This window comes from Acidobacteriota bacterium (assembly GCA_026707545.1).
Lineage (GTDB): Bacteria > Acidobacteriota > Thermoanaerobaculia > Multivoradales > Multivoraceae > Multivorans.
On sequence record JAPOWR010000005.1, the window covers coordinates 1 to 56,785 of the forward strand.

At 67.7% G+C, this 56,785-nt stretch carries 56 protein-coding genes, 3 tRNA genes and 2 other RNA genes (1 of these 61 cut by a window edge); 32 read left to right on the top strand and 29 right to left on the bottom strand.

Going from position 1 to position 56,785, the window contains the following annotated elements; genetic code table 11:
• The 4 genes from OXG83_16020 to OXG83_16035 all read left to right on the top strand — a co-directional run.
• On the top strand, positions 1-635 hold a 635-nt coding region (locus OXG83_16020; GenBank protein MCY3966537.1), incomplete at its 5' end, for an IS1595 family transposase.
• Positions 636-682: 47 nt separating this feature from the next.
• A complete protein-coding gene (locus tag OXG83_16025) occupies positions 683-2,278 on the top strand; it encodes a site-specific DNA-methyltransferase (protein ID MCY3966538.1) in 1,596 nt (531 codons plus the stop codon).
• A 62-nt stretch (positions 2,279-2,340) separates the two neighbouring features.
• Positions 2,341-3,627 (top strand): DNA methyltransferase, encoded by a 1,287-nt coding sequence (locus OXG83_16030; protein ID MCY3966539.1) that lies wholly within the window; start codon positions 2,341-2,343, stop codon positions 3,625-3,627.
• Entirely contained in the window at positions 3,624-3,773 is a 150-nt protein-coding gene (locus tag OXG83_16035; GenBank protein ID MCY3966540.1) for a hypothetical protein, read from the top strand. The genes OXG83_16030 and OXG83_16035 overlap by 4 nt, the downstream gene beginning before the upstream one ends.
• A 61-nt stretch (positions 3,774-3,834) precedes the next feature.
• On the opposite strand, the gene OXG83_16040 is transcribed toward OXG83_16035, so the two are convergent.
• Positions 3,835-4,710 (bottom strand): NYN domain-containing protein, encoded by an 876-nt coding sequence (locus OXG83_16040; protein MCY3966541.1) that lies wholly within the window; start codon positions 4,708-4,710, stop codon positions 3,835-3,837.
• 104 nt (positions 4,711-4,814) lie between these two features.
• Between OXG83_16040 and OXG83_16045 the strand changes: the two genes are divergently transcribed.
• Both OXG83_16045 and OXG83_16050 read left to right on the top strand, forming a co-directional pair.
• On the top strand, positions 4,815-5,468 hold the full coding sequence (locus OXG83_16045; GenBank protein MCY3966542.1) for a deoxynucleoside kinase: 654 nt from the start codon (positions 4,815-4,817) through the stop codon (positions 5,466-5,468).
• Positions 5,469-5,479: 11 nt separating this feature from the next.
• Positions 5,480-6,259, top strand: a complete 780-nt coding sequence (locus OXG83_16050; GenBank protein ID MCY3966543.1) for a thiazole synthase — start codon at positions 5,480-5,482, stop codon at positions 6,257-6,259.
• Positions 6,260-6,326: 67 nt separating this feature from the next.
• Here the strand turns inward: OXG83_16050 and tsaD are convergent, their stop codons facing one another.
• Positions 6,327-7,436, bottom strand: a complete 1,110-nt coding sequence (gene tsaD / locus OXG83_16055; protein ID MCY3966544.1) for a tRNA (adenosine(37)-N6)-threonylcarbamoyltransferase complex transferase subunit TsaD — start codon at positions 7,434-7,436, stop codon at positions 6,327-6,329.
• Between the two features lie 63 nt (positions 7,437-7,499).
• Between tsaD and OXG83_16060 the strand changes: the two genes are divergently transcribed.
• From OXG83_16060 to OXG83_16075, 4 genes are all read left to right on the top strand, one after another.
• Positions 7,500-8,735 (top strand): phosphoglycerate kinase, encoded by a 1,236-nt coding sequence (locus OXG83_16060; protein ID MCY3966545.1) that lies wholly within the window; start codon positions 7,500-7,502, stop codon positions 8,733-8,735.
• Positions 8,732-9,523: a triose-phosphate isomerase gene (tpiA, locus tag OXG83_16065; GenBank protein MCY3966546.1), complete on the top strand. Its 792-nt coding sequence runs from the start codon at positions 8,732-8,734 to the stop codon at positions 9,521-9,523. Before OXG83_16060 ends, tpiA begins: the two co-directional genes overlap by 4 nt.
• 16 nt (positions 9,524-9,539) lie before the next feature.
• On the top strand, positions 9,540-9,887 hold the full coding sequence (gene secG / locus OXG83_16070) for a preprotein translocase subunit SecG (GenBank protein ID MCY3966547.1): 348 nt from the start codon (positions 9,540-9,542) through the stop codon (positions 9,885-9,887).
• Positions 9,888-9,907: 20 nt separating this feature from the next.
• Positions 9,908-9,992, top strand: a tRNA-Leu gene (locus OXG83_16075).
• 71 nt (positions 9,993-10,063) lie between these two features.
• Here the strand turns inward: OXG83_16075 and OXG83_16080 are convergent.
• A complete protein-coding gene (locus OXG83_16080; GenBank protein ID MCY3966548.1) occupies positions 10,064-10,648 on the bottom strand; it encodes a peptidylprolyl isomerase in 585 nt (194 codons plus the stop codon).
• Between the two features lie 86 nt (positions 10,649-10,734).
• On the opposite strand from OXG83_16080, the gene OXG83_16085 reads away from it, so the two are divergent.
• On the top strand, positions 10,735-11,379 hold the full coding sequence (locus OXG83_16085; protein MCY3966549.1) for a molybdenum cofactor guanylyltransferase: 645 nt from the start codon (positions 10,735-10,737) through the stop codon (positions 11,377-11,379).
• On the opposite strand, the gene OXG83_16090 is transcribed toward OXG83_16085, so the two are convergent.
• From OXG83_16090 to bshC, 5 genes are all read right to left on the bottom strand, one after another.
• Positions 11,362-11,691 carry a DUF971 domain-containing protein gene (locus OXG83_16090; GenBank protein MCY3966550.1) on the bottom strand — a complete coding sequence of 110 codons (330 nt, stop codon included), beginning with the start codon at positions 11,689-11,691 and terminating at the stop codon, positions 11,362-11,364. The two genes, OXG83_16085 and OXG83_16090, sit on opposite strands and share 18 nt — an antisense overlap.
• On the bottom strand, positions 11,688-12,008 hold the full coding sequence (gene yidD, locus OXG83_16095) for a membrane protein insertion efficiency factor YidD (GenBank protein ID MCY3966551.1): 321 nt from the start codon (positions 12,006-12,008) through the stop codon (positions 11,688-11,690). Before yidD (OXG83_16095) ends, OXG83_16090 begins: the two co-directional genes overlap by 4 nt.
• A 119-nt stretch (positions 12,009-12,127) precedes the next feature.
• On the bottom strand, positions 12,128-12,496 hold the full coding sequence (locus OXG83_16100) for a hypothetical protein (GenBank protein MCY3966552.1): 369 nt from the start codon (positions 12,494-12,496) through the stop codon (positions 12,128-12,130).
• Positions 12,493-13,695 (bottom strand): N-acetyl-alpha-D-glucosaminyl L-malate synthase BshA, encoded by a 1,203-nt coding sequence (gene bshA, locus OXG83_16105; protein MCY3966553.1) that lies wholly within the window; start codon positions 13,693-13,695, stop codon positions 12,493-12,495. The genes OXG83_16100 and bshA overlap by 4 nt, the downstream gene beginning before the upstream one ends.
• 11 nt (positions 13,696-13,706) lie before the next feature.
• Entirely contained in the window at positions 13,707-15,380 is a 1,674-nt protein-coding gene (gene bshC, locus OXG83_16110) for a bacillithiol biosynthesis cysteine-adding enzyme BshC (GenBank protein MCY3966554.1), read from the bottom strand.
• A gap of 43 nt (positions 15,381-15,423) precedes the next feature.
• Here bshC and dusB point away from each other — a divergent pair, with 43 nt between their 5' ends.
• The 7 genes from dusB to OXG83_16145 all read left to right on the top strand — a co-directional run bounded on the left by dusB (position 15,424) and on the right by OXG83_16145 (position 22,997).
• Positions 15,424-16,455: a tRNA dihydrouridine synthase DusB gene (gene dusB / locus OXG83_16115; GenBank protein MCY3966555.1), complete on the top strand. Its 1,032-nt coding sequence runs from the start codon at positions 15,424-15,426 to the stop codon at positions 16,453-16,455.
• A 23-nt stretch (positions 16,456-16,478) separates the two neighbouring features.
• Positions 16,479-16,955, top strand: coding sequence for a hypothetical protein (locus OXG83_16120; GenBank protein ID MCY3966556.1), 477 nt, complete (start codon positions 16,479-16,481; stop codon positions 16,953-16,955).
• A 47-nt stretch (positions 16,956-17,002) separates the two neighbouring features.
• The gene (locus tag OXG83_16125) at positions 17,003-17,266 is read left to right on the top strand and encodes a type II toxin-antitoxin system Phd/YefM family antitoxin (GenBank protein MCY3966557.1); all 264 of its coding nucleotides are present in this window, start codon (positions 17,003-17,005) and stop codon (positions 17,264-17,266) included.
• A 15-nt stretch (positions 17,267-17,281) separates the two neighbouring features.
• Positions 17,282-17,680, top strand: coding sequence for a type II toxin-antitoxin system VapC family toxin (locus OXG83_16130; protein MCY3966558.1), 399 nt, complete (start codon positions 17,282-17,284; stop codon positions 17,678-17,680).
• Positions 17,681-17,721: 41 nt separating this feature from the next.
• Entirely contained in the window at positions 17,722-19,947 is a 2,226-nt protein-coding gene (locus tag OXG83_16135; GenBank protein MCY3966559.1) for a penicillin acylase family protein, read from the top strand.
• 34 nt (positions 19,948-19,981) lie between these two features.
• Positions 19,982-20,328: a transfer-messenger RNA gene (gene ssrA, locus OXG83_16140) on the top strand.
• A 62-nt stretch (positions 20,329-20,390) separates the two neighbouring features.
• The gene (locus tag OXG83_16145; GenBank protein MCY3966560.1) at positions 20,391-22,997 is read left to right on the top strand and encodes a TonB-dependent receptor; all 2,607 of its coding nucleotides are present in this window, start codon (positions 20,391-20,393) and stop codon (positions 22,995-22,997) included.
• 16 nt (positions 22,998-23,013) lie between these two features.
• Here the strand turns inward: OXG83_16145 and OXG83_16150 are convergent, their stop codons facing one another.
• Positions 23,014-24,060, bottom strand: coding sequence for a DUF2332 domain-containing protein (locus OXG83_16150; protein ID MCY3966561.1), 1,047 nt, complete (start codon positions 24,058-24,060; stop codon positions 23,014-23,016).
• Positions 24,061-24,189: 129 nt separating this feature from the next.
• Here OXG83_16150 and OXG83_16155 point away from each other — a divergent pair, with 129 nt between their 5' ends.
• On the top strand, positions 24,190-25,869 hold the full coding sequence (locus OXG83_16155; GenBank protein MCY3966562.1) for a DUF885 family protein: 1,680 nt from the start codon (positions 24,190-24,192) through the stop codon (positions 25,867-25,869).
• Between the two features lie 14 nt (positions 25,870-25,883).
• Here OXG83_16155 and mtnA read toward each other — a convergent pair whose 3' ends face one another.
• From mtnA to OXG83_16170, 3 genes are all read right to left on the bottom strand, one after another.
• Positions 25,884-26,939 carry an S-methyl-5-thioribose-1-phosphate isomerase gene (gene mtnA / locus OXG83_16160; GenBank protein MCY3966563.1) on the bottom strand — a complete coding sequence of 352 codons (1,056 nt, stop codon included), beginning with the start codon at positions 26,937-26,939 and terminating at the stop codon, positions 25,884-25,886.
• Positions 26,940-26,979: 40 nt separating this feature from the next.
• The gene (locus OXG83_16165) at positions 26,980-27,576 is read right to left on the bottom strand and encodes a prepilin-type N-terminal cleavage/methylation domain-containing protein (protein ID MCY3966564.1); all 597 of its coding nucleotides are present in this window, start codon (positions 27,574-27,576) and stop codon (positions 26,980-26,982) included.
• An 84-nt stretch (positions 27,577-27,660) separates the two neighbouring features.
• The gene (locus OXG83_16170; protein ID MCY3966565.1) at positions 27,661-28,023 is read right to left on the bottom strand and encodes a helix-hairpin-helix domain-containing protein; all 363 of its coding nucleotides are present in this window, start codon (positions 28,021-28,023) and stop codon (positions 27,661-27,663) included.
• Between the two features lie 449 nt (positions 28,024-28,472).
• On the opposite strand from OXG83_16170, the gene lepB (OXG83_16175) reads away from it, so the two are divergent.
• A complete protein-coding gene (lepB, locus tag OXG83_16175; protein ID MCY3966566.1) occupies positions 28,473-29,210 on the top strand; it encodes a signal peptidase I in 738 nt (245 codons plus the stop codon).
• A gap of 8 nt (positions 29,211-29,218) precedes the next feature.
• Positions 29,219-29,869, top strand: coding sequence for a signal peptidase I (gene lepB, locus OXG83_16180; protein MCY3966567.1), 651 nt, complete (start codon positions 29,219-29,221; stop codon positions 29,867-29,869).
• 45 nt (positions 29,870-29,914) lie between these two features.
• Here lepB (OXG83_16180) and pyrF read toward each other — a convergent pair whose 3' ends face one another.
• Genes pyrF through OXG83_16195 form a run of 3 tightly spaced genes read right to left on the bottom strand, consistent with a single transcriptional unit; the run spans position 29,915 to position 32,366 of the window.
• Entirely contained in the window at positions 29,915-30,604 is a 690-nt protein-coding gene (gene pyrF / locus OXG83_16185) for an orotidine-5'-phosphate decarboxylase (protein ID MCY3966568.1), read from the bottom strand.
• Positions 30,601-31,542, bottom strand: a complete 942-nt coding sequence (locus tag OXG83_16190; GenBank protein MCY3966569.1) for a dihydroorotate dehydrogenase — start codon at positions 31,540-31,542, stop codon at positions 30,601-30,603. The genes pyrF and OXG83_16190 overlap by 4 nt, the downstream gene beginning before the upstream one ends.
• A complete protein-coding gene (locus OXG83_16195; GenBank protein ID MCY3966570.1) occupies positions 31,539-32,366 on the bottom strand; it encodes a dihydroorotate dehydrogenase electron transfer subunit in 828 nt (275 codons plus the stop codon). Before OXG83_16195 ends, OXG83_16190 begins: the two co-directional genes overlap by 4 nt.
• 90 nt (positions 32,367-32,456) lie before the next feature.
• On the opposite strand from OXG83_16195, the gene OXG83_16200 reads away from it, so the two are divergent.
• A complete protein-coding gene (locus OXG83_16200) occupies positions 32,457-34,100 on the top strand; it encodes an alkaline phosphatase family protein (protein ID MCY3966571.1) in 1,644 nt (547 codons plus the stop codon).
• 9 nt (positions 34,101-34,109) lie between these two features.
• On the opposite strand, the gene OXG83_16205 is transcribed toward OXG83_16200, so the two are convergent.
• From OXG83_16205 to tadA, 12 genes are all read right to left on the bottom strand, one after another.
• The gene (locus tag OXG83_16205; GenBank protein ID MCY3966572.1) at positions 34,110-34,610 is read right to left on the bottom strand and encodes a polymer-forming cytoskeletal protein; all 501 of its coding nucleotides are present in this window, start codon (positions 34,608-34,610) and stop codon (positions 34,110-34,112) included.
• Between the two features lie 25 nt (positions 34,611-34,635).
• Positions 34,636-35,514, bottom strand: a complete 879-nt coding sequence (locus tag OXG83_16210; protein MCY3966573.1) for a ParB/RepB/Spo0J family partition protein — start codon at positions 35,512-35,514, stop codon at positions 34,636-34,638.
• A gap of 18 nt (positions 35,515-35,532) precedes the next feature.
• Positions 35,533-36,291, bottom strand: a complete 759-nt coding sequence (locus OXG83_16215; protein ID MCY3966574.1) for a ParA family protein — start codon at positions 36,289-36,291, stop codon at positions 35,533-35,535.
• Positions 36,284-36,928, bottom strand: a complete 645-nt coding sequence (locus OXG83_16220; protein MCY3966575.1) for a class I SAM-dependent methyltransferase — start codon at positions 36,926-36,928, stop codon at positions 36,284-36,286. Before OXG83_16220 ends, OXG83_16215 begins: the two co-directional genes overlap by 8 nt.
• A gap of 584 nt (positions 36,929-37,512) precedes the next feature.
• Entirely contained in the window at positions 37,513-38,328 is an 816-nt protein-coding gene (locus OXG83_16225) for a hypothetical protein (GenBank protein ID MCY3966576.1), read from the bottom strand.
• A gap of 19 nt (positions 38,329-38,347) precedes the next feature.
• Entirely contained in the window at positions 38,348-40,102 is a 1,755-nt protein-coding gene (yidC, locus tag OXG83_16230) for a membrane protein insertase YidC (GenBank protein ID MCY3966577.1), read from the bottom strand.
• A complete protein-coding gene (gene yidD / locus OXG83_16235) occupies positions 40,095-40,364 on the bottom strand; it encodes a membrane protein insertion efficiency factor YidD (protein MCY3966578.1) in 270 nt (89 codons plus the stop codon). Before yidD (OXG83_16235) ends, yidC begins: the two co-directional genes overlap by 8 nt.
• Entirely contained in the window at positions 40,361-40,774 is a 414-nt protein-coding gene (gene rnpA, locus OXG83_16240; GenBank protein MCY3966579.1) for a ribonuclease P protein component, read from the bottom strand. Before rnpA ends, yidD (OXG83_16235) begins: the two co-directional genes overlap by 4 nt.
• A 2-nt stretch (positions 40,775-40,776) precedes the next feature.
• Positions 40,777-40,911, bottom strand: coding sequence for a 50S ribosomal protein L34 (gene rpmH, locus OXG83_16245; protein MCY3966580.1), 135 nt, complete (start codon positions 40,909-40,911; stop codon positions 40,777-40,779).
• Positions 40,912-41,023: 112 nt separating this feature from the next.
• Positions 41,024-41,113 (bottom strand) — tRNA-Ser (locus tag OXG83_16250).
• 47 nt (positions 41,114-41,160) lie between these two features.
• A tRNA-Ser gene (locus tag OXG83_16255) sits at positions 41,161-41,250 on the bottom strand.
• A gap of 1 nt (position 41,251) precedes the next feature.
• Positions 41,252-41,731: a tRNA adenosine(34) deaminase TadA gene (gene tadA / locus OXG83_16260; protein MCY3966581.1), complete on the bottom strand. Its 480-nt coding sequence runs from the start codon at positions 41,729-41,731 to the stop codon at positions 41,252-41,254.
• 135 nt (positions 41,732-41,866) lie between these two features.
• Here tadA and ffs point away from each other — a divergent pair.
• The 4 genes from ffs (at position 41,867) to recR (ending at position 44,608) form a co-directional block, all read left to right on the top strand.
• An RNA gene (gene ffs / locus OXG83_16265) (signal recognition particle sRNA small type) lies at positions 41,867-41,965 on the top strand.
• Between the two features lie 29 nt (positions 41,966-41,994).
• Positions 41,995-43,692: a DNA polymerase III subunit gamma/tau gene (gene dnaX / locus OXG83_16270; GenBank protein ID MCY3966582.1), complete on the top strand. Its 1,698-nt coding sequence runs from the start codon at positions 41,995-41,997 to the stop codon at positions 43,690-43,692.
• Between the two features lie 35 nt (positions 43,693-43,727).
• Positions 43,728-44,021 carry a YbaB/EbfC family nucleoid-associated protein gene (locus OXG83_16275; protein ID MCY3966583.1) on the top strand — a complete coding sequence of 98 codons (294 nt, stop codon included), beginning with the start codon at positions 43,728-43,730 and terminating at the stop codon, positions 44,019-44,021.
• The gene (gene recR / locus OXG83_16280) at positions 44,021-44,608 is read left to right on the top strand and encodes a recombination mediator RecR (GenBank protein ID MCY3966584.1); all 588 of its coding nucleotides are present in this window, start codon (positions 44,021-44,023) and stop codon (positions 44,606-44,608) included. The genes OXG83_16275 and recR overlap by 1 nt, the downstream gene beginning before the upstream one ends.
• 244 nt (positions 44,609-44,852) lie before the next feature.
• Here the strand turns inward: recR and OXG83_16285 are convergent, their stop codons facing one another.
• Positions 44,853-46,025 carry a DegT/DnrJ/EryC1/StrS family aminotransferase gene (locus OXG83_16285; protein ID MCY3966585.1) on the bottom strand — a complete coding sequence of 391 codons (1,173 nt, stop codon included), beginning with the start codon at positions 46,023-46,025 and terminating at the stop codon, positions 44,853-44,855.
• A 26-nt stretch (positions 46,026-46,051) separates the two neighbouring features.
• On the bottom strand, positions 46,052-47,152 hold the full coding sequence (locus OXG83_16290; protein MCY3966586.1) for an A/G-specific adenine glycosylase: 1,101 nt from the start codon (positions 47,150-47,152) through the stop codon (positions 46,052-46,054).
• 385 nt (positions 47,153-47,537) lie between these two features.
• On the opposite strand from OXG83_16290, the gene dnaA reads away from it, so the two are divergent.
• The 6 genes from dnaA to OXG83_16320 form a co-directional block, all read left to right on the top strand.
• Positions 47,538-48,869: a chromosomal replication initiator protein DnaA gene (dnaA, locus tag OXG83_16295; GenBank protein ID MCY3966587.1), complete on the top strand. Its 1,332-nt coding sequence runs from the start codon at positions 47,538-47,540 to the stop codon at positions 48,867-48,869.
• 340 nt (positions 48,870-49,209) lie between these two features.
• Positions 49,210-50,322, top strand: coding sequence for a DNA polymerase III subunit beta (dnaN, locus tag OXG83_16300; protein MCY3966588.1), 1,113 nt, complete (start codon positions 49,210-49,212; stop codon positions 50,320-50,322).
• Between the two features lie 152 nt (positions 50,323-50,474).
• Positions 50,475-52,916, top strand: coding sequence for a DNA topoisomerase (ATP-hydrolyzing) subunit B (gyrB, locus tag OXG83_16305; GenBank protein MCY3966589.1), 2,442 nt, complete (start codon positions 50,475-50,477; stop codon positions 52,914-52,916).
• A 73-nt stretch (positions 52,917-52,989) separates the two neighbouring features.
• The gene (gene gyrA, locus OXG83_16310; GenBank protein MCY3966590.1) at positions 52,990-55,494 is read left to right on the top strand and encodes a DNA gyrase subunit A; all 2,505 of its coding nucleotides are present in this window, start codon (positions 52,990-52,992) and stop codon (positions 55,492-55,494) included.
• A 22-nt stretch (positions 55,495-55,516) separates the two neighbouring features.
• A complete protein-coding gene (fsa, locus tag OXG83_16315; GenBank protein MCY3966591.1) occupies positions 55,517-56,176 on the top strand; it encodes a fructose-6-phosphate aldolase in 660 nt (219 codons plus the stop codon).
• Between the two features lie 21 nt (positions 56,177-56,197).
• A protein-coding gene (locus OXG83_16320) for a dipeptidase (GenBank protein MCY3966592.1) crosses the window boundary here: on the top strand, positions 56,198-56,785 show its start. Its footprint extends 813 nt past the window's final position; only the first 588 of its 1,401 coding nucleotides appear in the window; it begins with the start codon at positions 56,198-56,200; its stop codon lies off the right edge, out of view.

Below are 56,785 nucleotides of genomic sequence, written 5' to 3' on the forward strand. Positions count from 1 at the left end.
GCTACAAGACCGCGTGGTACCTCATGCAGCGCATCCGCGAGGGCTTCTTCGGCGATGATGCCGAGAAACTGTTCGGCACCGTCGAAGTGGACGAGATGTTCGTAGGGGGCAAGCAGGAGAGCCGCCACGCGAAGGACCGGAAGCGCTACAGCGCCGAGGACGCATACGGCAAGCGGGTCGTGGTCGGCGCGGTGCAGCGCGGCGGGAAGGTGGTCGCGCAGCCGATCCAAAGCACCGATGCCAACACGTTGACCCGGTTCGTCGAAGGCAACGTCCGGCACGCCTCTCGCGTCTACACCGACGATCACGGCGGCTACACGGACCTGATGCAGTCGTACCTGCATCGGACCGTGAAGCACTCCGTAGGCGAGTACGTGAATGGCGTGAACGTCCACACGAACACCGTGGAGTCCTTGTGGTCCATGTTCAAGCGTGGCTTCGTCGGCACGTACCACAAGATGTCGCCGAAGCACCTCCGGCGCTACGTGGACGAGTTCGCGGGCCGGAAGAATCAGCGCGACCTGGACACGGTGGAGCAACTCGCCGAACTGTTCGACGGCTTCATTGGGAAGCGGCTCAAGTACCGAGACCTGATCGCCCCGAACGGGCTTCCGTCCGGTGCCCGCTCCGCGTGAGCGGACCGGACGCGGGGACGCTCTACTACGGCGACTGCCTCGACTGGATGGGGCAGTGGGATGACCAGTCCGTAGACCTGATCTACCTCGATCCGCCGTTCAACTCGAAGGCGGACTACAACATCCTGTACAGCGCTCGCGGCGGCGCTGACGCCCAGTTCAGGGCGTTCAGCGACATCTGGGCATGGGACGAAGCTGCGGCGGACCGCTACGCGGCCTACGAGGGCGCACCGGCACGGCTAGCCCATGACGCGATAGTCGGCCTGCGGCGCGTGATCGGACCGTCCGGGATGCTCGCGTACCTCACGTACATGGCGGAGCGCCTGGAGCACATGCAGCGGCTCCTGAAGCCCACGGGGAGCATCTACCTGCACTGTGACCCGACCGCGAGCCACTACCTGAAGATCCTCTTGGACGGTGTCTTCGGACTTCGGGCGTTCAAGAACGAGTTGCTTTGGACGTACAATCGATTCAGCCGTCGCAGCGAACGGGCATTCCCCTCGATGCACGACAGTCTGCTCTTCTACGCCAAGAGCGCTGGTCGTAACACGTTCAATGTCCTGACCACGCCACCGCGTGATGCTCGGCGGTATGCGATCGGCTACCACACAGTCGTAGACGGCGGCAAGAAGCGACTCTTGGTGTACGACCGCGTCAAAGCTCAGAAGGCGATAGAGCGGGCGTCTAGCCAGGGCGTCGAAGTGCGTTTCACTCGGGCAAGGATGCCGGTTCTCGGGGATTGCTGGACTGACATTTCGATCATCAATCCGATGTCGAAAGAACGTCTCGGCTACCCGACCCAGAAGCCACGCACGTTGCTAGAACGCATTCTCAATGCATCGTCGAACCCAGGCGACCTCATCCTCGACCCTTTCTGCGGCTGCGGAACGACCATCGAGGCCGCGCAACGGCTCGGCCGCCGGTGGGCCGGAATCGACATCTCGTCGTTCGCTATCGACCTGATCCGTGAGAAGCGCCTACGCGACCGGACGATCCCGACAAAGGGGATCCCCGTGGACCTCGCGTCGGCCCGCAAGCTCGCGGCGGAGCAGCCGTTCAACTTCGAGTCGTGGGCGGTGACTCGGCTTCCCGGCTTCGCCCCGAACATGAAGCAGGTCGCGGATGGCGGCGTGGACGGCCGGGCGGTGCTAGCGGCGCAGCCGGACGACTACGATTCGCGGCTCGCCCTGGCCCAGATCAAGGGGGGGGGGGTTCAATCTCGGCGCGTTGCGGGACTTCCGGCACGTCACCGACCGCGACCATGCGGCGCTCGGCTGCTTCGTCACACTGGAGCCTGTCGGCTCCCGTGCGGCGCGAGCCGAGGCAGCCGACGCAGGCACGATCACCGTTTCAGGACAGCCCTACAGGAGGATGCAGCTATGGCCGATCAGCGACTACTTCGACGGGAAGCTCCCGCTTCTACCGATGATGAACGATCCGTACAGCGGCAAGCCGATGGCGCAACAGGAACTGACGTTCTGACCGCGCATCCGATCTACGGCTCGGCGACGCTCTCGGACGTGACGCGGGCGGTGTTGAAGCAGATGGCTGCGCTGACGGCTGGTCTCGCCGCCAAGCGGCTGACCTACCGCGATCTGATCGCCGACAACGGCTTGCCGTCCGGCGCACGGTCCGGTTCGTGAGCGAGCCGAACTGGGCGAATCGGACGCTGTTCCACGGCGACAATCTCCCATTTCTCCGATCCATGAACTCGGAGTCCGTGGACCTGATCGCGACCGATCCGCCGTTCAACAAGGGGCGGGACTTCCACGCCACGCCGGACAGCCTCGCGGCTGGGGCGAAGTTCCAGGATCGATGGACCTGGGAGCGGGATGTCCACGAGGACTGGGTGGACGAGATCACGGACGATCACCCCGGCTTGATGCGGGCAATCAACGGAGCGCGAGAGACGCACTCGGACGGGATGGCGGCCTACCTCTGCTTCATGGCGGTTCGCCTGCTCGCCATGCGAAGACTGTTGAAACCGTCCGGTTCCATCTACCTGCACTGCGACCACACCGCGAGTCCGTACTTGCGGATGCTCATGGACGCGATCTTCGGCGCAAAGCAGTTCCGCAACGAGATTGTGTGGGGCTACTCGGGCTGGAACAAGCGCCTTCGCTCGCACATTGAGCGGCGCCATGACGTGATCCTGTTCTACGCGAGAGCGCCTCGCCAGACGTTCAACTACCCGACGCGACCGTGGACGGACAAAGAGGAGTACGTTCGCACACGGAAGCAGAAAGTCAGGACAGACGAGAACGGAAGGGAATACGTCCTCTCGGATGCCGGTGGCGGGAAACGGGTTCGGCGCTACTTGGACGAGGCGATGTCCTACGGAGTTCCCCTGGATGATGTCTGGCCCATCCCCAAGCTGAACAACTCCGACAAGGTGGAACGTACTGGCTTCCCTACTCAGAAGCCGTTGGAGCTGTACGAGCGCATCATCAAGGCAAGCAGCGATGAAGGCGGCGTAGTGCTCGACCCATTTGCGGGTTGCGCCACCACGCTAGTTGCGGCTGAACGCTTGAACCGGCAGTGGGTTGGAATCGACATTTGGAAGGAAGCGCACCAGCTTGTCATCAGTCGCCTGGAACAAGATGCGCTGCTTGGCCGCTTCAAGCTAGGCGACATTCCCCTGATTGCCGACCCGCCAGAACGCACAGACGAAGGCGACACTGCGGCACCGTTCCTCCGCGTGAAGGTCCGCGTCGCCGAACCGGACGGCCCGCGTTGGACTCGCCGCGAGATGTACGAACACCTGCTCGAACAGCACGGCCCGCGCTGCCAGGGTTGCGACCGACTGTTCGACGATCCCCGCTACCTGGAACTGGACCACAACACGCCCCGCTCGGACGGCGGGATCAACCACGTCTCGAACCGAATCCTGCTTTGCGGGCCGTGCAACCGGCTGAAGAGCAACACCTACACACTCTCGGGGCTGCGCCGCGAGAATCAGAAGCGCGGCTACATGCGCGGGGAGGAATCATGAAGAAGAAGCCGAAGAAGAAGCCTGGCCGTCCGGCTCAGAACGTCATCCGGCTGCCGGCGCACTCCGTGGAGGAAGTCGCGGACAGGATCTTCGCGAACGCCAAGCCGCCCGATCCGTCGATCCGCGTTCACAACCGCCCCGACTGAGAGGGGCGGCGGCTAAACAGCGTTATAATCCCCGGTCCAAGCGGGACCCAGCCAGGCCGGATTAGCCGCCGAGGTCGATGAAGCGGTCGCACTGGCCTCGCACCTGCGCGTTGCCGTCCGCGCCGCCGAGGCCGATCACCGTCACGCCGTTCTGCTGCAGCTTGGCCACCAGGGGCAGCATCTGCACCGATGACGCCACGAGCACCATCGTGCCGATGCCGCGCTTCGTGTAGCAGAGTTCCAGGGCGTCCACGACGATCCGCACCGCGGCGGAACAGCCGCGTTCCTCCGGGTTCGCGGGCACGTCGACGACTTCGGCGCCGCTCCGGTGAAGCGCCGCGCGATCCAGGTCGCGGTCCCGAGCGTCGGCGTAGACCCGGCGCAGCACGAGCTTCCCCAGATCCCCGTCCAGGCGAGCGAACAGACCCTCCGGATCGATCCCGGCCGCTGCTCCCAGACTCCGCTTCAGCGCCTCCACATCGAGCAGCACGGCGGCCCTCCCTGCCGCCGTGGGCGAAGCCGCGCGTGGGCCGGCGTCCGCCGCCCGCTCTACCTCCCCAGCTCCCGAACCACCGCCAGCCTGTGTCGCCCGGCCGCGACCGCGACCCCGACCGCCACGACGGCGGCGACGGCGGCGGCGCCTGGCCGGAGGCGGTTTGTCCTCGTCCTCGGGCGTCGCTCGAGCCGGCTTCGCCGGTTCGGTGGCCGCCTGGAGAGCGGGCGAAACGCTGGCTTCACCAGCGTCGCCTTCGTCGGCCGCTTCCTGTTCATCGCCGCCTGCGTCCGCATCGGAGACCGTCGCCTCGGCATCGACCAGCAGGGCCGACACCTCGTCCTGGGCGGGGGACTCCTGAACCTCCTCGGCAACCGCCTGGGCTTCCGGCTCCGCCCGGGCAGAGCCCTCTTCAGCTACCGGTCTCCGCCACCAGGGATTCACTTCACTCGTCCCCCTCCCGCAAAGTCTCTTGCCGTCGCTTCGAGCCCGACGAGTCCACCGCCCCAGCGGTCTCCGGCACCGCCGGGGATTGTATAGTCCGCGCAGTGCCCGTTGACGCGCTTCCGTATCGGTATCTGGCCGTCGACGGACCGATCGGCGTAGGCAAGACCACCCTCGTCGAGATGCTGGCGCAGCGCTTCGAGGGAGTGAAGATCCTCGAAGACGTGGACAATCCGTTCCTCGAGGCCTTTTACCACGACCGGCCCGGGACGGCCTTCCAGACCGAGCTCTACTTCCTGCTGACCCGCTACAAGCAGCAACTGGAGCTGGCTCAGGGCGATCTCTTCGATCCCATCCGGCTCGCCGACTACACTTTCGCCAAGAGCAGGCTGTTCGCCTATCTCAACCTCGTCGACGACGAGTTGATGCTCTTCGAGAAGCTCTACGACCTGCTCGAGCCACAGCTACGCGGACCGGACCTGCTGATCTTCCTGACCGCCGACGTGGAAACCTGCATGGCGCGGATCCGCAAGCGCTCGCGCGACATCGAGCAGAACATCTCCGCCGACTACCTGGGGCAATTGATCGAGGCCTACAACTACCACTACTACCACTACGATCGGTCGCCTCTTCTGGTCGTGGACAGCCGCAACCTCGACTTCGAACACAAGCCCACGGACTTCGAGGAGCTGCTGCACCACATCACCCGACCCATCCGGGGCACCCGGTACTTCGTCCCCGCTCAGAGCACCCTATGACCTCAACCACCATGACCCAACAGGAGCCTCTCGTTGTCGCCGGCCGCGAGTTCCACTCGCGCCTCATCCTTGGAACGGGCAAGTACCGCGACGAACAGGTCATGGTCGACGCCTTCGCGGCCTCGGGCACCCAGATGGTCACGGTGGCCCTTCGCCGGGTGAACCTCGACGACCTGGGGAAGGGGTCCCTGATCGACCACATCGATCAGGACCGCTATCTGCTGCTGCCCAACACGGCCGCCTGCTACACCGCGGACGCAGCGATCCGCACCGCCCGCCTGGCGCGCGAACTGGGCGGCTGGAACTGGGTCAAGCTGGAGGTGATCGGCGACGAGAAGACCCTCTTCCCGGACAACGAGGAACTCCTCGTCGCCACCCGGGAACTCGTTGCCGACGGCTTCGTCGTCCTGCCCTACACGACCGACGATCCGATCACCTGCCGCAAGCTGGAGGACCTCGGAGCCGCGGCCGTGATGCCACTGGCGGCACCGATCGGCTCCGGGATGGGCATCCGGAATCCGGCGAACCTCCGCATCATCGTCGAGCAGGCCAATGTGCCGGTGATCGTGGACGCCGGCGTCGGGACGGCCAGCGACGCCGCCCTCGCGATGGAGCTGGGGGCGGACGGCGTGCTGATGAACACCGGCGTTGCCGGCGCCGAGGACCCGGTGCGGATGGCGCGGGCGATGAAGCTGGCGGTCGAAGCCGGGTGGCTGGCAAGAGGCGCGGGCAGGATTCCGAAGAAGCTGTACGCGACTGCGTCCTCGCCGGTGGAAGGGGTTGTCGGCTAGGCCGTTGACCTGGCCCGGGCCAGAAGGCCCGGGACACTCTGAGACGGTCTTGCGCGGCCGGGAGACGCTACGGGGCGGCGCTAGCAAACGGAATGCGGCTCTCTGCGTCGGCGGAGCGGGGATCGTCGCTGTCACCCCGGCGAAGGCGAAGCAGGCCGGCGTGCGCGATCATCGCGGCGTTGTCGCCGCTGAAGCGGAGCGGCACGAGCAGGATCTCGACGCCGCGGCGTTCGCCCCAGGCCGTCACCTCGCGCCGCAGCAACCGGCAAGCGGCCACGCCTCCCGACACGGAGAGGTGCGCAATGGGCCGCTCCGAGAAGAGCCGGTCCAGACGCCCGATCAACTGGTCCACGGCGGCGCGCCGGAAGCCCGCCAGGAGGTCGAGCACCTCCTGGGGCCACGCCTCGTCGTCGCCGCCGAGAGCCGCAGGCGGTATCTCCCTCTCTCCAAGGGTCTCCGCGAGCGCGCGTAGCGCCTGACTCTTCAGCCCCGAATAGGAGAAGGCCAGCTCGTTCGAGCTGATCCTGGCGATCCGAAACGGCCGCGCCGCCGGATCGCCCAGCTCGGCCAGCCGGTCCACCTCGGGACCGCCTGGAAACGGCAGTCCGAGCCGTCGCCCAACCTTGTCGAACGCTTCCCCGACCGCGTCGTCGCGGGTCTCCGCGAGGCTGGTCACGGCGCCCGTTTCGCCGTCCACCTCGAGCAGGCTGGTATGGCCGCCGGACACGACCAGGCCCAGCATCGACTCGGGCAGCGGCCGGCTCGCACCCCCGGTTCCGAGCAGGGGCGAGAACAGATGTCCTTCCAGGTGGTGGACGGCAAGGAAGGGCACGCCTAGGGAGTAGCTGATCGCCTTGCCGAGCGACAGCCCGACGAGGAGCGATCCGACCAGCCCCGGCCCCCGCGTCGCCGCGACCGCACCGACGTCCGACCATCCGATCCCGGCCTCCGCCAACGCCGCCTCCGATACCGCAGGCCAGTTCCGGAGGTGTTCCCGCGACGCCGCCTCGGGGACCACGCCGCCAAAGGGGCGGTGGACCTCCAGTTGACTCGAGACCTGGGACGAGAGCACCCGGCCCTCCGCGTCGAGCACGGCGCACGCGGTGTCGTCGCAGGAGGTTTCGATACCGAGGACGAAGCCCCGGAACGGAGTCGCCTCCCCAGCCCCAGCCGCCATGGCGGCGACGTTATCCTCCGCAGTCCCGAAGGCGGTAGCACGCCACCCACCCCGATACGACCCGTGATTCCTCCCCCAAACCTCCAGACCGCGCTCGCCGGCGGGCGCCTCGACGTCCGCCGCCGGCGCGTCGTCGTACGGGTCGACTTCAACGTACCCATGGCGGGCAGTAACGTCCTGGACGCGACCCGGTTGCGCGAGGCGGCGCCGACGATTCGCGCCCTATCGGGCGCCGGCGCACGGGTCGTTCTGCTGTCGCACCGCGGCCGGCCCGGCGGCACGGTCGATCCCGGGCTCACCCTGCGCCCGGTGGCCCAGGCGCTCGCGGGAATTCTCGACCGCCCCGTCGCCTTCGCGGAGGACTGCGTCGGACCGGCCGCCCAGGAGGCCGCGGCCGCTCTCGGCGACGGCGAAGCCTGCCTCTGCGAAAACCTCCGGTTCCACGCCGGCGAGGAGCGGAACGACCCGGCGCTCGGTGCCGAACTCGCGGCCCTGGGCGAGGTCTACGTGAACGACGCCTTCGGCACCGCCCACCGTGCCCACGCATCGACCGCCGCCGTCTGCGCCCACGTGAAGCAGGCCTTCAGCGGACTGCTGCTCGACCGCGAACTGCGGCAGCTCGGCCGGCTGCTCGACGAGCCCCCGCGGCCGTTCGTGCTGATCGTCGGCGGCGCGAAGATCCGCGGCAAGATCGATGCGGTGCTCCACCTGCTGCCCCTGGTCGACCGGGTGCTCGTGGGCGGAGGCATGGCCAACACGTTTCTCGCCGCCCGCGGATACGAGCTGGGATCCTCCCTGGTCGAGAGGGAGGGGCTCGACCTGGCTCAAGAGATCGAAGGCCAGACCGCGGCTCGCGGCAGCGAACTGCTGCTGCCAGCCGATCTGGTCGTCACCGACTCCCTCGACGCGCCGGGGAATCGGCGGCAACACCGCACCGTGCCGGCCGATGGCGGCGTGCCGGCCGGTTGGCTGGCGGTCGACATCGGCCCCGCGACCCGGGACGCCTTCGCCCGCGCCGCCGCCGACGCCGCGACCCTGTTCTGGAACGGGCCGATGGGAGTGTTCGAGACGCCGCCCTTCGACGCCGGCAGCCGGGCGGTGGCCAGAGCGGTCGCCGCCTGCCCGGGATTCACCGCCGTCGGCGGCGGTGAAACGGTGGCCGCCGTGAAGCAGGAAGGCCTGTCGGACAGGATCGATCACGTTTCGACCGGCGGCGGCGCCTCCCTGGCGCTGCTCGCGGGAGAAGAACTGCCGGCCGTCGCGGCCCTCCGCAGGGCCGGTAGCGGGAGACAGCAATGAAACGCACACCCATCGTCGCCGGCAACTGGAAGATGAATCTGCTCGGCTCCGATGTCGCCGCATACGCCGAGGCGCTCGCCGCCGCCGGGCCGCCGGAGACGGACATCGACATCGTTCTGTTTCCGACCCCCGTCTACCTGGCCGCGGCCGCCCGCGCGATGCCGGAGTGGGCTTCGGTCGGGGCGCAGGACGTCCACGCCGAGGAAAAGGGCGCCTACACCGGCGACGTCGCCGCCGCGCAGGCCCGGGACGCCGGCGCCGCCTGGGCTCTGGCCGGACACTCCGAGCGCCGCCAGTACCACGGGGAATCGAACGTCGAGGTCGCGCGAAAGGCGGAGCGGACCCTCGCCGCCGGCCTGACGCCCGTGGTCTGCGTCGGCGAGACGCTCGAACAGCGGCAGCAGGGCGAGACGGAAGCGATCCTGGACGCCCAGTTGGCGCCCGTTCTCGCGGTGCTCGACGCCGCCGACGCGGACGCCGGGGCCGGGGCCGGCGCGGTTCTCGCCTACGAACCGGTCTGGGCGATCGGCACCGGCCTGAGCGCTTCACCGGAGATCGCGGCCGCGGTCCACAGCCACCTGCGGCACGCGCTCAACGATCACCGCTCCGGTCTCGGCGACGCCGCCCGTATCCTCTACGGGGGGTCCGTCAATGCGGACAACTGCGAGGATCTGCTGGGCCGCCCCGACATCGACGGCTTCCTCATCGGCGGCGCAAGTCTTGATCCTGCCTCGTTCCTGCGTATCATTCGCCTCTGTGCGGGTTCCGGCGGCGGTCCCGCGCCTTGACTAGCAGGAGAACCACTTGATCCTCGCCTTCTACACCTTCCATGTGGCGCTTTCGCTGTTTCTGATCCTGGTCGTGCTGCTGCAGCAGGGCAAGGGAGCCGACCTGTCCGTGTTCGGCGGCGGCGCATCCCAGGCCGCCTTTGGCGCGCGGGGCGCGGCAACCCTCCTGCACAAGCTGACGGTCGTCTGCTTCGTTCTCTTCATCCTGACGACGCTCTCGATCAACATCGTGCAGAAGCGGGACACATCGTCCGTCATGAGCGGCGTCGGTTCCGTCATGGACGAAGTCGAGACCTCGGAGCCGACGGACGAGCCCGCGACGGCCCCGGCGGAGAGCGACGACGCAAGCGGCAACCAGGGCTGACCTGGCGGGACGTGGCCAGAGCCGAAGTGGCGGAATTGGTAGACGCGCACGGTTGAGGGCCGTGTGGGGCAACCCGTGCCGGTTCGAGTCCGGCCTTCGGCACCACCACGATTTCAGCGAACCGCCCCTTGGCAAACGCTCAGGGCCGGAAACGACGCCGGTCTCGACGCGCCGCGCTACTGGACCTTCTTTGCGCTGACCAGACTGACGGTCTCTTGCGGTTCCGCCTCGCTCACACGGCCGGGCTTGACCTCCACCTTCGCGATGGAGTCGATCACTTCAATCCCCTCCACGACCTCGCCGAACACCGCGTAACCCCAGCTCGATCCCGATGCATCCAGCCCGTCGTTGTCCACCAGATTGATGAAGAACTGCGCCGTGGCGCTGTGCGGATCACCGGTCCTCGCCATCGCAATCGTGCCGCGCTTGTTGGACAGACCGTTCTTCGACTCGTTCTCGATCTCGGGCCGGGTGATCTTCCTCTGAAGGTCCGGCGTGAAACCGCCGCCCTGAATCATGAAGCCGTCGATCACGCGGTGGAAGACGGTGCCGTCGTACCAGCCGCGCTCGACGTAGTCGAGAAAGTTCTCGACCGTGATCGGCGCCTTCTCCGGGTTGAGCTCCAGCACGATCGTGCCGTGGTTCGTTTCGAGGGCTACCCTCGGAAGCGTGTCCTGGCCAAAGCTCGGAGCGGCCAGCAGAACGGTGGAAGCAGCGTAGATCAAGAAACGACTCCAAGGTCCGGTGAGTGAACTCTGCATCTGAAGGGTCTCCAGAGAGGAATCCGCCCGAGCCGCATGCCGCGGGCGCGAAGCGCGCGGAGCGTACCACTCAGCACAGGGCAGTTGTGGGTGTCATCCTTGCCGGCGGAGCCGGAAGCCGGCTGGGCCGCAGCAAGGCAGGTCTTCGTCTGCCGGGCGGACCGGCCGGCGAGTCGGGGCCCACCCTGGTCGAGTGGGCCGCGGACCGCCTTGCCGCCGCACCTCAGATCGACGAGGTCCTTGTGGCCGGTGGCGGTGCCGCAATCGAGCCCCCAGCGAACATCCAGACTGTTTCGGTGACGGCAGTCGAGGATGGTCCCGGCTCCGGGCCGGCGGCTGGCGTACTCGGCGCCTCCCGCGCCCGGTCAGGCACCAGCCTGCTCGTCCTCGCCTGCGACCTTCCGCTGACGCCGGTCGGACTCCTCTCCGCCCTCGCCTCCAGTGGAGCCGACCTGGCCGCGGCCACCTCGGATGTCTCGGATCGATGGACCATGAACCTCACCTGTGCGCTGTGGACGCCGCCCGCCCTGAGCGTGCTCGCGACCCGTGTGGCTGGCGGTGACTTCAGCCTCTACCCGCTCACCCGATGTTCGCGCCTCTCGATCGAGCCGGTCGACGCTGCCCGGTTCGGCAATCCCGACGACGTCCTGCTGAACGTGAACACGCCCGAAGACTGGGACCGTGCCCGCCGGCTGTTCGACCCGACCGGGCTACTACCCGCCGCCACCTGACCGATCGGCCCGGCACTCGTCGCACGGGCACAGGCGGCGCAGGAGGTCGAAACGGTAGATCCCCGTCGAGTGGCCGTCGGACCAGGCGATGCTGAGCGCGTAGTTGCCGACCTGGGACACCGTCCGGGCGGTCACCGGCCGCGGCGGCGGTTGGTACCGCAGCGGGCCGGCGTTGTGCCCCTGGCACATCGCGCACGGGCAGAAGCCACGGAGGACGTCGTACTCGTAGTCGCTCTCGTGGCCATCCTGCCAGCGGACACGGAGCAGACGCGCCTCATGGTCGCGCCGCACCTCGCTGGGCCAGACCGTCATGGTTGGAAAGCCGAGATGCCGGCACTCAAAGTGGGAGGATCCACAGTGCCCGGTGGTGTCCACGGTCCGCAGCGGGTCAGCCGGGTCAGGCTGCGCAGAGCGCCAGCCGCCAGACCACGCTGGCGTATCGTCTCTCGTGCGTACTCGCTGCACGTCGGCTCGAAGCGACAGCGGACACCGAGGCTGGTCAGGACAGGCGAAACGGTCGCCTGGTAGGCGCCGATCAGGGCGTCGACGCCACGCGCCGAGAGCTGCCGCCCAGGCGGCCGCGCCATGTCGACCGCCCCGGCGGCAACCAGGAGCAGGCCAACGAGCATGAGCACCCGAAAGGTCGCCGCTTTGCGGCGCCTTCTTCTCCGCGGGTCAGAAGACCCGCGGCTACAAAGCCGGCGGTGACGCCGGCGCACCCAGTATGCGGTCGGTTCCCTCGCTCGACTCAGAAGCGGTCAACCAGGGGCGTCAGCACGGGGACCTTCAGCCGGTGGCCATTGATCCCCCGGACGATGCAGGCGAGCCGCACCAGCACGAAGGCGACGAACAGCATGAAGATGAACGGCGCCAGGAAACAGCCGATCCCGCCGGACACGAACAACGCGACCTGGATCACGATCCAGAAGGCGAACTCGGCGCCCATCAGGACGAGGCCGTGCTTGGCATGCCACCGAACCTCCTCATCCTTCTCCTCGATCAAGAGCGGCACAAGCACCAGGATCCACAGATAGGCAAGAACCACCATCAGGTTCCGGTTCGACGGCGGATCGGAGGGGGGTGGTGGTGCAGGCGGGGGCGCTGCCGGTTCTGTCATGCCTCTACCTTCCCTTGCAGCGGATCTTCCGGCAGACCACCAAGGGCCCGCTCGGCCTGGGCCGCGGCAACTCCGCCGGGTGTCAGTGTAGCGCGGTAGGCCTCCCGGTAACGGGCGACCACGCGGCCCCGGTCGAACCGCGACGAGCGTGCCCACTGCCGACCATGCACCGCGAAGGCGAGCCGCCGCGAAGGGTCGCTGAGCAACGCCACGCAACTTTCGGCCAGCGCCTCCGTGTCGCCTACGGCGCAGAGCAGCCCGTTGCGCTCGTCACAGACCACTTCCGGCACGCCGCCGGTGCGTGTCGCCACCACCGGCACACCCAGAGCCAGTGCCTCGAGCGCCGCAAGGCCGAAGCTCTCGCTCTCCGAGGCCGACAGGAACAGATCGCTCTGCTCCAGGATCGGTTCAACCCGCGCCTGGTTGCCGAGAAACGCGACATGTTCCTCGATGCCGAGATCACGGCACTGTCGCTCGACCGCCGCGCGATCGGGACCGTCGCCCACCAGGCAGAGCCGCGCCGGCAACCGGCGCCGGACCCGTGCGAACGCTCCGACGACGTCGGCCACCCGTTTGACCGGGCGGAAGTTCGAGACGTGGACGATCTGCAGGTCCCCGGCGGGGGCCGGATGCGACGTTTCGCTGGCCGCCGGGGGAAGGAAGTTCGGGATCACCTCCAAGGGGTCCTCTAGCGAGAACCGCTCCGCGACCTCGCTCCGCAGCGCATGAGAGGGCGCGGTGACGAGATCGCTGCCGCGAAGGGCCCAGCCGACGATGTCGCGGTAGTTCGGATCGGCACCCACCAGGGTCACATCCGTACCGTGGACCGTGGTCACGATCGGACACGCCGGCGAGCCGGCAGGATCGTCCGCGAGCATCTGGCGCGCCAGCAGGGCGGCGACCGCATGCGGCGCCGCGTAGTGAACGTGCAGAACATCCAGACCGGCCTCCCGCACGACCTGCGCCAACCGGTTCGCGAGCGCCAGAGTGTAGGGCGGGTACTCGAACAGGCCGTACTCGAGGACTCCCGCCCCGTCGACCGCATGATGGTGGACACCCGAGGCCTGGAGCAGACGCGGAGGACGAGTGGAGCTGACCACGTGGACCGTGTCGCCACCTTCCGCCAGAGCGAGGGCCAGCTCCGAGGCGACGACCCCGGAGCCCCCGAAACTCGGAAAGCAGCAGATTCCTATCCGCATCGGTTTCCCTTCTACGCGCGCGGTCCGTCCGCGGTTGCAGCCTCTCCCTCACGCGGCCGGTCCATCGACAGCGGTTGCAGCCGGCGGGGGTCCAGGTCGATCGTCAGGAGCTGGCGGACCAGGGATTCGCCGTACGAGGCCAGACAGTGGAGCGAGGTGAACTCGCGCTCCTGGAGCTTGCCATTCGGCAAACAGTGCGCGCGCAGCCGCTCGACCCTCCCTCGCACCACTTCGTCACGCCTTGCCGCCGCCGCCACGACCCGGCGCTCGAACAGCTCGAGCGTCCGCCTCAGGCTCGATCCCGTCTTGGTCCAGGGGGCCGCCAGCGAGTCGTCGATGCGGTCCGGCCCCTCCGCCAGCTCCTCCACGGCAGCTTCCAGTTTGGCGCGAGCCGCGGCGATGAAGTCGAGGCCGCAACGCTCCGCGAGTCGCCGATCAAGTTCGTCGGACCCGGAGAGCACGGTCGCCAGATCGAGACCCTCCGCTTCCAGTCGCTCCAGCCAACGGCGCTCGCGGGCGCCGAGCAGGAGGACCTGGGGCCGCAGGGCGACCGCCGGCGCGGGTACGTCCAATTCGCGGTACAGGACGCTCGCCTGCGTCATGTAGGCCAGTTCTCCCGGACCGAGAATCATCAGCGTCGTGCCGAAGACCGCGTCCTGCACAACCGGCCGCGCCAGGACTCCGGGGCTCAACGACTCCGGGTCGCGGTTCAGCGTGTCGATCAGTTCCTCGAGCGTTCCCGAGCCGCCGCCACGAAGCCGGTAGCCGCCGGCCTCGTCCCAGACCACCCGCCGGCGCCGCCCGCCCGCGCCGATGAGGAACAGCGGCGACTCGGCGGTCTTCGAGCGCACTGGAAGCCGGATGTTCCGGCGCCCCAGCTCTGCCGCCGCCGCCGCCAGGGCCTGGTCGACCGGACCGCGCCGCGCGATCAGCCGGCGGACCACCGGCGCGGAGGCCGACTTCAGGGCGGGAAGTTGCGAGTCGACCACGAGCGGACACCGGTCGCCGAGGAAGCGGACCATGAGCCGGGAGAAGGACTCGGCGAAGCAGCGCTCAGGGTCGAGGTGCTGCCGGCAGTCCTCGATCCGCCGCCGGTAGTCGTCGCTCGGAGCGGTCTCCAGCACTCTCGCCACCAGCGATTCGGCGGCCGATCCCAGCGGCCGGCCTCCGACCGGCCGCAGCGGCTCCGGATCATCGCCCAGCGTCAGGGCGTCCGGCCCGGCGGACGGAAAGAAGGCACGAGCCACCTCGGCGAAGTCATGGTCCTCCGACGCCATCCAGAACAGGGGCACCGCACGCCGGCCCCGGCGGGTCAACTCTTCCGCCCACAACGTGCAGGCCGCCGCCTTCGTCAGCGTGAACAGGGGTCCGCATCCGAGGCCGCACTGCTGGCCCGTGATCACGACGAGCGTTTCCGGATCGGCGAGCGACTCGGCAAGCCGGGCGGCGCCGGGGTGGCCGTAGCGCTCGTTCCGCTCGGCCAGCGCGGCCGCGAGCGGGCCGCGATCGGGCGGCGGGCCGGGCAGCGCCGTCAGGTCGCCTGCGTCGCCCGGCACGGCGAATCGCAGTGGCTCGAGCAGATCGAGGTCGCGCCGGTCCAGAAACCGCCGCGGCAACTCGCCCAGCAACCCGCAGGCGCAGAGATCGGGACCTGCGGGAGCGGGCGCTGCACGGTCGTTCGGCACGGCGGCTGATCCTAGCGCCGTCAGGCCGTAGAATCGGACGCGCATGACTACGTCCCCGCCAGCGATGCCGCCGCTCGAGCCGATTCTCCTCGGCCAGGGCGAGCGGTCCGTGACGATCGATCCGCCGCTGTTCCTGGCGCCGATGGCCGGAGTGACCGACCGGGACTTCCGCCTGATCGTGCGCCGCATCGGCAACGTCGGCCTGGTCTCGATGGAGTTCATCTCCTCACGGGCCATCGTCGACGGCAACCGGCACACGCGGGATCTCATGTACTTCGTCGAGGAAGAGCGCCCGATGGCGATCCAGATCTACGGCTCCGACGTGGAGACGATGGCCGAGGCGGCCGAGATCGTCGAGGAGCTGGGTCCCGACGTCTGCGACATCAACATGGGCTGTCCGGCCAACAAGGTGCTCAAGGGCTGCGCCGGCGCCGCGCTGATGGGAGACCTCGACCTCGCAGGGCGGATCATCGGCGAAGTGCGGCGTCGAATCCGGATTCCCCTGACGGTCAAGTTCCGCCTGGGGCTGAACCACACGCAGACGAACTACCTGGACCTGGGCCGTCTGTGCGAGGACCTCGGCGTCGACGCCGTCACGATGCACGCGCGGACGGCGAAGCAGATGTTCAAGGGCGAAGCGGACTGGACCCATCTCGCCCGGCTCAAGGAGGCTCTCTCCATTCCCGTCATTGGCAACGGCGACATCGTGGTTCCCGAGGACGCCGAGCGCCTGCTCCGGCAGACCGGCTGCGACGGGGTGATGATCGGTCGCGGGGCGACGCGGAATCCGTGGATCTTCCACCAGATCACGAGCCACCTGCTCGGGGAGGATGCGCCCGAACCGACTCTGATGGACCGGCGAGACCTGATCCTCGGACATTTCCACATGGTGGCGGACCGCGAAGCGAACCGGTTCGCCCTGCACAAGCTGCGCAAGTTCACCGGCTGGTACACGCACGGACTGCCGAACGGCAAGCGCCTGCGGCAGCAGATCCAGCAGCTCGACACCGTGGAGAAGTTCCTCGTCGCGGTCGAGGACTTCTTCGACCGGCAACTCGACGAGCTGGCCGCGTAGGCGCCATCCTCGGTTCGCCGATCGTGCTTTCACAGTATGAGATCGAACTCGAGCTGACGCCGGAGGAGGCGATCGAGGCGATCGAGGACGGCGCCGAGGCCTGGAACGGGACCTGGCACCGGCGGGGAACCGGAGGCCAACTGACCCTCCCGGTCGCCGCCGGCGTCCGCTCCGGGATCCTTCACGGTTCCGTGTCGGTGAGGAGAACGGGCCAGGGCGCCCACGTTCTCTTCCACGTCGAGCGGTCGGAGTACTCCACGAACGCCGCCGCGGTCGGCATGCTGGCGCTCGGCGCCCTGGGTGTGCTGGCGATGCTCGCCTGGCCGCTGCTCCCGGGAACGACGCCCAACCTGGCCGGCAGCGGCTTCATCCTGATCCTGCTGGCGTGGCTCGTCGTCGGTTCGAGGCTGAGGCACAAGAGCGCAGCGGACTTCCTGGCCAGCCTCGGCCCCCGGCCGGGCGAAGCTCCGAGAGGTCCGCTGGCTCCACGACGCATGTGACCATGGTCATGACCATGGCCTGAATCCGTGATACGGTCGGCGGCACCATGGAACGGACGATCAAGGCTTCCGAGTTCAAGGCCACCTGTCTCAAGCTGATGGACGAAGTCGCCGAAACCGGCGACGAGGTCGTCATCACGAAGAACGGCAATCCGGTGTCGCGGCTCGTGCCGTACCGGGAGAGGCCGAAGAGCCTCTTCGGCTGCCTTCGGGGTGTCATCGAGATCAAGGGCGACATCATGTCCCCCCTGGAGTGGGAGTGGGACGAAGAGCGGAAAGTGGCCCTCATCCTCGGCGAGGATCCCGACTGAGGGACATAGCCGTCATTGCTGCTCCTAGATACAAACGTTCTCATCTGGCTCACTCAGGGCAACCGGAGGCTCGGCGCGAAAGCTCACCGCGCGGTAGATGAAGCCTTCCTTTCGGGCAATGCCGCGGTGTCCGCAATCTCGTTCTGGGAGATCGCGATGCTGCTTGAGAAGGGTCGCGTCGAGATCGGCTGGGCCGTGGAGGCGCTAAGGGGGTACCTGCTGTACCACGGCCTGAACGAGATTCCGGTCGATGGCGACATCGCGATGCGAGCGGTCTTTCTTCGCGATCTTCCCGCCGACCCGGCCGACCGGATCATCGTGTCCACGGCTCTCGCCGGTCACAGCCTCGTGACAGCCGACCGCGAGTTGCTGGCGTGGCCTGGGCAGATGCAACGGCTCCGGGCGACGGAGTAAGAGGCAGGAGCGAGGAGGCGCGTGCGATACTCGCCGGCTCGATGCGCTTGAGTCACCCCTGGACGAGCCGGGTCGCTGCGGGGGCCCTATCGCTCGCTGCCATCGCGTGCGCGGTCGACACGGAACCCCGCCAAAGCACACCGGCAGCCGTTGGCGGCACCCAGGACGTACCCGCCTGGGCCGCCGACGTCGTCATCCACCGCGATGAGTGGGGAGTGCCCCACGTCAAGGCCTCCACCGACGCCGCGGTCGCCTTCGGCTCTGCCTGGGCACAGTGCGAGGACCACTTCTTTCAGCTCGAGGACACCTACATCAAGGCGCTCGGGCGCTACGCGGAGGTCGTCGGCGAGTCGGGCTTCCGAAGCGACCTCGAAGTCGCGCTCTTCGACCTGGTGGGGACCTCCCGCCGCGACTTCCCCGACCTGCCCGAGAACATCCGCCGCATCGCCGAGGCCTTCGCTGCCGGCTACAACTACTACCTGGAGCGGCACCCCGAAGAGAAGCCGCGCCTGCTGACCCGCATGGAGCCCTTCCACGTGCTCGCCTTCGAGCGCTACATGATCCTCGGGCGGCTGCTCGGCGCGGCCCACGCGCCACGGGGCCGGCTACCCCGGCTGGCGGAGGAGCTGGCCGCGTCCCTGGGCTCGAACCAGTGGGCCGTCGCCCCGTCGAAGACGCGCGACGGCAACGCCATGCTGTTCATCAATCCCCACCAGCCCTGGTACGGCTCGGGCATGTTCACGGAGATGCACGTGGTGAGCGGCGAAGGGCTCAACTTCTCGGGCGCGATGTACCCGGGCGGCCCGCTGCCGACCGCCGGCTTCAACGAGAGGCTCGGCTGGGCGTACACGGTCAACGCCGCCGACATCTCGGACACTTACCGCCTGACCTTCGACCATCCGAGCGATCCGCTCAAGTACCGCTACGGCGACGGCTACCGGCAGGCCGAGGAGTGGCGCGCCACGATCCACGTCCGGGGCGATGACGGCGATCTCGAACCGCGCGAGGTCGCGCTCCGACGCTCGCACCACGGCCCGATCATCGCCAGGGAGGACGAGGATCACTACCTCGCCGTCCGGGTGCCGCGCCTCTACGAGGGCAGCCGCATGGTCCAGGCGCTGGCCCAGGCCAAGGCGCGGACCTTCGAGGAGTGGTACGCCGCCGTCTCGATGCAACTGCTGCAGACCTTCAACACGACCTACGCCGACGCCGACGGCAACATCTTCTACCTCTACAACGGCACGTTCGCCCGCCGCGACCCCTCCATCGACTGGACGCAGCCCGTCGACGGCGCCGACCCGAACAACGAGTGGGGGCCGTTCCACCCGATCGAGGAACTGCCGCAGATCCTCAACCCGCCGTCCGGGTTCGTCCAGAACTGCAACTCGACGCCGTTCACCACGACCGACGACGGCAACCCCTCGCTGCTCGACTTCCCGCCCTACATGGTCGAGGACAAGCACGACGACAAGCGCCGGGCGAAGGTGGCCCGCTACCTGCTGCGCAATGCGAGCGACCTCACGTTCGAGGACTTTCAGGACCTCGCCTACGACACGACCCTCTACTGGCCGATGACGGAGATCCCCGTCTACGCGCGCAGGCTCGAGACGCTCGAACGCACCGACCCGGAACTCGCCGCCCGGGTGCGCCCCTACCTCGAGCATCTGCTGGACTGGGACTACAAGGGCTCCCTCACCTCCACGCAGGCGACGCTGGCGGTCGGCTGGTACGAGGAGCTCTACGGCCGCGGCTATCCCGTCGAGACCCTGAAGCCGGAGTACGTGAACGACATGGCCGCGCGGTTCGTCGCCCTTGAGCGGGCAGTGGAGAAACTCACCGAGCTCTACGGCGACTGGCGCGTGCCCTACGGCGACATCCACCGCATCCAGCGCCACGCCAACCAGCCCTCCGCCGGGGCCGTCCCCTTCTCGGACGCCGAGCCGAGCCTGCCGCTCGCCGGCGTCCGCGGGCCCCTCGGCGTCGCCTTTACCCTGTACCACTCGCCGCCCACAACGCTCCCGAACGGCGAAGAGCGCAAGCTCCGCTACGCCGCGACCGGCGCCTCCTACATGGCCGTCTACGAGTTCGGCGAGAAGACGCGCGGAGCGAGCTACCTCCACTACGGCCAGAGCCATCGCCCCGACTCGCCGCACTTCTTCGACCAGGCCAGGCTGCTCTCGGAACGACGGTTCAAGCCCGCCTGGATCTACTGGGAGGACGTCGAGACCCATACGACGCGGGCCTACCGGCCGGTTGACTTCGACTGAGTAGCAGCCGCCTGGTGTAGAATCGTGGGTCCCTGGGGGCGCATGGCTTCGACGGGAGATCATGCGGTTCGGGGGTTGCGTGCCGAGTCCGACTCGTAAACCGGACACTTACACTCGCCAACGACGAATTGGCACTGGCGGCTTAGAAGCCGTCACGGTCCTGCCGGAGCCTTGATTCGCGGCGCCGTCAGGAGCGACACTCAAAGTGGATCAAACGTCTGAGCGCGGTTCCGAACTCAGGCCGGATCACTTCGGAACTAGACCGCCGGCCGTGGTGGCCTTCTACCCAAGCCGGCAGCGACTGATCGAGTGAAGGCTACGCACGTAGATCCCTCGCGCCGAGTCTCGCGGACGTGGGTTCGATTCCCACCGCCTCCACCATCCCATCCATCGATCGGGCCATAATGCCCTGACCGAACCCACAACCTGGGAGGTGCCATTCGATGGATGTCCCACACCTCTGGTCAGCGCGACTCGCCGTCGCCGTCGTATTGCTGTCGGCTACCGCAGCCGCGGCAACCGCCCAAACCACCGCAACCATCCAGGGCGTCGTCGTCGACGCGGACGGCACTCCCCTGCCCGGGGTCACGGTGACCGTGACTGGCCCGGGCGTGCGCCAGGAGCGGATCACCCAGGGAGACGGCGCCTACGCCAGCGCCGGGCTCGCGGCGGGCGACTATCTCGTCACGGCGTCCCTGTTGGGCTTCGAAACAGCCGACACGCCGGTTTCGCTGGCCACAGGCGCCACGGAGAACGTCCGGCTCGTCCTGGAAGTCGTGAGGCTGCTCGAGACCGTCACCGTGGTGGCCGAAGAGCCCCGGACCTTCGCGCGGAACATCGTCTCCCAGCCGATGCTCCGGCAACAGTCGAAGATCACCAACGTGACGTCTGTGGTGGACAACCTGCCGGGAGTCTCCGTCCAGGAGGGCGACTCCTACGGCTTCGACGACTGGTCGGCCAACGTCGCCATGCGCGGCTTCCAGGTGACGATCAACGACGTGCAGATCGGCACCACGATCGACGGGTTTCCGAACGGCACGTCGGACTACTGGAGCGGCGCCAAGGCGAACCGCTTCGTCGATCCAATGAACCTCGGCGGTGTCGAGGTGTCCCAGGGAACGGCCGACATCGCCTCGCGGTCCGTTGAGGCGCTCGGCGGCACGTTCAACTACCTGACCGACGATCCGGCGGACGAGCGCACCTACACGGCGTCGATGACGCTGGGCGAGTACCAGGGCCAGCGCTTCTTCATGCGGGTCGATACCGGGCCGATCTTCGGAGGCAACACCCGCGCCTGGATCGCAGCAACCCGCCAGGGCGCGACCGACTGGATGGAGGGCTCGGCGCTCAACGAGCGCGAGCACGTGGCGATGAAGCTCGTCTCGTCCCGCGGCCGCGTCGACCTGACGAGCTACATCTCGTACGACAACATCCACGAGGACGTCTACCAGCGCCTCTACAGCGAGAGCGACTTCCGGGCCAACCCGCGCTGGGACCGGCTGATCGGCGACTGGCCCGGCGTGCCGTACCTGAACCAGTTCTACCGGCGGGGCTGGCAGACCCGGCGGAGCAACACGTTCGGCTACCTGAAGGGGAAGTGGTCGCTCGGCGAGGAGCTCTCACTGAGCCTGGCCGGCTACTTCCATCGCAACCGCGGCCGCGGCGACTGGCTGCCCCCCTACATCGTCGACATCACCGACGACGGAGGCGGCGCCGAGTCGGAGCTTCGCGGCGGCCCCACCGTGCGGGGCGGCTCGCAGCTCGGGCTGATTCGTTTCGTCGGCCCCGACGGTGCCGCGGTCGGGCCGACGCCAGGTTGCACCTCGTCGTTTCTCTTCAACTACTACGGCCCGGGCGGCCCGGAGGTCGATCCGGCGTGTCATCCGGGCGCCACGGCGGTGCAGTCGTACCGCCACAGCCACTACGGCAAGGACCGCGTCGGCGTCACGCTCGACCAGGAGTGGCTCACGACGATCGGCAACGCCGGCAGCAAGCTGCGCGCCGGCATCTGGTACGAGGATTCGAAGCGCGACCTCGGACGGGACTGGCACCAGATCCTCGATCCGGTGATCAACTTCCAGTGGCACGCGACGCCCTACTGGCACCAGTACCAGTGGGAGTTCCCGCAGAGCGTCATGATGCTGTACGCGGAGGAGACGCTCTACGCCGGGCGCTTCACGTTGACCAGCGGCCTCAAGAAGTACCTGGTCGACGTGTCACGCGAGGACCAGTTCCTTGTCGATCCGAACCTGACGGTCGATTCGGATTCGAGTCTGCTCCTCTCGGGCGGAGTCACCTACGAGACGCCGGTCGAGGGCCTGGACCTGTTTGCCGGCTACGCGGAGAACTTCCGGGCGATCGGCAGCACGCTGCTCGAGGTGCCCGGGCGCAGTCTCGCCGCTCTCGAGCCCGAAACCGCCTCGAACATCGACGTCGGGCTCCAGTACTCGGCCGAACGGCTGGCGCTTAGCGCCACCGGCTACGTCATCGACTTCGACAACCGGATCTTCTACCTCGGACCGCAGACGCCGGCCGGCCCCAACTACCTCATTCCCGGGGGCGGCGCCTACTTCAACGCGGGCGGCATCGAAACGAACGGCGTCGAACTCTCGGCCACCGTGCAGATGCCCCACCAGCTCTCCCTGTACACCGCCTACACGCTGAACAACTCCGAGTACGTCGGCAGCGGCGACGCCCTGGTCGACGCGAACCAGAACATCATGCCGGGGACGGACGTCACCGGCGTGCCGGATCGGCTGTGGGTCATCTCCCTCGACCGGTCCGGTCCCCTGAGCGCCGGGATCAGCGCCAAGTACACGTCGCCGCGGCGCGTCAGCCTGGTCGCGGACTGGACCACGGACGAGTACTGGATGCTGGACGCCTACGTCGTCTTCTCGGGCGAGGTGCTGAGCGACCTGCTCCGCTCAACGACGTTCGAGCTGGTGGCGAACAACCTGCTCGACGAGGCCTACCTCTCCGCGATCACCGAGAACGCGGCGTGGCTCGGGGCGGCGCGGTCCGTCTCGATGACGGTCACCTTCTCGTTTTGACCCGAGGGCGCCGGGCCTAAGGGCTCCGCCACTTGATCCACCAACCATGCGGCGAGGCCCGGGCGAGTATCTCCGTTTCGCCGGAACCGCCGCGGTACCTGGTCAGCGTCAGGCTCGGCCGATGGGCGCCTTCCAGGGCTACCCGCCAAACGGGCCGCTCCCGGCTCCGGACCTCCAGCCCTTCCGTGATGCGCCGCCGGTCCTCACGGGGAACCTGGTAGAGAGCGATGGTGGAGTAGACGACCAGCGCCGCTTCGGCGGGGACTCGCTCGAGCAGGTGCGGCAGATCACGAGAAGCGTCGCCGCGATGGAGACGGACCGGGCTGTCCTTCAGTTCGGTCGCGGCGTCCACGAGCTGAGCGTGGCGCTCCACGTGCTCGGGCCAGATCAGCGCTCGCAGCCAGAGCAACTCATCCGCGTCGCCGAGGTCGATCGGGTTCAGGTCGATTCCGTCGCGGCTGGCCACCGGGATCTTCCGTGGCGGCTCCGGCAGCGTGCCGGGGCCCCGCAGGTCGGCTTCGAGGTCGACCCGCGCCGTACCCCTTCCCCAGCGCAGGACCTCACCTCCGTCTCGCAGATACCGGTAGGCGTAGCGGTCGAAGTTCAGGTTCAGGCCGGCGCTGGCGCCGACGTCGATCAGGGCCAGCGGCGCTCCGGCCTCGCGGTGGACCTGGCCGAACGTGGGCAGAAGGCAGGTGCAGCGCCGCACGACCTGGGTCTGGGTGCGACGAGTGGCGATCAGGTCCGCGACCGCCTCGCGGTGTTCGAGGCAGAACGCCCGGAAGGGCGGGAAGGCCTCGCTTGGCGGCGGTTCCGGACCCGAGAGGACCGGATAGTGCGCTGCCAGCGGATGTTCGACTCCCTGCAGGAGCAGGTACTGCACGGCCCCGAAGAGCATGTTCGGCGCCGGTTGACCTCGTTGACGCCCCGCCGCCAGCGCCAGCAGTTCGCCGTCTCCCGCCACGCCCGCGGCGAGTGCCGCGTACGTTGGCGAGTCGAGGTCCGGCGCTTCGACGCGCGCGAACTGCTCGAAGGCGGCGCTGAGGTCCGGATACCCGCTCAACGGCCGGCAACGCCTCGGTCGGCCTGCCGCGGCGCACGCAACTCGGCGGCGCTACCCATATGATGGCAATACAACGACAAGCAGCACTCCGGGGGACACATGATAGCTACCCGCAATCTTCTGGTCGTATTGGCGCTCCTCCTCGCGGGCTTCGTCCTGTATCTGTTGCTGCCGAGTGAACCGGGAGGCGATCCGGCGGAAACCGAGGCAACTCGGGCGGTCGCGAGCACCGACTACGCCGACCTGGTCTCCCTCTTCCGAGAGTTTCGTTCGTTCCAACAAGGCGACTCCGGCAACATCCAGTCCTATTCGCAGAGCGGGTGGATCCTGTCGAACCTGGACGCCGCGCCCGATTTCTCCGCCACTGCGATGGCAGAACAATACGGCGAGCTGGGGAGGTTTCAGGCGCGGTTGCAGTCGATAGATCCTACGGACTGGTCGATCCCACAACAGGTCGACTACCAGCTCGTCCGGGCGGAGCTGAACGGTTACGAGTTCCAGCACCGGGTTCTCAGCCCATGGTCCAGGGATCCCGGGTTCTACAACGACGTGATCGCCACGTTCGCCTGGGTAGCTGAACCACCTCTGCCGGGGAACGAGGTCGCAGTTCTGCAATCAAGGCTCCGGTCGGTACCCGATCTGGTGCAACAGGCGAAAGCGAATCTCACCGACTTCTCGCTGATCGGCGCCGACCTGGCCACTCTGGCGATTCTTTCCATCGGAGATACCAGATCGGACTACCAATCGCTCGCACAGGGCCTCAGGATCCATCATCCGGAACTCGTGGCCGACGTGGACTCGGCACTGATCGCGATCGACGACTATGAGGACTGGATACGGTCCAACGAGGATCGGATGACGGGCACGATCGGTGTGGGCAGGGAGAACTACAACTGGCTGCTCAGGAACGTCTATCTTTTGCCCTATACCTGGGACGACATTCGAACGATCGTCGAACTCGAAGACAACCGTGTGATCACCTTTCAACGACTGGAGGAGAACCGAAATCGCGATGTTCCACCCATCGTACCGGTCGGGTCACAGGTCGAGTACAGGGAAGGCATCGAAGAAGCCGTCGATCACATCATGAGCTTCCTTCGCAACGAGGAGATCTTCACTGTGCAGGACTTTCTCGTGCCGGATGACTATCTCGACTCGCGGCTGTTCGGAAAGGGGTACTCCCTGGAGGATCCCTGGCCCGAGAAGCACGACTACTTCTTCAACTTCTCTCACCGGGAAGCAGTGATGGAGAACACCCATGAGCTGGTCGGCCATCATTTCGACATGCTCAGAGCAGAGCGCGACAGTCACCCGATCCGTGGCGGAGAGCGGCCGTACAAGATCTCGACGGCTCGCGACGAGGGGCTCGCGTTCGCCCTGGAGGAACTGCTGATGCATGCGGGATACCTGGACGGACGCAACCCTCACGGCCGGGAGATCACCTATGAACAGGCGGCTTTCCGCACCGTCCGCGCGCTCTCCGACATCTACATGCACAACGGCGACTGGAATCTGGAAGAAGCGATGCGGTTCTGTGTCGACAATGCGCCGCATGGCGAGTTGCTGGACGGCAGTCACCATCTGTGGTTCGAGCTGGATACGACGCTACGCGGCGTGGGGCATCACATGCTCATGGTCCTGGGGAAGGTCCAGTTCATGAAACTGATGCGAGACCGTGCCAATCAACTCGGCGACGACTTCAACTTGCGTGAGTTCCTCGATGAGGTCTACGCCGCGGGCCAGATCCCCTGGTCGCTCATGCGGTGGGAGATGACCGGGTACGACGACGAGGTTTCACAACTCTGGTGACGCAGGCTGCCTGGTCAACGGTCGGCGCTTCCGCGGTCTCTGAACGCTGAGGCGATCGACTCCCCGTAGGGTGGCCGGAGCACGCCGGCGTCCGTGATCAATGCGGCCACCAGCTCCGCCGGCGTGACGTCGAACGCTATGTTCAGGGCCTCGGTCTCCTTGGGCGCGATCCGCTTGCCGAAGGCGTGGACCACCTCCTCCGCGTCGCGTTCCTCGATCGGAATCTCGGCTCCGGACGCCGTCTCCCGGTCGATCGTCGACAGGGGCGCCGCGACGTAGAACGGAACCCCGTGACGGGCCGCGAGCACGGCGACCGGGTAGGTGCCGACCTTGTTCGCGACATCGCCGTTGGCGGCGATCCGGTCGGCGCCGACGACGATCTTCTGGACCCAGCCGCGGGCGATGATCGCGCCGGCGCTGTTGTCGGTGATCAGGCGATGCGGGATCTCGAGCCGGCTGAGTTCCCAGGTGGTCAGCCGTGAGCCCTGGAGCAGCGGCCGGGTCTCGTCGACCCACACGCTGGCGAGGCGCCCGGCGGACCAGGCCGCCTCGACCACGCCGATCGCCGTGCCGTAGCCGGCCGTCGCCAACGCGCCGGCGTTGCAGTGGGTCAGGACCCGGTCGCCCACCTCGAACAGCTCCCGCCCGAACCTGCCGATACGACGGTTGGCGGCGATGTCCTCGCGGTGCAGGTCGCGAGCCCAATCGAGCAGCCGCTCCCGCGACTCTTCGCGCTCCCCAGCCTCGACGGAGCGTTCATGGAGTACGCGGCCCTGGTCCAGAGCCCAGCGGAGGTTGACCGCGGTCGGTCGCGTCGCGAGCAGCAGCGTGTAGGCAGCGGCGAAGTCCTCGGCGCCGAGCACCAGGCCGTAGGCCGCGGCGACACCGATCGCCGGCGCACCCCGCACCGAAAGACGGCGAATCGCCTCTGCCACGTCCTCAGGTCGCCGGCAGCGGAGCCACACTTCCTGCTCCGGAAGCAGGGTCTGATCCAGCAGCAAGAGCGCATCGTCGCTCCACCGGATCGGCGAGAAACCCTGTTCCGTCGCTCCAGGTGGCTCCACCGCCATGAGCGAAGCCTAGCGCGCTGCCGGCTGTTCTCCAGCCCGGTCAGATGCCCTTCCAGAGCTCCCGGTCGCGCACATAGCGGAGGACCTGGATCTTCCCCGTACGGCTGTACACCCGAACGGCAAACAGGTGGTAACCGTCGGTGAGGAAGACGGTACCCGGGCTCGCGGTACCGGCGGGGCTGAAGGAAGCGATGTCGCTGCGGCCGAACCGGACCGGATCGTCCAGGCGATCGAGTCGGCCCGAGCCGGTGAACTCAGCCGGCTCCAGGTCATCCGGAATGCCGAAGTGCACGCCGCTGCCTACGTGAAGCAATCGTGCCGGCCGCCCGATCCTGGGATCCGTGCCGGAGGTCAGATCAGCCGTGCGCACGCCGTCGCCGTCCCCGTCCGCGTAGAGGGAGAAGACGGGTTCCGCGTGGGAGTCCTCGAACTCGAACCGAATCGCAACCGCCACACCGTAGCGGACCGCGCTGCCGCGCGCGGCCCAGAGGGCCGAGGCAACCTCGGCGGCCGCCAGACGCACTCGGTGCTGGGCGATCTGCTGGCGCAAAGGCGGCACCGCCAGGGTGGCCAGCAAGGCCAGGATCGTCGTTGCAACCAGCAGTTCGAGAAGGGTGAAGCCAGCACGGCCCTTCATGTTTCGGCAAGCCGGTAGAGACATGGAGACGGGCGAGAGCCCCCACCCGCCTCCATGCCGTCGAGCGCTACGGCTTCGCGCCGATCAGGGGCCGTCGGTAGGGCCATCCGACTCTTCGTCGGAGTCCGTCTGCTCCCTGGGGACCCGCACCTTGTCCGTCAATGTCGTGTCCCCTTCGGTCGTCACGTAGGGCCGCATGCGCTCGAACGATCGCTCGCCGATGCCGCGGACGAGCATCAGGTCCACGGCCGACTCGAACTTGCCGTTCTCCGTGCGGAACTCCACGATCCGCCCCGCGGTCGACGGACCGACGCCGGGGAGGAGGGCGAGCGCCGCAGCATCCGCGGTGTTGATGTTGACTACGCCTTCGGCTGCTCCGGCTGGCATCACTGCCACCAGGCCAAGCACGAGCACTACCGCCGACGCGATCGTCTTTCTTCTCTTCATCTTCATCTCCATTTGGTCCCGCAGGGTTCTCGTATTGATCAACTGCCATCACCGAGCAAGAATCGCAATGCCGGGGGGACACCGAAGTGTCCCCCCGACCCCTTGCCAACTTGGCTCCCTGCTTTGCCTTGGGCACCTCCTTGCTCCCGATGGGTAGATGCCCGCTCTGCTTTCAAGTTCCCCGCCAACTTGAGCGAACCACGCAAGGGTTTTAGAATCAATCAGTTACAGAAACACTAGGCGGCGTCGATTGGAGCATTTCGTCAAGCGACCTTGCCCCGTGCCAGCGAGCGCGGGCCGCAACCTCCTCACCTGGCGGGAGCTACGCCCGCGAGGACCGGAGTCAAGCGTGCTGGACCGATTCCAAAACTCCTGACACTGCGACAGGAATCGAACCGCCCCGGGAGGGCCACCCCGCGCCCGCCCGGTCGTTGTAGATTAGCCAGCCGATGGCTAGCGGCGAGAGCAAGTCCCCAGGATCCCCGACCGGGCGCCGAACGTCCGTGGTCCGCGAGTACCTCGAGGCGCTGATCGTCGCGGCGGTCTTCCTGGGCTTCACGAACAACTTCGTCCTCAAGACCTTCTACATCCCCAGCGGGTCGATGGAGGACACGCTGCTGATCGGTGACCATCTGTTCGTGAACCGGTACATCTTCGGGCCGCGCCCCACGACGCTGGAGCAGAAGCTGCTGCCTGGCCGCGAGGTGCGGCGGGGGGACATCGTCATCTTCCGGTCGCCCGAAACGCCGAAGATCGACCTCGTCAAGCGCTGTATCGGCCTGCCGGGCGATGAGATCCGGATGGTCGACAAGCGACTGCTGCTGAACGGGGAGGAGGTGGACGACGGCGTCTACGCGGTCCATCGGGACCCCCGAACGTACCCCTCCACGGGCCCGTTCGGCCCAACACAGCTTCGTCGCGACAACTGGGGACCGCTCCTCGTCCCCGACGACCACCTCTTCTGCCTGGGCGACAACCGTGACCACTCCCACGATTCCCGCTACTGGGGACCGGTGCCGATCTCCCTGGTCAAGGGCCGGGCGGCGATGGTCTACTGGTCCTACGGAGGTGAGACGCCGGACGGCACGTGGCACGGTCTCGGTCACCGCCTGAAACAGCTCGCGAACACCGCTCTCGGTTTCCTGACCAAGACGCGTTGGGAGCGGACCTTCAAGGTGATCAAGTAGAGCCGCCCTTGCGGTACTGGTCGCGCTTGGGACTTCTCAAGCTGTGCCGCGACGGCGCGGACGTGCTGCTTGTCGCGGCCATCCTCGCACTGTTCGTCCGCGCCTTCTTCGTCCAGGCCTACCGCATTCCGTCCGAGTCGATGGAACCGACCCTGATGGTCGGCGATCATCTGCTGATCAACAAGTTCGTCTTCGGCGCCGGTGCCGGTCGCTGGGGACCGCTCGTGCCTCAACGCCCGGTGCGACCGGGCGACCTGGTCACCTTCCGCGGCATCGAGGAGCCCGCTCACGAGCTGCTCAAGCGCTGCGTTGCGACCGGCGGCGCGGTGGTGGAGATCGATTCGAAGAAGCTCCGGGTCGACGGCCGCGAAGTCGACGAGACGGCCTACGTCGTCCACTCGGACAACCGGGTCTACCCCCGCTCCGAGTTCCTCCATGAGAGTTTCTGGCGCCGGGACTCCTACGGTCCTGAATCCGTGCCGGACGGGAGCCTCTTCTGTCTGGGCGACAACCGCGACATATCGCGCGACTCGCGCTTCTTCGGTCCGGTTGGAACCGAGCTGGTCCGCGGACGGCCGTTCCTCGTCTACTGGTCGCGTGACAGGGAAGCGGGAAGATGGGCCGTCCGCTGGCGGCGCACCCTCCACGTTCCCCGCTGATCCGGCAGCACACCCGGGAGCCGGAGCCGCGGGCCGCTCGCCGGCTCAGGCGCCGGCCGCAGCCAATCCAGCCAGGACCGCCTCGGGGTCAGCGGCTCGGGTCAGCGGCCGCCCGATCACCATCAGGTCCGCCCCGGACCGCAGCGCCGCCGCCGGCGTCGCGACCCGGCGCTGATCGTCGCTCCGGGAGTCCTCGAAGCGGATTCCCGGGCTCACGAGGAGGAAGTCCGACCCAAGTCGCTCGCGCAGGGAGGCCAATTCCAGCGGCGAGCAGACAACGCCCGAGCAACCGCTCCTCTGGGCTGCCGCCGCCCAGCCCAGGGCACGGGTCGCGGGCCGGCCCGGCAGATCCAGTTCTTCGAGATCTTCCGCCGCGAGGTGGGTGAGAACGGTGATCGCGAGCACGCGGATCTCGTCGCCCGCTGCCTCGACGGCAGCCTCCATCATGCGCCGACCACCGCCCGAGTGCACCGTCAGGTAGGAGACGCCCAGCTCCCTGGCCGCGCCGACCGCGCCCGCGACGGTACTCGGAATGTCGTGAAACTTCAGGTCGAGGAAGACCTCCGCACCGGTTCCGGCGGCCTCTTCCACGGCCGCGCGCCCCCAACGCAGGAAGACCCGCGGCCCCACCTTCAGCACGCCAACCCGCGGGCCGAAGAGAGAGCACCACCTACTGAAGGTCTCGCGATCGTCCGTGTCGAGGGCCACGGCGACCCGCCGGAGCCTCCCGCTCATTCCTGTCTCGCCGCCGCTCCGACCAGGCAGTGGACCGAGGCCACGCCCTCCCTCTGCAAGCGGTCCCGCAGTCCGTCCACCAGTCGCTCGGCCGTCCTGGGGTCACGGAAGAGCGCCGTGCCGACCTGAACCGCCGAGGCGCCGGCGAGCAGGAACTCCAGGACGTCGTCGACCGTTTCCACCCCGCCGATACCGATCACCGGCAGGTCGACCTCGCGGGCGACATCCCAGACGATCCGCAACGCCAGGGGCTTGATCGCAGGCCCCGACAGGCCGCCACGTACCGTCGAGAGCACCGGACGCCGGGTGTTCGTGTCGATCGCCATGCCGACGAAGGTGTTCACCGCCGACAGGATATCGGCGCCTCCGGCACTCGCCGCCTGGCCCAGGGCTGCCGGCTCGGTCACGTTCGGCGACAGCTTGACGACCACGGGCTTGCCGGTCGCGGAACGCACCCGGCGGACCAGGCCGCAGAGGATCTCCGGGTCATGACCGAACTCGATGCCGCCCTTGCTCACGTTCGGGCAGGACACGTTCAGCTCGACCGCAGCCACCCCCGCATGGGGATCGACGCGCTCGGCAAGCCGCACGTAGTCGTCCTGGTCGTATCCGAAGAGGTTGACGATCACCTTCGGCGGCAGCCCGACGAGGCCAGGCAGAACGTCGTCCAGGAACTTGTCCACACCGATGTTCTGCAGCCCGATCGAGTTCAGCATGCCGCCCCGGGTCTCGGCGATCCGGACCGGCGGATTGCCGGCCAGCGGTTCGAGTGACAGTCCCTTCGTCACCAGGCCACCCAGTCGACGCAGGTCCGCCCGCTCCGCGAACTCCAGGCCGTAGCCGAACGTCCCGCTGGCCGTCAGAATCGGATTCTGCAGCTCGAGCGGCCCCACCTGCGTCGACAGGTCCGGGCCGGGTCCGCCGCTTTCCCTGGTCACCAGACCACCTCCTCCAGGTCGAACACCGGGCCGTGACGGCAGCAGAGCGCGTAGCCGCCCTTCTTGAGCTCCACGGCGCAGCCCAGACAGGCACCGTAGCCGCAACCCATCGGGGTCTCCATCGCGGCCTCTCCGGCGATCCCGTGATCGGCGGCGATTCGCGCTACAGCCGCCATCAGACCGTGAGGGCCGCAGGTGTAGACCGCCCCGTACGCGAGCTCTTCCGCCCGCCCGCCCGCCTCGAGTGTCTCGAGCAGCGCTTCCGTCACCAACCCACGGGTCCCCTCGGTCCCGTCCTCCGTGGTCGCGATCAGCCGACCGCCCGTGCTTTCGCTCAAGCGCCGGAACTCGTCCGCCTCGACGAGATCGCCCGCGGTGCGACCGCCGTAGTAGAAGTCGAAAGGAACTTCGGCACGCGCCAGCGCCTGGGCCAACAGACCGAGACCCGCCGATCCGATGCCGCCGGCAACCAGGGCGGACCGACCGCCGGCAGGTCCTGTCCGTCCCATAGTATGGAATCCCATCCCCAGGGGACCCAGCACCGGAACATCCTCGCCGGCGGTGCAGGCGGCCAGCGCCGCAGTGCCCCGCCCGATCACCTTGCCGAGCAGGGAGATGACCAGGGCGTCTTCCCCGGCCGGCTCCTGGCCATAGACCGAGAACGCCCGCCTCAGGTACGGCTCCGCCTGGTCGGCGCCGGCCACCATCACGAACTGCCCGGGCGCGGCGGGCTCCATGCCGTCCACCCGGATCCGCAGCAGGAAGTGCCGAAGAGGCAACGGCCGGACCTCGAGCACTCTCCCCGTCGCGTCCAGCGCCGCCATGGCGCGAGCGAGGGTAGCACCCCATCCCGGCAGGGGTCGAAGGCCGGGCGCCGAGCCGCCGGCCGCGACAGCCCGGTAGAGTCCGTCCCAGTGAATCGAGAACGGCTGCTCAGCTTCGCCGCCTGCGCGATACCCGGGCTCATGGCCGGGATCCACCTGGCTGGGCTCCTCTTCTTCCTCAACCCTCACCTGCCATTTCAGCCGGGGCCGGTGTTTCGAACCAGCGCCTACTACGGTCTGCTCGGCGCTCTTAGCACGACCGTTCTGCTGGCGCCGATTTCCTGGCGGACGCCCGAGCGCGCGGGGCGGCTGCTTCCCTGGTGCCTCGGAGCCGTGTTCGGCGCCGCTGCCGGCCTCGACCTTGCCCACGCGGCACTCTACGACCACTTCCTGCCTCCCGGCATTCACGATCGGCTGATCAAGGCCGGGCTCTGGCTCGTCCTGGCCGCGGCCGTCACGTTCTACACGGCGTTCCTTCACACCTACCGCCGGCAGAGGCCCTATGGAGCTCGCAGCCGCTTCGGCATCGCCAGCCTCGCGGTCCTGACCGTGTACTCGGTCTTCGAACGGCGCGAGGCGTTCGAGCCGCCGCCGCAGAGGAAGCCTCGCGCGGCGGCGATCGAGGCCGCACCACCGCCCAACCTCCTGATCTTAGGCCTCGACGGCGCCTCGCTCGACGCGATCCTGCCCCTGTCCGAGCAGGGGCTGCTTCCGTTCTTCTCGCAGACCATGCGATCCGGCAGCTACGGACGCGCCGAGTCGGTCGAACCGGCGAGCCGTCTGCCGCTCTGGACAACGGTCGTCACCGGCAAGTACCCGTTCCGCCATGGCGTCGTGTCAGAGGCGACCCGGGGCGCGCCCTGGCTTGGAGGGGAACGTCTCCACCTGGCGCCCCGCGGAATCGGCTTCAGCGTCTGGGGCGATCGCGGAGTGACCGAGGGCGGGCCGGCCGTCTTGCCTTCCGCTCCCTCCCTCTGGCAAATCGCCGAGGGGTTCGGACTCGACGTGTTCGCACTAGACCCCGGAGTCGGTCTCACGGACTCCGCGGTGGCACGTGCCGCCGCTCTGGGTTCGGCGATGGAGGACGAGCGGCTGGCACGGCTCGGCGATGGCCCGCCATCCGCGCTCTACACCGCGGCGCTCCGTGATCTGGAGACGCAGACCCAACTGCTGGAGATCCTGTCGTCGCGATCTCCGGAAGTCGATACGGGGCTCGTCGTGTTCGCGGTCATGGACGGATTGGCCGCGGTCTCGAACCTTTACTACGACTCCTACGAGGCCGTTCAATTCGACGGCGACCAGGAACAGGCGCGCGTCGACCGGGCGCGCTGGCTGTCGGCCTACTACGCCTTCGTGGACGGCCTGGTAGCCGAAGCCTGGGAGGAACTGCCGCCGCCGCGGACGCTGGCCGTGGTCAGCGCGTACGGCTGGAGGCGGTCCGGGCCCCTGCGCCGGCTGTTCGGCTTACGAGGCAACGCCCCCGCCGGCGTAGGGAGCGGATACCAGAACACGCCCGACGGACTGCTTCTGCTCCGCGGACCGGGAATCAACGAGGACCGTCTCCTGACCCGGCTCGGCATCCAGGACGTGGCCCCTACGCTCCTCTACGCCCTGAACCTGCCGACCGCGCTCGACATCGACGGCCGTGTCCTCACCGAGGCCTTCGACTCGTCGACTCTGGCCCGCCGGCCGATCGCCTTCGTGCCCTCCTACGAAACGAAGACCGGGAGCTAGGAGGCGGCTCTAGCGCCGCCCACCCTCACCCGTCGACGACTCGCCGGACGAGGCCGTCCCCCCCGGCAGAGCGAATCGCTGCAGAGCCGGATCGGCAGCCTCCGGCGCCGGAGCCTGCTTGCCGCCATCCACGATGGACGGTCTCGAGGGACGCTGGTCCTCGGCGGGACTCATCTTGCACTGACCCTGGAAGAACGCCCCGCTCGCGATGACAAGAGCGGGTGCACTGATCTCGCCCTCAACGTGACCGTTCACGCCGATCTCAATCCGCCTCTTCGCCTCCACCTGACCTTCGAGCCGCCCTGAGACGCTGAGTTCGCCCACCTTGACGACACCTTCCAGCACGCCGCCTTCGCCGACGATCAACTCGCCTTCCGATTCCACCGTGCCGTTGAAGTGGCCGTGGACCCGGAAGGTGTTCTTGAATCGGAGTTCCCCCCGGACCTCGCAGCCGGCATCGAGGAAGCCGTTCAGGTCGCCCGGGGAGCTGTTCTTGAGGATCTTCGACATGGCAGGGCTCGCTCCGACGTTGGTGTCACTCCGCCGACAACCGCTCGTAGATGCGGATCAGCTCGGGTTCGGAGTGGAAGTGGATCTTCAGGACGCCGCCACCCCGGCGGCGCCGGCTGATTTCGACGCGGGTCTGCAGTCTACGCGTTAACCGCTCGACGGCGGCGGCCGTGTGGGGATCGCCCTCCGGTTTGGCCGCCCTCCGCTTCGCGGCAGGCTTCGTCCGAAGACCGGCAGCGATGCGCTCCAGCTCTCGCGCACTGAGGGATTCGCGCTCCGCGCGGATGCCGAGTTCGATCTGGCTCTGTTCGTCGCCAAGCGCCAGCAACGGACGAGCCTGACCCGCCGTCAGCCCTCCGGACTGCAACTGCTCCTGCACCGCGGCAGGCAAGCGAAGCAGGCGGAGGGCATTGGCCACGGCTGCCCTGCTCCGGCCGAGCCTGCCGGCAATCTCCTGCTGCGAAAGCCCGAAGTCGTCGCTGAGGGTCCGGAAGGCCTTCGCCTCTTCCAGCGGGTTCAGATCGGAGCGCTGGAGGTTCTCGACCAGGGCGAGGCGAAGCATTTCGCGCTCGTCGTCCACGTCTCGAAAGACGACCGGCACCGTCTCCAGACCAGCCTTCCGCGCCGCCCGCCAGCGACGCTCGCCGGCGACGATCCGGTAGCGGCCGCCGCGATCCGGGCCACCGGTGACGACGATCGGCTGGAGCACTCCGATCTGGGCAATCGAGTCCGCCAGTTCCGACAGGGCCTCCTCGTCGAACCGGTCGCGCGGCTGCCGGCTGTTCGGTTCGAGCTCCGCCACCGGCAACTCGCGTTCCACCCGCGGCGCCGCCGGAGAACGAGCCCCGCTGTCGGCGAACAACTCATCCAGCCCACGACCGAGGCCACGCCGTCTGCTGCTCACATGACTCCGATGGCGCGATCAGGGCCGGCGGGCCGCGAGCTCCTGCGCCAGGCCCAGATACGCCTGGGCACCCTTGCTCTTGATGTCGTACTGCAGGACCGGCATGCCGTGACTCGGCGCCTCCGCCAGACGGACGTTGCGCGGAACCATCGTATCGCAGACGATGGATCCGAAGTGCCTGCGCACCTCGCGCGCAACGTCCCGCGACAGGTTCGTGCGGTCATCGTACATGGTGAGGATCACGCCGGCGATCGCCAGGTCGGGCCTACCAAGTTCCCGGACCCGCTGAACGGTCGCCATCAACTCGCTGATGCCCTCGAGTGCAAAGTACTCGCATTGCAGCGGCACGACGACCGCGTCCGCGGCATAGAGGGCGTTCAGGGTCAGTCGGCCCAGCGCCGGGGGACAATCCACGAAGACGCGTTCGTACTGCTGGGCAAGGCCTTCGAGCGAAGCTCCAAGCCGCCGGATCCACGCCTGGTCCCGTTGCAGACCCAACTCCGCTCCGACCAGATCCCGGTTCGCCGGCAGCAGGTCGAGGTAGGGAAACCCGGTCGGGACGATCACCTCCGCGGCGTCGGCCTCCCCGGAAAGCACCTCGAACAGGGTGGGTGCACGTCCCGACCAGCCAAGCCCCCGGCTGGCGTTTCCCTGCGGGTCGCTGTCGACGAGCAGCACCCTCCGCTCCATGGCGCCGAAGGCCGCCGCGAGATTGATCGCCGACGTCGTCTTGCCCACGCCGCCCTTCTGGTTGGCGACCGCCAGGAGGTCAGCCACGGCGGATCGGCCGAAGCAGGAGAAGCCGACGGTGCCGGCTGTCGGGCAGACTCACTTCTTCTTCCACGGAACACATCGCCGCCAGCCCGGGCGCCAGTTCACGGCCAGCCCAGACCATCAGACGCCCACCACCCGGAAGCGCCTCGATCAGACGGGCCAATGTGACCTTCGGAAGCCGTACGCCGCGCAGCGCCACGAACTCTACCGCCCCGGCCAGGCTACCCGCGGACTCCGGGCCCACACGCTCCCGAACCACCCGCACCCGCGGAAGCTCAAGCTCCCGAACCGCCTCCGCCAGGAACGCAGCCTTCCGTTCGCGCGCCTCCACCAGGACGACGCTTCGCTCCGGATGCAGGGCCGCCAGTACCAGCCCGGGAAAGCCCGCACCACTGCCGAGGTCGAGAAGCGACGAACCGTCGCCCTCGGTCTTCGACCGACTCCAATACGCCCGAGCCGCAACCGACTCCGCGTAGTGCCGCCGCACCCACACGGCCGGAGAATCCTCACCCACGAGCCGAACCACCCGGTTCCACTGCTTCAACAACTCCGCATGCCGGCCCAACCGCCCGATCGCCTCCCCCGACAACCGATCACCGAACTCCCGGCGGAACAACTCCTCATGTTTCACGTGAAACACCCTGCGAGGAGGGGCTCCAACAGGAACCCTGTTTCACGTGAAACATGCACTACTCAGTCCGCGAACCGCCCAACTCTTCCATCTCCCAGCCGAGGGTATCTCTCCACAATCGGACGTTCTGGACCTTTCGTCCGAAGCACGCAGCCCTTTCGCCCCTTGCATGAAAGAAGCTCGTGCTCGCTGCTTCGCAGCATCGCGCTCAATGCGGACCATAAGGTCCGCGCACCCAGAGAACGGCCGTCAGGCGGCGACACTCTCTACAGCAACCTGACTGCTCCATGCGCGGCCAAACGCCGCTCCAGGTCCTTGCGCGAGCCCAGAATCCCCCTACCTGACGGAGCAGCGTCTAGCGCGCCCGAAGACGCCGACGACGTCCAGCCTGGCCGGGGCCGGAGGAGGGGGTCCCAGGGGGCTGTCGGCAAGCGACGCCCGACGCCATCTCCTGAACCACCGCCCAACCGGAGCGCAGCCGACCGCAGCGAGCGCCAACCTCCCCTCTACTCAGAAAGCGCGAGCGGCCCCTGGGACCCCCTCCTCCGGCTCCGGACAGGCGGGTGCGCTCCGACGACAATCTACAAAGCGCGCTACAAGCTGCGGATGTTGACGCGTTTGAAGTAGCCGTTGCCCTGGCTCTCGGTTTCGACGTCGGGGTCGTCGGCCAGGGTCAGGTGGACGATGCGGCGGTCAGCGGGGTTCATTGGACGCAGGGTGCGGATGCCGCCGCGGGACACCACCTCGTCGGCGACACGGCGTGCGAGGCCGCGCAGACGCTCTTCCTTTCTGCGCTGATAGCCGCCGCTATCGAGCCGGCACGGCACGATTCGTCCCAGTTCCCTGAACATGACCCGCGGCAGGAGGTGCTGGAGCGCAAGAAGGACCTGGCCCTCGTCCTCCACGAGGAGTTCCTGGTCCACCCCCTCGATCTCGACCTCCAGCCGGCCGTCCGCCAGAGCCATCTCCGCCGACACCTCGAGGTCGGCCAGCTCCAGCAGTTGCCGAAGCGCCTGCTGGGCGATCTCCAGGATCTCCTCGGAGTCCACGGCGGGTGAGTCCACGTCCTCCGGCGCCACCATGTCCGGCGCCACCGTGTCCGGCGCCGGCGCGTCCTCTGCTACGTCCGCCAGCGCCTCATCCGAGTCAGCCGGTGCGGCATCGGCAGGCCTCTCGCCGTCGCGGTTGTCGGTCGCTTCGTCGCTTGCTTCGCGCGCCTCCGAACCCGGACCGACCTCCCGCGGGTCGACCCGGATCACCACCCGACGGCGCTTGACGAATCCGTGCCGCTTCTCGACCCGGTCAAACACCACCTGGTCGGGCGACACACCGAAATGGTTCGCCGCCGCCAGCACCGCTCTGGCCTCCGTTTCGCCTGAAAAGAACACGTTCTTGGTTGGTGCGTTCATCTGAGTCCCGTCCTGTGCCTCACTTCTTGGTCTCCGTTGCCTTCGGCGCCACTTCGCCCCCGAGGTAGCCCTTCTTCTTCAGCTTGTTGTACACGCCCGTCTGCACGATTCCCAGCAGATTGTTCGTCAGCCAGTAGAGCACCAGGCCGCTCGGAAAGCTGAACGAGAAGATCGTGAACCAGATCGGCATCGTGTTGATGATCAGCTTCTGCGTCTTGTTGGGCGGCGGCGGCAGCATCCGCTGCTGGAGGAACTGCGAGGCGCCCATGACGAGTGGAAGCACGTAGATCGGATCAGGCAGCGCGAGGTTCTGAATCCAGCCGAGCCAGGACGCGTCCCACAGCTCCACCGCCTCGCTCAACAGCCGGAAGAAGCCGAAGAACACGGGCATCTGGAACAGGATCGGCAAGCAGCCGCTGGCAGGGTTCACGCCCTCCTCCCGGAACAGCGCCTGAATCTCCTCGTTCATCTTGCGCTGCATGTCCATGCGCGGACGGCCCTTCCCGTCCTTCAGCTTGGGCCGGTACTTGGCGCGGATCGCTTCCATCCGCGGATTCAGCTTCTGGATCCGCTGCATCGAAACCTGACTCTTGTGGGTCAGCGGGAACAGCACCAGCCGGATGACCACGGTCATCAGAACGATGCTCCACCCGTAGTTCGCTACGACATTGTCGTAAATCCAGCGTAAACCGAACTGCAACGGCCTCGAGATCACGCCGAAGAAGCCATACCGCACCGTCTTCTCCAGTCGCACTCCCATCGCCGCCAGAGCGTCGTACTGCTTGTCACCGAAGTACGCGCGGCCGGCCAGTTCGCCGCCCGAGGAGCGCAGAACCAGCATCAGGTCCCGGGTCAGCTCGGCAGTGGCGACGTCCGCGGCCTCGAACATGACGAAGCCGCCCAGGTTGCCGTCGGCCTCTTCCAGGTTGGCGACCGGGCGTGCCTGCACCAGTCCCCTCGCACCCGCCGGAATCACAGCGGTGATGAAGTACCGGTCCTCGAGCGCCACCCAGCGCGCACTGCTCCCGAGATCCCTGGGATCCTCGGTCTTCCGGGGCTCCAGCGACTCCATGTCGCCATCCGAGAACCATGTCGCCGCTCTCCGCTGCTGGCTCGACAGGCGGCTCTGCAGTTCCTCCACGGTCGGATTCCGGATTCCCGGACCCAGCACCAGCCCCCAGGAGTCACCGGGAGACTCGACTTCGTACCGGAAGGTCAGACCCCCCACCTGCGTCGTCACTTTCGGAATGTGAAACGTCTTCGTCGCGGTGCCGAGGTCACCGCTGTAGCGGAAGCTCAGCCGGGTGTCGCCGTCGACGGTTGAGCGATCGACGACGAACAGCGCCTCGTTGAGCGGCGAAGTCCGCTGTGAACCCTGGAACGCGAAGGGGTAGGGCTGGCCCCGTTCACGCCCGCGCACCAGTTCCACCGGCTCGCCGCCGTCCGGGCGGCGCAGTTCGAAGGACAGCAACTGGGCGCCACGGTTGGTGAACTCGAGCGTCGCGTTGCCCGACTCCAGCACCACGCGCTGCTCGGCCGGGGCCTCGACCCGTTGCACGACCGGGGCAGGCGGAGGTGTCGCTGCCCTCTGCCCCGTCGGGGCCGGGACCGCGGAACTGGGTTCGCCGGCGGTCCCTCCGTCCATCTCTCCGTCGACGCGGCCAGACTCCACCGGAGCCCGCTCCACCGGTGGCTGCGGCGAGAAGAGCGCCTGCCAGAGAAGCAGAACGCCCAGCGACAGGACCGCGGCGAGCAGGAGTCTTCGACTATCCATCCGCCTCGGCTCTCATTCCCCGCAGCTTCGGCGACCCCGCGCCGGCGGGCGGCAAATCGATGCCTCCCCGGCCCAGAGGCTGGCAGCGGAGCAGGCGCCGGATCGTCAGCCAGCTCCCCACCACCAGGCCGTGGCTCCGCAAGGCGATCTGCCCGTACTCGGAGCAGGTCGGACTGAAACGGCAGGCGCGTGGAAGGAGCGGCGACAACCAGCGCTTGTACGCGCGCAGCGACGCCACGGCGAAGCGGACTGGGACGTTCATGACCGCGACGACCTGCGGCGGCGGGAGCGGCGGGTGCCGTACCGGCCGGCTGCTCGAAACAGGCGGTCGAGTTCCCGGTAGAAACTGCGCCGATTGGCGTCGGCAGCTGCGGCCTTCAGGTGGACCACCACGTCCACCGCGGGCAGCTTGTCCCGCCGGACCTGCTGGCGGTAGTGCTCCCGCACCCGCCGGCGGAGCCGGTTTCGTACCACGGCTCCGCCGACGCGCCGACTGGCGGTGAGGCCGAGCCTCGGCTGCCCAGCGTCGTTCTCCCGCACGTGGAGCACCGCGATGTCGCCATGCAGGCGCCGACCCCGGCGATAGACCCTGCGATAGTCGCGGCTCGACCGGATCCGTTCGCCCCCCGGTGCGACACCGGAGTTGCACCGCGGGCTGCTCGCTCGACTCAAGGTCAGACCGTGAGGCGCTTGCGGCCCTTGCGGCGGCGGCGCGAGAGAATCGCCCGCCCGTGTCTCGTCCGCATGCGGGCGCGGAAACCGTGCTTCTTCTTGCGACGCCGGTTGTTCGGCTGGTATGTCCTCTTCACGTCGTTACTTCCTTCCTAGGGTGTGGCATGGCGGAGAGGGTGGGATTCGAACCCACGGATCGCGCAAACGGTCCAGGAGTTCTCGTGAGACCGCCCGGCGGGGCCTAGGGCGTGGCGGAGAGGGTGGGATTCGAACCCACGGACCGCTCGCACGGTCAACGGTTTTCGAGACCGCCCCATTCGACCACTCTGGCACCTCTCCTCGTTCCCAGGCCTCTTGGTGCGCCTTCACCTTCTCCAGCCCCAGAATGGCGGAGAGGGTGGGATTCGAACCCACGGTAGAGTTGCCCCTACACATGCTTTCCAGGCATGCACCTTCGACCACTCGGTCACCTCTCCCTCAAACGAAAAGCCCGCTCGACCGTAGACGCCGGAAGAACGCGCGCAACAAAGCTGAGCTCTCCTCCGCCAGGACGCCGGAGCATACCGCGATTTGGTGATTCAGTCTCGGTTCACGGACGACATCGCCGACCGAGCCGCAGTAGCCGCCCTTCGGATCCCGCGCCCCGAACACGAGTCGCTCCACGCGGGCGTTGACCATCGCCCCGGCGCACATCGCGCAGGGCTCGAGCGTCGTGTACACGGCGCAGCCCTCCAGTCGCCAGCCGTTCTGGCGGGCGGCTGCCTGAGCCAGTGCGATCATCTCGGCATGGGCCATCGGGTCGCCCCAGGACTCCCTGCGGTTGTGGCCACGGCCGACCACCTCTCCGTCGCGCACGACCACCGCGCCCACCGGAACCTCACCGGCGGCAGCCGCGAGCCGGGCCTCCTCGAGAGCCAACCCCATGGCAGTTCGATCGTCCACCCGGAGACCCTCCATCCAGTCGGCGAGCAACCGTAGCAGCATCCGTTCCCGCGCGGCATCCAGACCGTCCGCCAGGCGACGCGGGCTGCTACCATTCCGGTCGATTCCCCGTCTCTACGCACGGACGCGGGATCGAGAGGTGACCGAAGGGTTCGGGCCCTGTGAATCGACCGGCCCCGAACCTCGTCAGGCCCGGAAGGGAGCAGCGATAGGGTGTTCGTTTCGAGGGCGCAGTACAGCCGGAACCCTTCATTGACTTCTCCCTCCAGCGGCCGGCCGTGACGTACCAGGCGCTGGCGCGCAAGTGGCGCCCCCAGAGGTTCGCGGAGCTGGTCGGCCAGGAGGCCATCGTGACCGCGCTGGGAAACGCCCTGCGCGAAGGGCGGATCGCCCAGGCCTACCTGTTCTCGGGCATCCGCGGCGTCGGCAAGACGACGGCGGCCAGGGTCCTCGCAAAGGCGCTGAACTGCGTCGGCCCCGACGGTTCCGCCGCTGCGCCGGCCGCCGAGCCGTGCAACGAGTGCCCCGTCTGCGCCGAGATCACGCAGGGGGGCGACCTGGACGTTCTCGAGATCGACGCCGCCACCTACTCCAAGGTCGACCAGGTCCGCGACCTCACCGAGAGCCTGAAGTACGGCCCCGCGCGCGACCGCTACAAGGTCGTCGTCCTGGACGAGATCCACCGGCTCTCGGGCTCGGCCTTCGACGCGTTGCTGAAGATCGTCGAGGAGCCGCCGCCGCACCTGACATTCATCTTCGCGACGACCGAGATCGAGAAGGTGCCCGCGACTGTCCTCTCCCGCTGTCAGGAGTTCCACTTCCGGCGCGTCGCAGCCAGGGAGATGGTGGCCCACCTGACCAGGATCTGCGAAGCGGAGGGAATCGAGGCCAGCCGGGCGACCCTGCACCTGATCGCACGCGCCTCCGAGGGCAGTGTGCGCGACGCGGTCGCCCTCCTCGACCAGCTCGCCACGTTCGGCGATGGGAAGCTGGCCGACGAGGATGTCGGCCGGCTGCTGGGCGGAATCGACACGAAACTGCTCTCCACCCTTCTTTCGGCGATCCTGGCCGGCGACGGAGCCCAGGTGTCGCTGACGATCCGCTCGATCGAGGACGGGGGCAGCGATCCGCGGCAGGTGTTCACCCACTTCCTGGGCTTCCTGCGCAGCGCCCTTCACCTGGCGCAGGGTCTCGACCCCGAGCAGGTCGATCTTCCCGGCGAAGCCGCGAAGGAACTCGCTCGGGTGGCGGCAGATGCAGGCTACGAGAACCTGCTCCGGCTGCTGCATCTGCTGCTCAGCAGCGAAACGGTCGTGCGGCGCGCCGACGCTCCCGGTCTGGCGCTGGAGGTCGCCCGGCTCCGCGCCGCCGAGTTGCCGAGACTCGTCCGGATCGAGCGACTCGGGGCCACGCTGCCGGACGCCCTTCCCGCCGCGACGGAATCGACTGCTCCACCCGGTGCGCCTGCGCAGGGTCCGCCGGGTGCGTCCGGCGCCGACGGCCCGGCAGGCTCCGCGGGCACCGGCGACGAGATCCAGCGTCTCCTGGCTTCCAGGCATCCTTCCCTGGCCGGCCTGCTCGACTTTCACAAGGCCGGGTTCACGGTGCAGGGCAGCACACTCGTCGTCACCGCGGTTCCGGCCCTCGAGGAGGCGCTTCGCGACGCCTCGAAGGCGGCCCAACTGAAGGACGCCGCCCGCGCCGTCCTGGGCCCCGATGCCGACTGGAAGACGACTGGCGCCGCGCCCGGCGCGCGAGAAGACGCCCCTTCCCCGGCCGGTCGCGCCCCACGGACCAACCCGCCGAGGCCGGCGCGGGAAACGGCGCCAGGCCGCCCACACCGGCGATCCGAGGGCCGCGGCGGCCCCCAGCCAAGCGAGAAGGCGCGCCGGACCGCGGAGGAGAACCCGACCGTGCGCGCGGTGCTCGATATCTTCGGCGGCCGCGTGGTCGACGTAAGGCCACGGACCCACTGACCCTCCGAGTTCAAACCCGACAAGGAACGTCCACGATGAACATCCAGAAGCTGATGCGGCAAGCCCAGGAAATGCAGCAGCAGATGCAGCGCGATCTGGCGGCAGCCGAGTTCACCGCCAGTGTCGGCGGCGGCATGGTCGAGGTGCGCATGAACGGCGAAAAGGAGGTCCTGGGCGTTCACATCGATCCGGAAGTCCTGGACCCTGAGGATGCGGGCATGGTCCAGGACTTGGTGCAGGCCGCCGTCAACGAAGCTGGACGCAAGGTGAACGAGTACGTGGGCCAACGTCTCGGCGGCATGGCCGCCGGGATTCCCGGCCTGACGTGATGCCGGCCGATCCGCTCTCCAGCCTCGTAGAGGAGCTCTCACGCCTGCCGGGCATCGGCCCGAAGACCGCCCGGCGACTGGCGCACCATCTGCTCCGCGTCGACCGGAGCCGAGCCGAAGCGCTCGCACAGGCGGTCATCGACGTCAAGGACCGCATGATCCACTGCTCCACCTGTCACCAGATCACCGCGGTGGATCCCTGCTCGATCTGCAACGACCCGCAGCGCGACCAGACCAAGCTCTGCGTCGTCGAGGAGCCGTTCAACATCGAGCCCATCGAGCGCACCGGCGAGTTCCACGGCGTCTACCACGCCCTTCTGGGCTCTCTTTCGCCCCAACGGGGCGTGGGACCGGATGAGCTGACGGTCGCCTCCCTCCTGGAGCGCCTCGACGGCATCGAAGAAGCCATCCTGGCGATGAACCCGAACGTCGAAGGCGAAGCAACGGCCCTCTACCTGGCTAACCTACTCGCCCGCCGCGGCGTCCGCGTCACCCGCCTCGCCTTCGGCCTCCCCGTCGGCGGCGACATCGACTACGCCGACCAGGTCACCCTGGCGCGGTCCCTGGCCGGCCGCCGCTCGTTGTAGCTGGGCACCCGCCCGTCCGGAGCCCGTGGGCAGGGCGTTGCGCGGCCCCCGCCCGTCTTGGGGCCGGAGGGGTCAGCTCCCAGGGTGACGTGAGCGCTTGATTGGAGATGTAAGGGGGTGGCGCTCACTCCGCTTCACTCGCTCCGGTTCGTCGTCGGTGGCTGCTATGTCGTCGGGCGTCGCTCGTTCAGAGGCACCTGGGAGCTGACCCCTCCGGCCCCGACTGGGCGGGTGCAGCCCGAAGCTACGCGGTCGCGATGCGCTCGCAGATGCGGTCGAGCGTCGACTCGTCGAGGTAGGGGTGCATGGGCAGGCTGACGACCCGGTGGGCCAGGCTCTCGCTGACCGGCAGCGATCCCGGACCGCGGCCATGGCGTTCGTACGCCGGCTGCAGGTGCATCGGCAGCGGGTAGTGGACCGCGGTCGGAATGCCGGCGCGTGCGAGGTGTGCACGCAGAGCGTCTCGGGTCGGTGCGGACGGCCTTCCGTCCGCGTCGTCCACGCGCAGGGTGTACTGGGCCCAACTCGACTCGACCTCGGGTTCGCACGCCGGCACGGCGACGCGCCACGGCGTGCGCATCGACGCCGACACCTCGCCCAGCCTTCTGGTGTAGCCGGCGGCGACGGCGCGGCGAGCGGCCAGTTCCTGATCGAAGATCGTCAGTTTCGCCAGGAGAACGGCAGCCTGCAGGGTGTCCAGCCTGCCGTTCATCCCCAGGCGCACGATGTCGTAGCGGTCGGCGCTCTGGCCGTGTTCGCGCATCGACCGCACCACCTCGACGACGGCTGGTTCCCTGGAGAAGATCGCGCCGGCGTCGCCGTAGGCTCCGAGCGGCTTGGCGGGGTAGAAGCTGGTGGTCGTCAAGGCGGCGAGCGATCCGGCCGGCCGGCCTCCGCGACGGGCACCGAAGCTCTGGGCGGCATCCGAGACGACCTCCAGCCCCCTTGAAGCCGCCCAGTCGGCCAGCGGCTGCCCGGGCATCGGCTGGCCGAACAGGTCGACGGTGATCACCGCCCTGGGGACGGCGCCGCCGGTCCGCTCGAGCCTCTCGAACTCCCGCTCGAGGGACCCCATGTCGAGCAGGAAGTCGTCCTCCCGGACGTCGACGAACACCGGGACGGCGCCCGCGAGCAGGACGACTTCCGCCGTCGCCGTGAACGTGAAGGAAGGAACGAACACCGCGTCGCGCCGCCCCTCGGTGCGGCCGACGCCTAGTGCGAGCAGGGCGATCAGCAGGGCGTCCGACCCGCTGGATACGGCGACCGCCGGCGCGCCACCGAGCCGGCCCAACTCGGCCTCCAGTTCCTCGACCTCGGGTCCCATGACGTAGCGGCCATGGTCGAGGACGGCCGCGATCCGCCGGTCGATCTCCGGCCGCAGCCGCCTCGACTGTGCGGCCAGGTCGACGAAGGGAATCGGCTGCCGTTCCTCGGTGGCCGTCGTCATGGCCCGGAGTGTATGGGGATTGAGGCCAACGACTTGGGGAGCAGCGACGAGGTCGGCAGATCGTCGATCTCCTCCGGAGCGAACCACCCTAGTTCACCCCCGGCCGATCCCGAGCCGGGCTCCTCGCGCCCCGCTTCCGGCCGCCAGTGGGCGGCAGCCACACGAACGTAGAAGTCCCGATAGGTGACCGCGTGACGAACCACGGCGCCGTCCTCGCACTCCCAGTCGCCACCGAACGCCTCGCCCAGCTGCGCCGCCGCTTCGCCCAGGGACTCGTCCCCCCGCCCGAGCTCGACCGTCGGCAGATGCCAGCGGCCGGCCAGCCACTCCGCGTCATCGGGCCGGCGGTGCAGTAGCAGGCCGGGACCTTCCCTGACCACGGCCGTGAAGCAGTAGACGTTTTCTCGATCCCGACGCGGGGCCGCGGCCGGGTAGTCCCGGGGATCCAATCCGGCGGTCCTGAAGGCCGCACACCCCGGAGAAAGCGGACAGGCGTCGCAGTCCGGGCGCCTGTGCCGGCAGACGAGCGATCCCACCTCCATCAAGGCCTGATTCGAATGGCCGGGGCGTTCCGGGTCCAGGAGCCTCGCCGCGGTCGCCAGCAGGCCACGTCGGGCCTCCGCCCGCTTCGGCGGCAGCGGGGAAGCCAGAAACCGGCTCAGCACCCGCTCCACGTTGCCGTCGAGCACCGGCACGCATTCACCGTCCAGCCGGCTGGCGAGCATCGCGGACGTGTAAGGGCCCACGCCGGGCAACTCACTCCATTCCGCGGCGCTTCCGGGAAGCTCGGCCCGTCGGGCCAGGATGCGGGCCGCGCGATGGAGGTTCCGCGCCCGGCGGTAGTAGCCGAGGCCCGACCAGGCTGCCTCCACCTCCTCGACCGCGGCTTCGGCCATCGCATCGAGCGTCGGGAAGGCCTCGAGGAAGCCCGGATAGCGCGACACCACGACCTCGCTGCGGGTCTGCTGGAGCATGACTTCCGCAACCAGCACTTCATAGGGATCCTCGGATCGCCGCCACGGCAAGTCGCGGCGCCAGCGGTCAAACCAGTCCAGGAGCCCGTCCCTGAGCTGCTCCGGAGGGACTAACTGCAACATGTGTCAGAACCTAGGCCGACCGAGGCCGCCGGCCGGCCGACCGACCGTCAAGAAAAGATGAAGAAAGTGGTCCGAAACCTCTTGTTCCCGCGTGGGCCCGCTGCTATCCTGCCCTTCTCGCGCAACGGAGACCGCCCGGCCTGAAACCACTGGACGCCTGCTTGGCCGAGAACCGCCAGTTTCGGCGCCGGTCGTCCCGAGTTTTTCCACACTGTGCGGAAAAGCTGCGGAACATAGCTCTACGGAGCGGCTTGTCCCTAGCAAACGTCTAGGACAGAGGTGGTGAGCGCGGATCTGGAGTCGGGGGGATCGGTGCGTCTCGGGAAGGGGAACAGGAAGGACAAAGGGGGGCTGGCGCCGGACGGCGCTGAACGGAGTGTGCGGCATGCCTAGTTCCGTTTGGCCGACTCTACGCCGCCAGCTGCGCGCGGACCTGCCGCCAGAGGAGTTCCGGACCTGGTTCCACCCACTCCGGGTCGCTTCCGAGGACGCGGAGCGGCTGGTCCTCGAAGCGCCGAACTCCCGCTTCGTCGCGGCGCTGGAGGAGGGCTTCCGGCCGATCGTCGACTGGGCGATCGCCGATCTCAAGGGGCCTACGTTCGAGGTTCTCTTCAAGAGCAGCGACTCCATCAAGGAGGCGGCGCGGCCCGCGCCGAGTCCCCCGAAGACGCCGGCTGCCGAGGACGCCGTGCCCAGCGGGAGTTCCCTCAATCCCCAGTACCGCTTCGACTCGTTCGTGATCGGCAACTCGAACCGGTTCGCAGGCGCCGCGTCGCAGGCGGTGGCGGAGAAGCCCGGAATCGCCTACAACCCCCTCTTCCTCTACGGCGGCGTGGGCCTGGGCAAGACCCACCTCCTGCACGCGATCGGCAACCGGCTCCGCCGTACCCTGCCCGGTACGCGCGTCGTCTATCTGGCAGCCGAGGACTTCGTCAACGATCTGATCACGTCGATCCGCTTCGAGAGGATGCCAGCCTTCCGCGAGCGCTACCGCACGATCGATGTGCTTCTGGTGGACGACATCCAGTTCCTGGCCAAGAAGGAGCGTTCGCAGGAGGAGTTCTTCCACACCTTCAACGTGCTCTACACGCGCCAGAAGCAGATCATCGTCACGTCCGACGCGCAGCCGCGGGACCTCGCCGACATGGAAGAGCGGCTCCGCAGTCGTTTCGGCTCCGGTCTGCTCGCGGACATCCAGCCCCCGGACCTGGAGACGAAGGTCGCCATTCTCCAACGCAAGGCCCGGCAGGTGCAGGGCCTCGATCTCGATACCGACGTCGCCCTGTTCATCGCCCGCCAGGTGCACTCCAACGTGCGCGAACTCGAAGGGCTGCTCAACCGCGTCACCGCCTTCGCGTCGCTCTCGGGCGCGCGTCTCGACCTGGACTTCGCGAAGGAGGCCCTCCGCGATGTGCTTCCGGAACAGGACCGGCCGGTGTCTTCCGCGCAGATCGTCAAGCTGGTAGCCCATCACTACGGGCTCAAGGTGCGCGAGATCAAGAGCAAGAGCAACTCGCGGCAGATCACGTATCCCCGGCAGATCGCGATGTACCTCTGCAAACGGCTGACCCAGATGTCCTATCCGGAAATCGGCAGGCTGTTCAACGGCAAGCATCACTCTACGGTGATGTACTCCGTCGAGCAGATCGAGCGCCGTCGCTCCGAAGACGAGCGCCTCGCCGCTCAGCTGGAACGCTTCACCCGTCAACTCGGTTGAGGCGACGCCAACTCCCGCGGACGGTTCCCGGCGCCGCCCGCCACCGAACATCCTGCGGAATCGCGGCGGATCCGCCCTGGAGCAAACTGCGCGGCGGCGGTGGATTCACAGGGCGTCCGCTTCGGCCCTTCTGCGGACCCAGGTCGATCCGGATCCGACCCGAGCACGGCACGGCGCTGAAATGCACAGCGAGTCCGCCGCCGAGTCCGCCGCTTACCGACAGGGATCTCTACCTGTAACCTTTGTGTTTTGAATGGTTTAGATAACAGATGCACAGCCGTTTCCATGGCCTTCTACGGCAACTTGGATGGTGTATATTGACTCCCTGAGGAGAGCGTAGATGAAGACCAGGGTTGAACGGAGAGAACTGCTGACCGAGCTCGCTGCGATGCGCGGCATCGTCGAGAGCAGATCCACGATTCCGGTCTTGTCCCATCTCCTGTTGCGGGTCCGCGACAACCGGCTGGAACTGGCGGCCACCGACCTCGATGTTTCGCTCACGTCCTCGTGTGCAGCCGAGGAAGGGTCCTGTGAACCGGGCGCCACAGCCGTTCAGGCGCGCAAGCTTCTGGAAATCGTCCGCGCCCTCGGCGACGGCGCGGTGGAACTGTCGACGGGGGAGTCGAACTCTCTCCACATCGTCGCCGGTTCCTCGCGATTCCGCGTCAACGGTCTCTCGGCGGAGGACTTTCCGACCCTTGCCGGAGTCGATCCCGACTCGGCTTCCGCGACCTTCGAGGCGCCATTTGCCGACCTCAAGCGGATGATCGGCAAGGTCATCTTCGCGGTCTCCGCCGAAGAGTCGCGGTTCCAGTTGAACGGCGCGTTGCTCAAGCTGAAGGATGGCGCCGTCGAACTGGTGGCCACGGACGGCCATCGTCTGGCCCTGATCGAGGCGGAGATGCCGGGCGTCGCCGAGGCGGACGGCGTGCTGGCTCCGCGCAAGGCGCTGCTGGAGTTGATGCGCTTCGACAGTGACGAGAGCGCGACGTTCCGCCGCAGCGAGCATCATCTCGCCTTCGTGATCGGTCGGCGCGAGTTGACCTGTCGCATCCTCGAGGGCACCTTCCCGGACTACGAGAAGGTCATCTCGAAGGACAACGACAGGAAGGCGTCCTTCGACCGGCAGGAATTGTCCGAGGTCGTCCATCGGGTTTCGCTGTTGACCGGCGACCGCGCCCCGATGGTGAGGCTGAAGTTCGATGAAAGGTCGCTGCTCGTGTCGTCGTCGAATCCGGACCTGGGCGAGGCCGAAGAGACGCTCGAATGCGACTATGAGGCGGAGAATCTGGAGATCGGTCTGAACCCCGCCTACGTTCGGGACTTCCTGGGCGCGGTCGATACCGACCGGGTCGAACTCGCGCTGAAGGACGAGAACAGCCAGTGCGTCGCACACCCCGTCGAGGGCGCCGATTCGCGCTACCTCTGCGTGATCATGCCGATGCGCCTGTAGCTCCCAGGATCCGTTCGCTGCGTGTCCTCGTAACTTTCCTGTTTTCAGTCATTTACAGATTACGCTGAATCGGCTCCCGAAGCTGGGATCCGGCGCTCCCATGTGATAGTTTTCCGCACATGGCGGACGCCGGAACAGGCGGTGTTCAGACGGTGGCTGAATCCGGGTACTCGGCCAAGGACATCAAGGTCCTCAAGGGCCTTGAAGCGGTCCGGAAACGGCCGGGAATGTACATCGGCGACACCGATGACGGCTCGGGTCTTCACCACATGGTGTTCGAGCTCGTCGACAACGCGATCGACGAGGCGCAGGCGGGTTTCTGTGACCTGGTAGAGGTCGTGATCCATGGCGACGGCAGCGTCTCCGTGAGGGACGACGGTCGTGGCATACCGGTGGGCTTCCACGAGGGCGAGCAGCGCTCCGCAGCCGAGGTGATCATGACCGAGCTCCACTCGGGCGGGAAGTTCGACCAGAACGCCTACAAGGTGTCCGGCGGGCTGCACGGCGTAGGCCTCTCCGTCGTCAATGCCCTGTCGGTCGAACTCGATCTGGAGATCGACCGGGACGGATACCGCTGGCGGCAGGGCTACAGCCGGGGAATGCCGGTCGCCTCGATCGAGGCCGTTTCCGATCTCGAGGTGCCGAAGGCTACCGGCACCCGGATCCGGTTCTCTCCCGATCCGGAGGTGTTCACCCGGCTGACCTTCGACTACCAGACTCTCGCGCAGCGCCTGCGGGAGCTGTCGTTCCTGAATCGGGGCATCGCGATCCGGCTGGTCGACGAGCGGACCGGCAAACAGGCGAACTTCGAGTACGAGGGCGGGATCAGCAGCTTCGTCTCGCACCTGAGCCGGAACAAGACGCCGCTGCATCCCGATCCGATCTACCTCCGGGGCGAACAGGGCGAAGACGGCTCGAGCGAGTCGGTGGAGGTCGCCCTGCAGTGGAGCGACAGTTACCAGGAACGCATCCACTGCTTCACGAACACGATCAACAACCGGGACGGCGGCACCCACCTTTCGGGTCTGCGCTCGGCGCTGACGCGTACGGTCAACAACTACGTCGCTTCCTCGGGACTCGGCAAGAACCTCAAGGAGAAGCTCTCCGGCGAGGACATCCGCGAAGGGCTGGTTGCGATCGTCTCGGTCAAGGTGCGGGATCCGAAGTTCTCCAGCCAGACCAAGGAGAAGCTGGTTTCCTCGGAGGTGCGCGGCTGGGTCGAGTCGACGGTCGGCGAGCAGCTCTCCGCATTCCTGGAGGAGAACCCCCGCGATGCCCGGCGCATCGTCGAGAAGGTGGTCGAAGCGGCCAGGGCGCGCGAGGCGGCCCGCAAGGCGCGCGAGCTCACCCGGCGCAAGGGTGCGCTGGACAGTTCGAACCTGCCGGGCAAGCTGGCAGACTGCAGCGAGCGGGATCCGTCCATGGCGGAACTCTTCCTGGTCGAGGGCGACTCAGCCGGCGGCTCCGCGAAACAGGGGCGCGACCGGCGCTTCCAGGCGGTGTTGCCGCTCAAGGGCAAGATCCTGAACGTCGAGCGGGCGCGCCTCGACAAGATGCTGTCCTCGGAGGAGATCAGGACGCTGATCCAGGCGCTGGGCACCGGCATTGGTACCGAGGACTTCGACATCGACCGTCTCCGCTACCACAAGCTGATCATCATGTGCGACGCGGACGTGGACGGCAGCCACATCCGGACGCTCATCCTGACCTTCTTCTACCGCCAGATGAAGGAGATCATCGACCGGGGCCACCTGTTCATCGCCCAGCCGCCGCTCTACAAGGTCACCGAGGGTCGAAAATCGAACTATCTGAAGGACGACGAGGAGTACCACGACTACCTCGTGCGGCGCATCCGCAAGGGCTGGCAACTGGCGCTGGGAAGCGATGATGCCTCCGATCCGACCGTGTTCGGGGGCGATCGACTGAGCCGTCTGCTGGACCGTCTGGCTTCGTTCCGGCGGACCCTCGAGTCCTTGAGCGCCCGAGGCGTGCCGACGGACGCGCTGAGGGCGGTCATTGGGGGTGGAATCACCGGCCGGGACCGCCTGCGTGACCGCGAACGCCTGCAGGACGTGGCGCAGATCATCGAGGCGTCTGGCTTCCACGACGTCGACGTGACCGGCGGCGAGAACGGGCTGTTCGCGATTCGCTTCCGGTCACGACGGGATGGCGTGGACCGCCAGGTGACGGTCGACGAGCAGCTCGTGACCGGCGCCGAGTTCCGCTCCCTGGTGGCGAATCGGGAGGCGCTCGAGGCATGGAACGCACCCTCGATCCTGCTCCAGCAGGTGAACGGCGCCAGTACGGACAGCCGCGAAGTGGAGTCGCTGGACGAGGCCCTCGACTCCCTGTTCGCCGCGGCGAAGAAGGGTCTGGCCATCCAGCGCTACAAGGGCCTGGGGGAGATGAACCCGGGGCAGCTCTGGGAGACCACGATGGACCCCGAGCGCCGCCGCATGCTGCTGGTCGAGATCGACAACGAGCGGGACGAGGCGACGGACGAGATCTTCGTGAAGCTGATGGGCGACAAGGTGGAGCCCAGGCGGCAGTTCATCGAGGAGAACGCCCTCTACGCCACGAACCTCGACATCTGATCGGCCGAACGTGACCAAGGACGAGCCCCCCACCACGCCGCCCCCCGAGCAGTCGGCGTCAGGCCGCCAGACCGTGCCCGTGCAGCTCGAGCGCGAGATGCGCCGGAGCTATCTCGATTACGCGATGAGCGTGATCATCGGCCGTGCCCTGCCCGATGTGCGGGATGGCCTGAAGCCGGTTCACCGGCGCGTTCTCTACGGCATGTGGGAGGCCGGCAACACGGCCGGCCGCGCGTACAAGAAGTCCGCCCGGATCGTCGGCGACGTGATGGGCAAGTACCACCCCCACGGCGACGGTCCGATCTACGACACGGTGGTGCGTCTCGCGCAGGACTTCTCCATGCGCTATCCCCTGGTCGACGGCCAGGGCAACTTCGGTTCGATCGACGGCGACAACCCGGCCGCGATGCGCTACACGGAGGTTCGCCTCACCCGGATCGCCGAGGAGATGCTGCGCGAGGACATCGACAAGGACACGGTCGACTGGATACCGAACTACGACGGCTCGGAGCAGGAGCCCTCGCCCCTGCCGGCCCGCATCCCGAACCTCCTGGTCAACGGTTCCGCCGGTATCGCGGTCGGCATGGCGACGAACATCCCGCCCCACAACCTCGGTGAAGCGATCGCGGCGGTCAAGCTGCTGATCGACCGTCCTCAGGCCTCACTGGACGAGTTGATGGAGATCCTTCCCGGTCCGGACTTCCCGACGGGAGGATTCATCCACGGGCGCGACGGCATTCGCAGCGCCTACGAGACCGGCCGCGGTTCGATCCAGGTACGGGCGCGTGCCGACATCGTCGACAGGGGTTCGGACCGCCAATCGATCATCGTGTCCGAGATTCCCTACCAGGTGAACAAGGCGCGGCTGATCGAACGGATCGCCGAACTCGTGCGCGAGAAGAAGCTCGAGGGCATCCGCGATCTTCGCGACGAGTCCGATCGCGACGGCATCCGCATCGTGATCGACCTGAAGCGGGGTGAGGTCGCCGAGGTCATCCTGAACACGCTCTACAAGATGACCAAGCTCCAGGTCAGCTACGGCATGAACATGCTGGCGATCGTCGACAGCCAGCCCCAGGTGCTGACCCTGCGCGAGTTGCTGCGCCACTTCCTGGACCACCGCCGCACGGTCGTCATCCGGCGATGCCGCTACGAACTGGCGCGGGCCGAGCTGCGCGCCCACATCCTCGAGGGTCTGCTCATCGCTCTCGACCACCTGGACGAGGTGATCGCCACGATCCGGGCCAGCCACACGCCGCCGGAGGCGCGGACGCGCCTGATCTCGAACTTCGCCCTGACCGACCGCCAGGCGCAGGCGATCCTGGACATGCGACTGCAGCGGTTGACGGGACTCGAGCGCGAGAAGATCCAGGAAGAGTACGGCGAGCTGCTCGCCGAGATCGGCCGACTGCGCGCCATCCTGGGGTCCGACGAGCTGTTGCTGGCCGAGATCCGGGGCGAACTCGACGCGATCGAACAGCGCTACAGCGACCCGCGCCGCACCGAGATCGTGGCCTACTCCTCGGACATCACGATCGAGGACATGATCGCCGACGAGGACATGGTGATCACGGTGACGCGGTCGGGCTACGTCAAGCGCTCCCCGCTCAGCCTGTACCGCTCCCAGCATCGCGGCGGCAAGGGCCGGACCGGCATGGCGACGCGGGACGGCGACTTCGTGGAGCAGCTCTACGTCGCCTCGGCCCACAGCTATGTCCTCGTGTTCACCGACCGGGGACACTGCTACTGGCTCAAGGTGCACCAGATCCCCCAGATGGGCCCGGCGGCGCGGGGCAAGGCGATCGTCAACCTGCTGCGGCTCGACAGCGGCGAGGGAGTCGCGGCTACCGTCGCGGTCCGCGAGTTCCCGGAAGACCGGTTCCTGACCTTCGCCACCGAGACCGGCGTGGTGAAGAAAACGGCGCTGTCGCACTATTCCCGTCCCCGAGCAAGCGGCATCATCGCGGTTCGGATCGACGAGGGCGACCGGCTGCTGACGGTGAAGTTGACCGACGGCGGCAGCGACCTCGTGCTAGCCACCCGGATGGGCTATTCGGTCCGGTTCCCCGAGAACGATCTGCGCTCCCTCAGTCGGGCGACGCGTGGCGTGCGCGGGATCACTCTGCGCCGCGGAGACCGCGTCGTCTCGATGGAGTGCCTGCTGCCGCCGGCGCGGGACGACGAGTCGACGCGGCCGCCGGAAACGACGCTGCTGACCGTCAGCGAGAACGGCTTCGGCAAGCGGACGGCGCTCGACGAGTACCGCCGCCAGTCGAGGGGTGGGCTCGGGATCATCAACCTCAAGGTCTCGGACCGGACGGGCACGGTCGTCGGTGTCCGCGAGGTGGCCGACGACACGGAGCTGATGCTGATCACCCACGAGGGAAAGATCATCCGCATCAACGCAGGCAGCGTGTCCGTGATCGGCCGCGCTACCCAGGGCGTCAAGGTGATGGACCTGGACGACGGCGACCGCATCGTCGCCCTGGCCCGGATTCCGGATCGCGGCGAGGAGGACGAAGAGGACGGCGCCGACGAGGCCGGGGGCGGAGCCGAAGACACGGAGCCGATCAACTAGGAGCCGCAGGAGAGATTCACGCATGAAGTTCTTTCTCGACACCGCGGACATCAAGGAGATCGAGACCGGCCTCGAGTGGGGCATGGTCGACGGCGTGACGACCAACCCGAGCCTGATCGCCAAGCAGGGCAAGCCGTACCTGCCGACGGTTCGCGAGATCGCGGAGCTGGTGCCGGGTCCGGTGAGCGGCGAAGTGCTCGCCACCGACCTCGAAGGCATGCTCGAGCAGGGCCGCCGCCTGGCCGGCCTCGCCGACAACGTGGTGGTCAAGGTGCCGCTCGGTCCGCCGGGACTCACCGCGGTGCGCCGGCTGGCCGCCGAGGGCATTCTCTGCAACGTGACCCTGTGCTTCTCGCCGTCCCAGGCTCTGTTGGCGGGCAAGGCGGGAGCCGCCTACATCTCACCCTTCGTTGGCCGGCTGGACGACATCGCCCAGGACGGCATGGACCTGATCCGGCAGGTGATCGCGATCTACTCCCACTACGACTTCGGCACCGAGGTCCTGGTTGCTTCCGCCCGCCATCCCGTTCACGTCGTCCTTTCGGCGGAGATGGGCGCGGATGTGATCACCCTGCCGTTCAAGACCCTGAGCCAGCTCTACCGGCACCCGCTGACGGACATCGGTCTGAACCAGTTCCTCTCGGACTGGGAGAAGACCGGCCGCTGCTTCGACGACGAGTGAGCGGAACGGGCTAGAGCCGCAATGAGCATCGACGCCGTTCTGGAGAGGGTGGACCGGGAGACCGGCGCCAGCCTCGAGCAGTTGAAGGACTACCTCCGGATCCCGTCCATCTCGACGGACCCGGCTTACACGGGAGAGGTGCGGCGCTGCGCCGGATTCGTCGAGGAACGGCTGAAGGCCGCCGGCCTGGACACGGAGATCATCGAGACCGCGGGCCATCCGCTGGTCTACGGTGAGTGGCTTGGCGCTCCCGGCCGTCCCACCGTCCTGTTCTACGGCCACTACGACGTGCAGCCGGTGGACCCCCTGGACGAGTGGCGTCACGACCCGTTCGAGCCGACCATCGAGACCGGCGAGCGCGGCGAGCAGATCGTGGCCCGCGGCGCCACGGACGACAAGGGCCAGTCGTTCACCCACGTCAAGGCGGTCGAGGCGCTGATGGCGGAGACCGGCAGTCTGCCGGTCAACGTGAAGTTCCTGATCGAAGGCGAGGAGGAATGCGGCGGCGAGGCGATCGAGGCCTATGTCCGGAGTCCGGCAGCAGAACGGCTCGGCTGCGACCTGGCGCTGGTCTCGGACACCTCGATGTACGGACCGGGCCAGCCCTCC

What these genes read in the sequence shown, in the direction of transcription:
- OXG83_16025 (MCY3966538.1), top strand. Translation starts at nt 683, where the DNA reads ATGGGGCAGTGGGATGACCAGTCCGTAGACCTGATCTACCTCGATCCG.
- OXG83_16030 (MCY3966539.1), top strand. Translation starts at nt 2,341, where the DNA reads ATGAACTCGGAGTCCGTGGACCTGATCGCGACCGATCCGCCGTTCAAC.
- OXG83_16035 (MCY3966540.1), top strand. Translation starts at nt 3,624, where the DNA reads ATGAAGAAGAAGCCGAAGAAGAAGCCTGGCCGTCCGGCTCAGAACGTC.
- OXG83_16050 (MCY3966543.1), top strand. Translation starts at nt 5,480, where the DNA reads ATGACCCAACAGGAGCCTCTCGTTGTCGCCGGCCGCGAGTTCCACTCG.
- tsaD (MCY3966544.1), bottom strand. Translation starts at nt 7,436, where the DNA reads ATGGCGGCTGGGGCTGGGGAGGCGACTCCGTTCCGGGGCTTCGTCCTC.
- tpiA (MCY3966546.1), top strand. Translation starts at nt 8,732, where the DNA reads ATGAAACGCACACCCATCGTCGCCGGCAACTGGAAGATGAATCTGCTC.
- OXG83_16080 (MCY3966548.1), bottom strand. Translation starts at nt 10,648, where the DNA reads ATGCAGAGTTCACTCACCGGACCTTGGAGTCGTTTCTTGATCTACGCT.
- OXG83_16090 (MCY3966550.1), bottom strand. Translation starts at nt 11,691, where the DNA reads ATGACGGTCTGGCCCAGCGAGGTGCGGCGCGACCATGAGGCGCGTCTG.
- yidD (MCY3966551.1), bottom strand. Translation starts at nt 12,008, where the DNA reads ATGCTCGTTGGCCTGCTCCTGGTTGCCGCCGGGGCGGTCGACATGGCG.
- OXG83_16100 (MCY3966552.1), bottom strand. Translation starts at nt 12,496, where the DNA reads ATGACAGAACCGGCAGCGCCCCCGCCTGCACCACCACCCCCCTCCGAT.
- bshA (MCY3966553.1), bottom strand. Translation starts at nt 13,695, where the DNA reads ATGCGGATAGGAATCTGCTGCTTTCCGAGTTTCGGGGGCTCCGGGGTC.
- dusB (MCY3966555.1), top strand. Translation starts at nt 15,424, where the DNA reads ATGACTACGTCCCCGCCAGCGATGCCGCCGCTCGAGCCGATTCTCCTC.
- OXG83_16125 (MCY3966557.1), top strand. Translation starts at nt 17,003, where the DNA reads ATGGAACGGACGATCAAGGCTTCCGAGTTCAAGGCCACCTGTCTCAAG.
- OXG83_16135 (MCY3966559.1), top strand. Translation starts at nt 17,722, where the DNA reads ATGCGCTTGAGTCACCCCTGGACGAGCCGGGTCGCTGCGGGGGCCCTA.
- OXG83_16145 (MCY3966560.1), top strand. Translation starts at nt 20,391, where the DNA reads ATGGATGTCCCACACCTCTGGTCAGCGCGACTCGCCGTCGCCGTCGTA.
- mtnA (MCY3966563.1), bottom strand. Translation starts at nt 26,939, where the DNA reads ATGGCGGTGGAGCCACCTGGAGCGACGGAACAGGGTTTCTCGCCGATC.
- OXG83_16165 (MCY3966564.1), bottom strand. Translation starts at nt 27,576, where the DNA reads ATGAAGGGCCGTGCTGGCTTCACCCTTCTCGAACTGCTGGTTGCAACG.
- OXG83_16170 (MCY3966565.1), bottom strand. Translation starts at nt 28,023, where the DNA reads ATGAAGAGAAGAAAGACGATCGCGTCGGCGGTAGTGCTCGTGCTTGGC.
- lepB (MCY3966566.1), top strand. Translation starts at nt 28,473, where the DNA reads ATGGCTAGCGGCGAGAGCAAGTCCCCAGGATCCCCGACCGGGCGCCGA.
- pyrF (MCY3966568.1), bottom strand. Translation starts at nt 30,604, where the DNA reads ATGAGCGGGAGGCTCCGGCGGGTCGCCGTGGCCCTCGACACGGACGAT.
- OXG83_16195 (MCY3966570.1), bottom strand. Translation starts at nt 32,366, where the DNA reads ATGGCGGCGCTGGACGCGACGGGGAGAGTGCTCGAGGTCCGGCCGTTG.
- OXG83_16205 (MCY3966572.1), bottom strand. Translation starts at nt 34,610, where the DNA reads ATGTCGAAGATCCTCAAGAACAGCTCCCCGGGCGACCTGAACGGCTTC.
- OXG83_16225 (MCY3966576.1), bottom strand. Translation starts at nt 38,328, where the DNA reads ATGAACGCACCAACCAAGAACGTGTTCTTTTCAGGCGAAACGGAGGCC.
- yidC (MCY3966577.1), bottom strand. Translation starts at nt 40,102, where the DNA reads ATGGATAGTCGAAGACTCCTGCTCGCCGCGGTCCTGTCGCTGGGCGTT.
- yidD (MCY3966578.1), bottom strand. Translation starts at nt 40,364, where the DNA reads ATGAACGTCCCAGTCCGCTTCGCCGTGGCGTCGCTGCGCGCGTACAAG.
- tadA (MCY3966581.1), bottom strand. Translation starts at nt 41,731, where the DNA reads ATGGAGGGTCTCCGGGTGGACGATCGAACTGCCATGGGGTTGGCTCTC.
- OXG83_16275 (MCY3966583.1), top strand. Translation starts at nt 43,728, where the DNA reads ATGAACATCCAGAAGCTGATGCGGCAAGCCCAGGAAATGCAGCAGCAG.
- recR (MCY3966584.1), top strand. Translation starts at nt 44,021, where the DNA reads ATGCCGGCCGATCCGCTCTCCAGCCTCGTAGAGGAGCTCTCACGCCTG.
- OXG83_16290 (MCY3966586.1), bottom strand. Translation starts at nt 47,152, where the DNA reads ATGTTGCAGTTAGTCCCTCCGGAGCAGCTCAGGGACGGGCTCCTGGAC.
- dnaA (MCY3966587.1), top strand. Translation starts at nt 47,538, where the DNA reads ATGCCTAGTTCCGTTTGGCCGACTCTACGCCGCCAGCTGCGCGCGGAC.
- dnaN (MCY3966588.1), top strand. Translation starts at nt 49,210, where the DNA reads ATGAAGACCAGGGTTGAACGGAGAGAACTGCTGACCGAGCTCGCTGCG.
- fsa (MCY3966591.1), top strand. Translation starts at nt 55,517, where the DNA reads ATGAAGTTCTTTCTCGACACCGCGGACATCAAGGAGATCGAGACCGGC.